Annotated in this window: 52 protein-coding genes and 3 pseudogenes (1 of these 55 running past the window's edge); 35 read left to right on the top strand and 20 right to left on the bottom strand. The window is 69.0% G+C overall.

Features of this window, described 5'->3' with window-relative positions; genetic code table 11:
* The 7 genes from ACFC96_RS13495 to ACFC96_RS13465 all read right to left on the bottom strand — a co-directional run.
* Positions 1–1561 carry the 5' portion of a hydantoinase B/oxoprolinase family protein gene (locus ACFC96_RS13495; RefSeq protein WP_376612230.1) on the bottom strand. Its footprint begins 269 nt before the window's first position, so 1561 of the gene's 1830 nt are visible here — the first part of the coding sequence; its start codon is at positions 1559–1561; the stop codon falls past the left edge of the window.
* A 55-nt stretch (positions 1562–1616) separates the two neighbouring features.
* Positions 1617–3710 (bottom strand): hydantoinase/oxoprolinase family protein, encoded by a 2094-nt coding sequence (locus ACFC96_RS13490; RefSeq protein WP_376612228.1) that lies wholly within the window; start codon positions 3708–3710, stop codon positions 1617–1619.
* A 91-nt stretch (positions 3711–3801) separates the two neighbouring features.
* Positions 3802–4644, bottom strand: coding sequence for an ABC transporter ATP-binding protein (locus ACFC96_RS13485; RefSeq protein WP_376612226.1), 843 nt, complete (start codon positions 4642–4644; stop codon positions 3802–3804).
* The gene (locus ACFC96_RS13480) at positions 4637–5614 is read right to left on the bottom strand and encodes an ABC transporter ATP-binding protein (protein ID WP_376612224.1); all 978 of its coding nucleotides are present in this window, start codon (positions 5612–5614) and stop codon (positions 4637–4639) included. The genes ACFC96_RS13485 and ACFC96_RS13480 overlap by 8 nt, the downstream gene beginning before the upstream one ends.
* Positions 5611–6480: an ABC transporter permease gene (locus ACFC96_RS13475; protein ID WP_376612222.1), complete on the bottom strand. Its 870-nt coding sequence runs from the start codon at positions 6478–6480 to the stop codon at positions 5611–5613. The genes ACFC96_RS13480 and ACFC96_RS13475 overlap by 4 nt, the downstream gene beginning before the upstream one ends.
* The gene (locus tag ACFC96_RS13470; protein WP_376612220.1) at positions 6477–7430 is read right to left on the bottom strand and encodes an ABC transporter permease; all 954 of its coding nucleotides are present in this window, start codon (positions 7428–7430) and stop codon (positions 6477–6479) included. Before ACFC96_RS13470 ends, ACFC96_RS13475 begins: the two co-directional genes overlap by 4 nt.
* Before the next feature lie 6 nt (positions 7431–7436).
* Positions 7437–9038 (bottom strand): ABC transporter substrate-binding protein, encoded by a 1602-nt coding sequence (locus ACFC96_RS13465; protein ID WP_376612218.1) that lies wholly within the window; start codon positions 9036–9038, stop codon positions 7437–7439.
* Between the two features lie 278 nt (positions 9039–9316).
* Here ACFC96_RS13465 and ACFC96_RS13460 point away from each other — a divergent pair, with 278 nt between their 5' ends.
* The 3 genes from ACFC96_RS13460 to ACFC96_RS13450 all read left to right on the top strand — a co-directional run bounded on the left by ACFC96_RS13460 (position 9317) and on the right by ACFC96_RS13450 (position 11984).
* Positions 9317–10183 carry an LLM class flavin-dependent oxidoreductase gene (locus tag ACFC96_RS13460; protein ID WP_376612216.1) on the top strand — a complete coding sequence of 289 codons (867 nt, stop codon included), beginning with the start codon at positions 9317–9319 and terminating at the stop codon, positions 10181–10183.
* Between the two features lie 17 nt (positions 10184–10200).
* Positions 10201–11094, top strand: a complete 894-nt coding sequence (locus tag ACFC96_RS13455; protein WP_376612214.1) for a cyclase family protein — start codon at positions 10201–10203, stop codon at positions 11092–11094.
* A gap of 98 nt (positions 11095–11192) precedes the next feature.
* The gene (locus tag ACFC96_RS13450) at positions 11193–11984 is read left to right on the top strand and encodes an IclR family transcriptional regulator (RefSeq protein WP_376612212.1); all 792 of its coding nucleotides are present in this window, start codon (positions 11193–11195) and stop codon (positions 11982–11984) included.
* A gap of 811 nt (positions 11985–12795) precedes the next feature.
* Here the strand turns inward: ACFC96_RS13450 and ACFC96_RS13445 are convergent.
* On the bottom strand, positions 12796–13374 hold the full coding sequence (locus ACFC96_RS13445; protein WP_376612210.1) for a DUF418 domain-containing protein: 579 nt from the start codon (positions 13372–13374) through the stop codon (positions 12796–12798).
* Between the two features lie 361 nt (positions 13375–13735).
* Here ACFC96_RS13445 and ACFC96_RS13440 point away from each other — a divergent pair, with 361 nt between their 5' ends.
* Entirely contained in the window at positions 13736–14437 is a 702-nt protein-coding gene (locus ACFC96_RS13440; RefSeq protein ID WP_376612209.1) for a hypothetical protein, read from the top strand.
* Positions 14438–14978: 541 nt separating this feature from the next.
* Here the strand turns inward: ACFC96_RS13440 and catA (ACFC96_RS13435) are convergent.
* Positions 14979–15848 (bottom strand): catechol 1,2-dioxygenase, encoded by an 870-nt coding sequence (gene catA / locus ACFC96_RS13435; RefSeq protein ID WP_376612208.1) that lies wholly within the window; start codon positions 15846–15848, stop codon positions 14979–14981.
* 395 nt (positions 15849–16243) lie between these two features.
* Between catA (ACFC96_RS13435) and benA the strand changes: the two genes are divergently transcribed.
* The 6 genes from benA (at position 16244) to ACFC96_RS13405 (ending at position 23264) form a co-directional block, all read left to right on the top strand.
* Positions 16244–17590 (top strand): benzoate 1,2-dioxygenase large subunit, encoded by a 1347-nt coding sequence (gene benA, locus ACFC96_RS13430; RefSeq protein ID WP_376612206.1) that lies wholly within the window; start codon positions 16244–16246, stop codon positions 17588–17590.
* A 2-nt stretch (positions 17591–17592) separates the two neighbouring features.
* Complete coding sequence (benB, locus tag ACFC96_RS13425; protein ID WP_376612204.1) at positions 17593–18093, top strand: benzoate 1,2-dioxygenase small subunit; 501 nt, start codon at positions 17593–17595, stop codon at positions 18091–18093.
* Between the two features lie 37 nt (positions 18094–18130).
* Entirely contained in the window at positions 18131–19171 is a 1041-nt protein-coding gene (gene benC / locus ACFC96_RS13420) for a benzoate 1,2-dioxygenase electron transfer component BenC (RefSeq protein ID WP_376612203.1), read from the top strand.
* A complete protein-coding gene (gene benD / locus ACFC96_RS13415) occupies positions 19171–19950 on the top strand; it encodes a benzoate diol dehydrogenase BenD (protein WP_376612201.1) in 780 nt (259 codons plus the stop codon). The genes benC and benD overlap by 1 nt, the downstream gene beginning before the upstream one ends.
* 38 nt (positions 19951–19988) lie before the next feature.
* Positions 19989–22739, top strand: coding sequence for an AAA family ATPase (locus ACFC96_RS13410; RefSeq protein WP_376612199.1), 2751 nt, complete (start codon positions 19989–19991; stop codon positions 22737–22739).
* A 225-nt stretch (positions 22740–22964) separates the two neighbouring features.
* Entirely contained in the window at positions 22965–23264 is a 300-nt protein-coding gene (locus ACFC96_RS13405; RefSeq protein ID WP_376612197.1) for a transposase, read from the top strand.
* Positions 23265–23312: 48 nt separating this feature from the next.
* Here ACFC96_RS13405 and ACFC96_RS13400 read toward each other — a convergent pair whose 3' ends face one another.
* Positions 23313–23762, bottom strand: coding sequence for a TSUP family transporter (locus tag ACFC96_RS13400; protein WP_376612195.1), 450 nt, complete (start codon positions 23760–23762; stop codon positions 23313–23315).
* 252 nt (positions 23763–24014) lie between these two features.
* Here ACFC96_RS13400 and ACFC96_RS13395 point away from each other — a divergent pair, with 252 nt between their 5' ends.
* The 6 genes from ACFC96_RS13395 to ACFC96_RS13370 all read left to right on the top strand — a co-directional run bounded on the left by ACFC96_RS13395 (position 24015) and on the right by ACFC96_RS13370 (position 28782).
* Positions 24015–24971 carry a LysR substrate-binding domain-containing protein gene (locus ACFC96_RS13395; RefSeq protein WP_376612193.1) on the top strand — a complete coding sequence of 319 codons (957 nt, stop codon included), beginning with the start codon at positions 24015–24017 and terminating at the stop codon, positions 24969–24971.
* On the top strand, positions 24968–26071 hold the full coding sequence (locus tag ACFC96_RS13390) for a mandelate racemase/muconate lactonizing enzyme family protein (RefSeq protein WP_376612191.1): 1104 nt from the start codon (positions 24968–24970) through the stop codon (positions 26069–26071). The genes ACFC96_RS13395 and ACFC96_RS13390 overlap by 4 nt, the downstream gene beginning before the upstream one ends.
* A 53-nt stretch (positions 26072–26124) precedes the next feature.
* Complete coding sequence (catA, locus tag ACFC96_RS13385; RefSeq protein ID WP_376612189.1) at positions 26125–26985, top strand: catechol 1,2-dioxygenase; 861 nt, start codon at positions 26125–26127, stop codon at positions 26983–26985.
* 71 nt (positions 26986–27056) lie between these two features.
* Positions 27057–27353, top strand: a complete 297-nt coding sequence (gene catC, locus ACFC96_RS13380; protein ID WP_376612187.1) for a muconolactone Delta-isomerase — start codon at positions 27057–27059, stop codon at positions 27351–27353.
* Positions 27353–28135 carry a CoA transferase subunit A gene (locus tag ACFC96_RS13375; RefSeq protein WP_376612185.1) on the top strand — a complete coding sequence of 261 codons (783 nt, stop codon included), beginning with the start codon at positions 27353–27355 and terminating at the stop codon, positions 28133–28135. Before catC ends, ACFC96_RS13375 begins: the two co-directional genes overlap by 1 nt.
* 2 nt (positions 28136–28137) lie before the next feature.
* Positions 28138–28782, top strand: a complete 645-nt coding sequence (locus tag ACFC96_RS13370; protein WP_375991153.1) for a CoA transferase subunit B — start codon at positions 28138–28140, stop codon at positions 28780–28782.
* Positions 28783–29292: 510 nt separating this feature from the next.
* Here the strand turns inward: ACFC96_RS13370 and ACFC96_RS13365 are convergent.
* Positions 29293–29876, bottom strand: a pseudogene (locus ACFC96_RS13365) (DUF4913 domain-containing protein).
* 969 nt (positions 29877–30845) lie between these two features.
* On the opposite strand from ACFC96_RS13365, the pseudogene ACFC96_RS13360 reads away from it, so the two are divergent.
* Positions 30846–31136 (top strand): annotated as a pseudogene (locus ACFC96_RS13360) (Mur ligase family protein); the annotation flags it as partial.
* A gap of 112 nt (positions 31137–31248) precedes the next feature.
* On the opposite strand, the gene ACFC96_RS13355 reads toward ACFC96_RS13360, so the two are convergent.
* Positions 31249–32115 carry a DUF5753 domain-containing protein gene (locus ACFC96_RS13355; protein WP_376612184.1) on the bottom strand — a complete coding sequence of 289 codons (867 nt, stop codon included), beginning with the start codon at positions 32113–32115 and terminating at the stop codon, positions 31249–31251.
* A gap of 11 nt (positions 32116–32126) precedes the next feature.
* The gene (locus ACFC96_RS13350; protein ID WP_376612182.1) at positions 32127–32894 is read right to left on the bottom strand and encodes a DUF6879 family protein; all 768 of its coding nucleotides are present in this window, start codon (positions 32892–32894) and stop codon (positions 32127–32129) included.
* Positions 32895–33199: 305 nt separating this feature from the next.
* On the opposite strand from ACFC96_RS13350, the gene ACFC96_RS13345 reads away from it, so the two are divergent.
* Complete coding sequence (locus ACFC96_RS13345) at positions 33200–33598, top strand: hypothetical protein (RefSeq protein WP_376612181.1); 399 nt, start codon at positions 33200–33202, stop codon at positions 33596–33598.
* A 152-nt stretch (positions 33599–33750) separates the two neighbouring features.
* Here the strand turns inward: ACFC96_RS13345 and ACFC96_RS13340 are convergent, their stop codons facing one another.
* Complete coding sequence (locus ACFC96_RS13340; protein WP_376612179.1) at positions 33751–34320, bottom strand: hypothetical protein; 570 nt, start codon at positions 34318–34320, stop codon at positions 33751–33753.
* Positions 34321–34499: 179 nt separating this feature from the next.
* On the opposite strand from ACFC96_RS13340, the gene ACFC96_RS13335 reads away from it, so the two are divergent.
* Positions 34500–34715, top strand: a complete 216-nt coding sequence (locus ACFC96_RS13335) for a helix-turn-helix domain-containing protein (RefSeq protein WP_376612308.1) — start codon at positions 34500–34502, stop codon at positions 34713–34715.
* A gap of 538 nt (positions 34716–35253) precedes the next feature.
* Complete coding sequence (locus ACFC96_RS13330) at positions 35254–35442, top strand: DUF6381 family protein (RefSeq protein WP_376612177.1); 189 nt, start codon at positions 35254–35256, stop codon at positions 35440–35442.
* 178 nt (positions 35443–35620) lie between these two features.
* Here the strand turns inward: ACFC96_RS13330 and ACFC96_RS13325 are convergent, their stop codons facing one another.
* Together ACFC96_RS13325 and ACFC96_RS13320 are read right to left on the bottom strand one after the other, a co-directional pair.
* Positions 35621–35767, bottom strand: coding sequence for a hypothetical protein (locus ACFC96_RS13325; RefSeq protein WP_376612314.1), 147 nt, complete (start codon positions 35765–35767; stop codon positions 35621–35623).
* Between the two features lie 115 nt (positions 35768–35882).
* Positions 35883–36302: pseudogene (locus ACFC96_RS13320) on the bottom strand (Ku protein); the annotation flags it as partial.
* 748 nt (positions 36303–37050) lie between these two features.
* Here ACFC96_RS13320 and ACFC96_RS13315 point away from each other — a divergent pair.
* The 3 genes from ACFC96_RS13315 to ACFC96_RS13305 all read left to right on the top strand — a co-directional run bounded on the left by ACFC96_RS13315 (position 37051) and on the right by ACFC96_RS13305 (position 38481).
* The gene (locus ACFC96_RS13315; RefSeq protein WP_376612175.1) at positions 37051–37491 is read left to right on the top strand and encodes a pyridoxamine 5'-phosphate oxidase family protein; all 441 of its coding nucleotides are present in this window, start codon (positions 37051–37053) and stop codon (positions 37489–37491) included.
* 328 nt (positions 37492–37819) lie between these two features.
* On the top strand, positions 37820–38098 hold the full coding sequence (locus tag ACFC96_RS13310; RefSeq protein WP_376612173.1) for a hypothetical protein: 279 nt from the start codon (positions 37820–37822) through the stop codon (positions 38096–38098).
* Entirely contained in the window at positions 38095–38481 is a 387-nt protein-coding gene (locus ACFC96_RS13305; RefSeq protein WP_376612171.1) for a hypothetical protein, read from the top strand. The genes ACFC96_RS13310 and ACFC96_RS13305 overlap by 4 nt, the downstream gene beginning before the upstream one ends.
* A gap of 428 nt (positions 38482–38909) precedes the next feature.
* On the opposite strand, the gene ACFC96_RS13300 is transcribed toward ACFC96_RS13305, so the two are convergent.
* The 3 genes from ACFC96_RS13300 to ACFC96_RS13290 all read right to left on the bottom strand — a co-directional run bounded on the left by ACFC96_RS13300 (position 38910) and on the right by ACFC96_RS13290 (position 41240).
* The gene (locus ACFC96_RS13300; RefSeq protein ID WP_376612169.1) at positions 38910–39551 is read right to left on the bottom strand and encodes a DUF3887 domain-containing protein; all 642 of its coding nucleotides are present in this window, start codon (positions 39549–39551) and stop codon (positions 38910–38912) included.
* 408 nt (positions 39552–39959) lie between these two features.
* Positions 39960–40250, bottom strand: coding sequence for an STAS domain-containing protein (locus ACFC96_RS13295; RefSeq protein WP_376612306.1), 291 nt, complete (start codon positions 40248–40250; stop codon positions 39960–39962).
* 126 nt (positions 40251–40376) lie between these two features.
* Complete coding sequence (locus ACFC96_RS13290; RefSeq protein WP_376612167.1) at positions 40377–41240, bottom strand: MFS transporter; 864 nt, start codon at positions 41238–41240, stop codon at positions 40377–40379.
* A gap of 776 nt (positions 41241–42016) precedes the next feature.
* Between ACFC96_RS13290 and ACFC96_RS13285 the strand changes: the two genes are divergently transcribed.
* The 12 genes from ACFC96_RS13285 to ACFC96_RS13230 all read left to right on the top strand — a co-directional run bounded on the left by ACFC96_RS13285 (position 42017) and on the right by ACFC96_RS13230 (position 54228).
* Positions 42017–43291 carry an MFS transporter gene (locus tag ACFC96_RS13285; RefSeq protein ID WP_376612165.1) on the top strand — a complete coding sequence of 425 codons (1275 nt, stop codon included), beginning with the start codon at positions 42017–42019 and terminating at the stop codon, positions 43289–43291.
* Between the two features lie 3 nt (positions 43292–43294).
* Positions 43295–45691 carry a glycoside hydrolase family 3 C-terminal domain-containing protein gene (locus ACFC96_RS13280; protein WP_376612163.1) on the top strand — a complete coding sequence of 799 codons (2397 nt, stop codon included), beginning with the start codon at positions 43295–43297 and terminating at the stop codon, positions 45689–45691.
* A 15-nt stretch (positions 45692–45706) separates the two neighbouring features.
* Positions 45707–46345: a TetR/AcrR family transcriptional regulator gene (locus ACFC96_RS13275; protein WP_376612161.1), complete on the top strand. Its 639-nt coding sequence runs from the start codon at positions 45707–45709 to the stop codon at positions 46343–46345.
* Positions 46346–46384: 39 nt separating this feature from the next.
* Positions 46385–47140, top strand: a complete 756-nt coding sequence (locus tag ACFC96_RS13270) for an IclR family transcriptional regulator (RefSeq protein WP_376612304.1) — start codon at positions 46385–46387, stop codon at positions 47138–47140.
* Positions 47141–47279: 139 nt separating this feature from the next.
* Positions 47280–48632, top strand: a complete 1353-nt coding sequence (locus tag ACFC96_RS13265) for an MFS transporter (RefSeq protein ID WP_376612159.1) — start codon at positions 47280–47282, stop codon at positions 48630–48632.
* A gap of 54 nt (positions 48633–48686) precedes the next feature.
* Positions 48687–49157 (top strand): nuclear transport factor 2 family protein, encoded by a 471-nt coding sequence (locus ACFC96_RS13260; protein ID WP_376612157.1) that lies wholly within the window; start codon positions 48687–48689, stop codon positions 49155–49157.
* Positions 49154–49465, top strand: a complete 312-nt coding sequence (locus ACFC96_RS13255) for a hypothetical protein (protein WP_376612155.1) — start codon at positions 49154–49156, stop codon at positions 49463–49465. The genes ACFC96_RS13260 and ACFC96_RS13255 overlap by 4 nt, the downstream gene beginning before the upstream one ends.
* Entirely contained in the window at positions 49462–50733 is a 1272-nt protein-coding gene (locus ACFC96_RS13250) for a Rieske 2Fe-2S domain-containing protein (protein ID WP_376612153.1), read from the top strand. Before ACFC96_RS13255 ends, ACFC96_RS13250 begins: the two co-directional genes overlap by 4 nt.
* Positions 50723–51229: an aromatic-ring-hydroxylating dioxygenase subunit beta gene (locus ACFC96_RS13245; RefSeq protein WP_376612151.1), complete on the top strand. Its 507-nt coding sequence runs from the start codon at positions 50723–50725 to the stop codon at positions 51227–51229. Before ACFC96_RS13250 ends, ACFC96_RS13245 begins: the two co-directional genes overlap by 11 nt.
* An 11-nt stretch (positions 51230–51240) precedes the next feature.
* A complete protein-coding gene (locus ACFC96_RS13240) occupies positions 51241–52188 on the top strand; it encodes a PDR/VanB family oxidoreductase (protein ID WP_376612150.1) in 948 nt (315 codons plus the stop codon).
* A gap of 26 nt (positions 52189–52214) precedes the next feature.
* On the top strand, positions 52215–53513 hold the full coding sequence (locus ACFC96_RS13235) for an amidase (RefSeq protein WP_376612148.1): 1299 nt from the start codon (positions 52215–52217) through the stop codon (positions 53511–53513).
* 25 nt (positions 53514–53538) lie between these two features.
* The gene (locus ACFC96_RS13230) at positions 53539–54228 is read left to right on the top strand and encodes a Rieske 2Fe-2S domain-containing protein (protein ID WP_376612146.1); all 690 of its coding nucleotides are present in this window, start codon (positions 53539–53541) and stop codon (positions 54226–54228) included.
* Positions 54229–55510: 1282 nt separating this feature from the next.
* Here the strand turns inward: ACFC96_RS13230 and ACFC96_RS13225 are convergent.
* Positions 55511–56443: a sugar-binding transcriptional regulator gene (locus tag ACFC96_RS13225; protein ID WP_376612303.1), complete on the bottom strand. Its 933-nt coding sequence runs from the start codon at positions 56441–56443 to the stop codon at positions 55511–55513.
* Positions 56444–56630 lie beyond the last annotated feature (187 nt).

The raw sequence follows: 56630 nt of genomic DNA, 5'->3' as shown, positions 1-56630 counted from the left end.
GTGCCTCCCGGTCGCCGGCGGCGGTGACCCGGTAGCTCGCTGCGCGGCTGCCGTCGGCGCCGCCGCGCACACCGCGCGCCGGGGTCTCGTAGCAGTCCGAGAAGGAGGCGACGTTCATCGGCTCCGCGCGCGGGCCGAAGCCGACTTCGACGGTCGGGGCGCCCCGGAAGCGGCCCGCGCCGCCGCTGCCGGCGGTGATCCGCAGCATCTGGTAGTGGACCGGGAAGCGCCGCTCGTCGATCTCGACGCTGTTGCGGTAGAGCAGCCCCGCGATACAGGGGATGGAGTACGTCAGCCAGCCGTCGGCGTGCGGGGAGGCGGGGCCGCCGTTGTTGCCGACGGGGAAGAACGCTTGGTAGTCGGTGCCCCGGCGCGGGTCGTGCCCGGTGATCTCCGGGTACGAGGCGCCCAGGTCCCCGCCGCCTTCCGCCACCCCCCAGCCCTCGCCGAGCTGGGCGAACGCCGACTGGACCAGGTTGATGACCCGGTTCGTGGGGACGGACGTCGACAGGGAGCAGGACGCGGGGAAGCGGGGGATGCCGACGATGCAGTTCTCGCGCAACTGCACGCGCACCCGCCGGAAGGACCCGGCGTTGTGCGGGACACCGGGGTCGACGACGCTGAAGACGCCCTGCATAACCGCGGCCAGGGTGGCGGCCACCGAGGCGTTGATGGCGGCCGGCACACAGTCGATGTTGTCGCGGAGGTCGACGTCGATGTAGCCGTCCACGGGATCGACGCTGATCTCGACGTGCAGGGGGATGCCGTCGGGCGCGGGCGGCAGCGGATCCTGACGGCCGTCGGCGCTGATCCGGCCCGCGGGGATCTTGCGGACCTCGTTGACCATCATGCGTTCCGAGTAGTCGAGCCACTCGGTGGCCGCCTGCTCGATCACCTCGGCGCCGTACTTGTCGACCAGTTCGCCCAGACGCCGCTCGGCGGTGCGGGCGGCGCCGAGCATCGCGCGGTAGTCGCCGTACCAGAGGTCCGGGAAGCGGACATGCCCGCGTGCCATCCGCGTGATGTCCTCGATCTCCTGATAGTCCCGCTCGACCCGGACAGCCGGGAAGACCAGCGTTCCTTCGGCGTAGACGTCCTTGGCGTCGAGGGATTCACCACCGGGATAGGGCCCGCCGGAGTCGACGACGTGTCCCTTGGCGACCGCGGTGAACAGATGCCGTCCGCCCGCGAAGACCGGAACCAGGACGCCGAGGTCCGGCACATGAGAGTTGCCCAGGTACGGGTCGTTGTGGAGAAAGGCATCACCCGGAGCGAGGTCGGCATGCAGGTCGCACATCGAGCGCGTCTGGATGTCTGCCCCGTAGTTCTGTACGGGCAGTCCCTCGGCGGACGCGAGGAGTTGCTGGTCGGCGGTGACGATCGCGCAGGAGAAATCGCGTGAGACGCTGATGAGGGTCGAGTAGGCCGCTTTCTGCAGGGTGTGTGACATCTCGCGGACGATCGCCTCGAAACGGTTCGAGAGAACCGAGAGGAGAACGGGGTCGATCCGTATCGCCTTGGGCGTTGTCGTCTGGTGCGTTGCTCCTGCTGTGGACTGCACGAGCGCTCCTTTTTCAAGGTCGGAATTCATGGGCGGTGGCAAGTGGTCGCGGTGCTCAGGCGAGTTGCATCAGGTAGTGACCCTGAGCGGTCAGCTCCACGAACATGTCGGGGTAGACGACGATCGTCGTGGTGGGCTCCAGAATCAGTGCCGGTCCCTCGATCCGGTGACCGGGCGCCAGACCATCGCCGAGGAAGACCGGCACGTCCAGCGGCCGGTCGTCGCCGAAGTACCCGGCACGGGTGCGGTCCGGCACCGGCCCGGGCCGGGTGGAGACCACGGCCGCGCTGTCGCCGCCGGACTGCCGCTCCACCCTCGCGGTGAGCCGCCCCCGCCACACCAGGCACTCGACGTCGCCCTGGCCGGCCACGGCGAACACCCGCTCGTGTGCCACACCGACCGCGCGCCGCAGTGCGGCCACGTCGGCCTCGTCCTTGAGCCGGGGCGAGTCGAGCTCGACCTCCAGCTCCCAGAACTGGCCTGGGTATCGGGCCTCGACCAGATACGTCCGCGCGAAGTCGGTGAAGCCGCGCTGCCGCAACCGATGGGCCACCGCGTCGAGTTCGGCGTCGATGTCGTCGAGGACGGCGTTCACGGCATCCGTCGACCCGTCTGTCGACAGGAACTCGTGTGTGCGCCACGCCTCCTGTACCACGTCGGAGAACTGTCCACCGCACGCGCTGAACGCTCCCGACGTCCGCGGGATGAGCACCTGACCGCAGCCGAGCTCCCGCGCGATCGGCCCGATGTTGAGGCCGGCCGCGCCGCCGCCCGCGACGATGAGGCTCTCGCGCGGATCGACGCCCTCGCTGACGGTGATGTCCTGAACCGCCAGGACCATCCGCTCGCTGGCCACCGTGATCACGCCGTACGCGGTCCGCTCCAGGGACTGGCCGAGTTCGGCGGCGAGCGGGGTGAGTGCGCGCCGTGCCGCCTCGACGTCGATCTTCATGCGGCCGCCGAGGAAGAACTCGGGGTCGATGTATCCGAGGACGACCGCGGCGTCGGTGACGGTCGGGAGTGTTCCGCCTCGTCCGTAGCATGCAGGTCCCGGTTCGGAGCCTGCGCTCTGCGGTCCGACGCGCAGCAGCCCGCCCGCGTCGATCCAGGCGATGGAGCCGCCGCCGGCACCGACGCTGCGGATGTCGACCGAGGACAGGCCTGTCAGGTGGCCGGTGTACTTGGGGCCCAGCCAGGTGTCACGGGTGAACTTGATCCGCCCGGCGCGCAGCAGGCTGACGTCGAAGCTGGTTCCGCCGGTGTCGGCGACGACGATGTCCCGGCCGGGGTTCTGTACCTCCGCGTTCTGCGTGGAACCGTACTCCAGGGCCGCGACCGGGGCCAGCGAAGGTCCCGACTTCAGCGTGTAGACAGGCCGCTCGACCAGGTCCTCGATGCCCATCGTTCCGCCGAACGACGAGGCTCCGAGCAGCTCGCCGGCGAAACCCGCCGCGTGCAAGTCGGCCCGGACATCCCGCAGATGACGCTGCATCAGCGGCTTGACCGACGCGTCGATCGCCGCCGAGGATGAGCGGGCGTACTCGCCGACGATCGGGTTGAGCGCGCACGACAGGGTGTACGGAACGCCGGGCAGCACCTCCTCGATCAGCCGGCCCATTGCCTGCTCGTGCGCCGGGTTGGCGACCGCGTTGAGGAACGAGACGGCCACCGCCTCGAATCCGCGCTCGCCCAGGCCGGTCAGGGTCGCTCGGGCGGCCTCCTCGTCGAGAGGGGTGACCACGCCGCCCTCCGCGTCGATCCTCTCGTCGATCTCGAAGGTGAACCGACGCGGGATGTAGGGGTCGGGGTAGCGCTGGGTGAAGTCGTACGCGCTCTGCTTGCCGCCCTGGCGCAGCACCAGCGTGTCCGGGAAGCCCGCCGTCGTCAGGAACGCCGTCTTGGCGACATGTCCGGTCAGCATGGCGTTGGTGGCGTGTGTGGTCGCGTACACGAACAGGTCGCACTGTTCCAGGATGGTGCGGACCACGAGGCCCAGCTGTTCGGCCGCCATCTCCAGTCCGGCGCTGAGGCCCTCGAAGATCCGGTCACGTGTGGTCGGGCTCTTCCCGAGCACGAGCCGTCCGTCGTCCCCGGATACGACGACATCGGTGAAGGTGCCTCCGGCGTCGACTGCGATCCTGAATGGCATATGGTGTTTCTCGCTTTCTTCCATTCGTACGTGAGTTGCGTACGTGAGTCGCGCGCTTGGGTTTCGTACGCGAGTGAGGCTTCGGGTGGTTTCAGGCGGCGTCTGCAGCGCGGTTTCCGCGCCGCGGATGCCAGTCGGCCCGGGGAATGGAGGCGACCAGGCGCTTGGTGTACTCCGCGCCTGGGGCGTGCAGGATCCGCTCGACGGGCCCGCTCTCCACCACCCGGCCGTGCCGCAGGACGACCGCCTCGTCGCAGACCTGGCGTACGACGGCCAGGTCGTGGGTGATGAACAGGTAGGCGATGCCGGTCTGTTCGCGGATGTCGGCGAGCAGGTTGAGGATCTGGGCCTGGATCGACACATCGAGCGCGGCGACCGCCTCGTCGAGGATCAGCAGCCGGGGCTCGACGGCGAGCGCACGGGCGAGAGCGACACGCTGACGCTGGCCGCCCGAGAGCGCCTTCGGCAGCGCGTCGCCCTGGCGGGAGTCGAGTCCGACCAGGTCGAGGAGTTCGTCGACCCTGCCGCGCCGCGCGGTCGCGTCGAGCGAGCCCGCATGCAGCCGCAGCGACTCCTCGATGGCGTCCCGTACCCGTTGGCGTCGGTCGAGTGACTGGTACGGGTCCTGGAAGACCAACTGGACGAAGCCGCCACGGCGCAGGCGTTCGCGGCGGCGCAGCCGGCCGACCGGCCAGGTCTGTCCGTCGACCACGATCTCGCCCGCCGAGGGCCGCTCCAGGCCGACGACCATCCGGGCGCAGGTGGACTTGCCCGACCCGGACTCGCCGACGAGCGCGAGGGAACCGGCGGCGGGCACCGAGAACGACACGTCGTCGACCGCGAGGACGCTCTCGTGACCGGGAGCACCCGCGCGGCGGACCCGGAAGTTCTTGGCGAGCCCGCGCACGTCGAGAACTTTCTCGGGCTCAGGCATTCTCGGGCTCCTTAGCGAAGTGGCAGGCGGCCATGGATCCGCCGACGGCGCGCAGCGCCGGGCGTTCGCCGCGGCAGCGCTCCTCGACGCGCGGGCAGCGCGCCGCGAACGGGCAGCCTTCGCCCGCTTCGAAACCGGAGAGCGGACGCCCCGGGATCGCGGCGAGCCGCGTCCTGCGCTCGCCGAGGCTCGGCCTCGCCGCGAGCAGCGCCTGGGTGTACGGGTGTGCCGCCGCGTCCCGCAGCCGCGCCGCAGGCAGATGCTCGACGATCCGGCCCGCGTACATCACGGCGATCCGGTCGCAGGTGGCGGCGGCGAGTTCCAGGTCGTGCGTGATGAAGAGCAGTCCCAGGTCGCGTGCTCGGCGCTGTTCGCCGAGGATCGCCATCACCTCCTCCTGGGTGGTCACGTCGAGCGCGGTGGTCGGTTCGTCGGCGAGGATCAGACGGGGCCCGGCGACCAGCGCGGCGGCGATCATGACGCGTTGCAGCAACCCGCCGGAGAGCTGCCACGGCCGCTGCCGCATCCGCCTCTCGGCGTCCTCGATGCCGACCTCGCGCAGCGTGGCGGCGACGGTGTGCTCGGCGTCGCCCCGTTTCACGCCCCGGGTCCGTCGCAGGCCCTCGGTGAGGAAGTCGCCGATCGTGTGCACCGGGTTGATGTGCGCGCGGGGATCCTGGAAGACCATGGCCACATCGTGTGCGCGCAGGCGCCGCAGCCCGGTGTCGTCGAGCCCGGGAACATGGTGGCCGCCGATGCGGATGTCCCCGTCCACGCGCGCTTTGTGCGGCAGCAGGCGCATGGCCGCGCGTGCCGTCAGCGACTTGCCCGAACCGGACTCCCCGACGAGGCCGACCGCCTCGCCGGACCGGACCTCCAGCTCGACGCCGTGCAGCACGGTCCTGAGCCGCCCGTCGACGGGCAGGTGGAGCCGTAGGTTCTCGATGGTCAGCAGGGCGGTGTCGGTCATGAGTGGGCCTCGATGTCGAAGAGCCGGGCGAGCCGCTCGCCGACGAGGTTGAAAGCGACCACGGCCGCGACGACCACGGCCGCCGCGTACACGGACTGTTCCGGGTTCCCGCCGACGATCGACGGCTGGCCGTTCGCGACCATGACGCCCCAGTCCGGCGCCGGCGGCTGAATGCCCAGGCCGAGGTAGGAGATCGCCGCCAGATCGAGCATGGCGTAGCCGAATCCGACCGCGCACTGGACGACGATCAGCGGCAGCAGGTTCGGCAGCAGGTGGCGCAGACAGACCGTCCATCCCGAGGAGCCCTGGATCCGGAGGGCCTCGATGTAGGGCAGGCTGCGCTCCTTGAGGGCGGCGGACCGCAGGACCCGGGTGAGCAGTGGGACGTAGGCGATCGACAGCGCGAGGACCGGCGCCAGGAATCCCGAACCGAAGACGGCCGCCGCGACCACGGCCAGGATGAGGCCGGGGAAGGCGAACGTGATCTCCACCGCACGGGAGATCACCGCGTCGACCCAGCCGCCGTACCAGGCGCCGAGGATCGCCAGCGCGGTGCTGACGACGGCCGAGAGGACGAGCACGAGGGCCGGACCGGCCAGGCTGGGGCGGGCCCCGATGAGCAGCCGGGACAGCAGGTCGCGCCCCAGGTTGTCGGTGCCGAGCCAGTGTTCGGGGGAGGGAGGAGCGAGGACGGCGAGGGGGTCGAGCGCTGTCGCGTCGTACGGGGCGATCCAGGGGCCGATCACGGCCACGAGGACCAGCAGCAGGCACACGACCGCGGCAGTGCCGGTCAGCGGCCCGATGGCGGACATCCGGCGAGCGATCACATTGCGGCCCGGCCGCATCATCAGTTGCGCGGTACTCATCCGCTTCGGTCTCCTCTGGCGATCCGGGGGTCAAGCGCGACATTGGCGAGGTCGACACAGGTGTTGACCACGACGAACACCCCGACCATGAGCATGGACAGGATCTGCACCACCGCGAGGTCCTGCCGCTGCGCGCTCTGGATCAGCAGGGAACCGAGACCGTTGACCCCGAACGCGGCCTCGGCGACGGCCGTTCCGGCCACCAGGCTGGCGACCACCGTGCCCGAGACGGTGAGGATGGGGCCCATGGCGTTGCGCAGCACATGGTGGCGGACGACCACACGGCGGGGCAGACCGCGGCTCAGGGCGGTGTCGACGTGTTCGGAGCGCAGCTCACCGGCGACCGCCTGGCGCGTGATGCGGGCGACGTACGCGAGGTAGCTGAAGCTGAGCGCGATCGCGGGGAGCGTGAGATGCCGCAGCTTGTCGGGGAACGTGTCCCCGGAGCCGTAGATCGGCAGCCACGACAGCTGCGTCGCGAAGACCCAGATCAGCACGATGGCCAGGGCGAACGTCGGTACGCCCATCGCCACGGTGGTGGCGATCGTGACGCCCGTGCCGGTGCGTCCGCCGCGCAGCCCGGCCAGGACGCCCAGTCCGATCCCGAGAACCACGATCAGCACACCCGCGTAGACGACGAGGAAGAGGGTGTTGACGGTGCGGCCGGCCAGCAGGTCGGCCACATCGCTGCGGTAGACGAGGGACGTGCCGAGATCGCCGTGGAGCAGGCCGGACAGCCAGTGCCAGTACTGCGTCCAGAAGGGGTCGTCCAGGTGGTACTCGGCGCGGATCGCCGCGAGCCGGGCCGGGTCGGGGACCGTGCCGCCGGCCAGCGCGGCGGCCGGGTCCCCCGGGGCGAGGGCCAGCGCGGCATAGATGAGGATGCTGGTGACCAGCAAGGTCGTCAGGACGCCGGCGAGACGCCGGCCGATGAAGAGTACGAGGGTCATGGCCGCCTACTTCCCGCCCAGTCGGGCTGCCCACGGGGACGTGAGATACGCGGACGACGTCGTGACCCCGGTGAGCTTCCGGTTCAGGAACACGCGCATATAGCTGTTGGCCAGCGGGACGAACAGGTTGGCCGGGGTGAACTTCGCCTGCGCCTGGGTGAAGAGGCGGGCCGTCTCGTTCGGATCGGTCGACGTACGGGCTTGGTGCAGCAGCTTCGTCACCTCGGGGTCGTGGTAGCGGGAGTAGTTGAAGACACCGTCCGCGAGGGCGTACTCCGGTGCGTAGTAGAGGGCGCCGGGCACCTCGATCCATCCCGGTGACACGACGAAGTCGACGGTCGCCCGCTTGCTCGCGTCGAAGAAGAACGCGTCGAAGTCGGTGGGCTGGAGGGTGTGGATCGTCGCGTCGAAGCCGAGGGCGCGGGCTGCCGCCTGGATCAGCGTCGCCGCCTGGAGGGCGAGCGTGTCGCCGCCCTTCATGGCGAAGACGAGACGCTTCTGCCCGGGCTTCAACTTCGCCTCGGCGATGAGCGCCTTGGCCTTGCCCAGGTCGGGCCGGTTGTCCGGCAGCCGGTCGTACGCGGCCCGGTAGACGGCGTGGCCGGGGATGCCCTCCCAGACGATGGGCGGCGTCATCGTCTTGAGTGGCGTCCCGTATCCCATCAGGACGTTGTCGATGAACGCCTGCTTGTCCAGGGAGAGGTTGAGCGCCTGCCGGACCAGGGGATCGGCGGCGGGCCCCTTGGCCGTGGTCGGGAAGAACCCGACGAAGCTGCTGGACGGGCCCGTCACCAGGTCGCCCTGGTCGGAGTTCCGGAAGGCGTTCACGCTCTCCACGGGGGCGTTGAACGTGCCGTCGACCTCGCCCGCGAGCAAGGCGCTCGTGAGCGTCGAACTGTCCGTGATGAACTGGAAGTCGAGGTTCTCGACCTTCGGTGCGCCGTCCCAGTACCGGCCGTTGCGCGCGATGCTGATCTTGTCACCGGGGGACCACTTCCCCAGCTTGTACGGGCCGGTGCACATTAGCCCGCCCGCCGGTGTCCCCAGGCCCTTGCCGGCCTTCGCCGCGAAGCGTCGCTCCATCACCGTGCCGCTGTAGGAGGCGATCGCGTTGCGGAACTGCGCGTCGTGCTGCTTGAACGTGACGGTCACCTGCATCGGTCCGGTCTTCCGGATTCCCGAGACCATCCGGTAGGCACCCGCGTACGAACTCTGCACCTTCGGATCGATGTTGCGACGGAGGGAGTAGGCCACGTCGTCGGCGGTCATCGGGGTGCCGTCCCAGAAGGTCACACCGGGGCGGACGTCGATGACGAACGTGGTGTCGTCCCGCCAGTCGGCCCTGGTGGCGAGGCCGGCGCGGACGGTGTTGTCCGGCCCCATGCGCAGCACGCTCTCGCACAGGTTGGCCAGAACGGTCTCCTCGGACTCGCCGAACGCGTGGGCCGGGTCCAGGGAGAGCGGCTCGCCGAAGGGCAGTGCCCACTTGACCAGGTCGACCGAGTGCTTCGCCGGTGGCATGGCCGTGATCAGTTCGGCCGGGCCTCGACGATCGACGCCGCCCGGCCCGCCGCAGCCACTGACTGCCAGCGTGAACGCCGCGGCCATACAGCCAACTGGCAGAATTCTTCGCCTGCTTGCCATCCTCAGCCTCTCGCATCGATGCCCCAGGATTCGACGTCCCGGGATTCGGCTCCTCCGACGCCGTACGCGCTATGCGGAGCCCATGCACTCCAGGACTCACGCGGTACGCATTGCCGGCCGCGAAATCCAGGGCATGCCGCAAGGTGACTGATGGATGTCCGCGCCCACAAGAGGAAGGGAACGGGTCTCCGCAATGCGGAGAACGACTGTCCTGCTACTGAGGGAGTCCGTAGGCTCCTGCCGTGATCGGCATAGGGATCCCTCAGACATACGACGGCCAACCGACGAACAGACACGAATTGACCGCATTCCTGGCGAGCGCCGAGGCAGCGGGGTACGACTCCGCGTGGGTTGCTGACGGCCCGCTCGACCAGGCAGCCGCATTGGACCCGCTGTCGGTGCTCGCGGTGGCCGCAGCGCACACGACCCGTCTGAGCCTTGGCGCTTCGGTCCTCGTATCGACCCGCTACGAGCCGCAGATGCTGGCACGGTGCCTCGGCTCGATCGACTGGCTCAGCGAGGGGCGGGTGACGCTGGGACTCGGGCTCGGCTCCGACGCGCCCGCCGACAGTCATGGAGCCGTCTCACGTGGGCGGCGGTTCGAGGAATCCATTGCGGAGCTGCGGCAGTCGTGGTCCGGCCCGGCAGGTTTCCCCGCACGGGGACCGCTGCGAGTGTGGGTCGGCGCCGGTGTTCCGGGAGCCCTGCGCCGTGCCGCGCGGATCGCGGACGGCTGGATCTCCTCGGGTCGCGCGAACGGCAGTCACTTCACCGGGCAACTCGCCACGGTGCGCAGTGCGCTCCGGGAGCACGGCCGGACCGCCGACAATTTCACGATCGCGAAGCGGTGCTACATCGCGGTCGATCAGCGGCCCGCGGACATCGAGGCATGGTTCCGCTCGACCGCGGGGACCGGCGCACCGCCGGACGACGTGGTGATCACGGGCGATGCGGCCGAGGTGGAACGACGACTCGTCGAGATGCGTACGTTCGGAGCGCAGGAGCTGCTGCTTCAGACGGTGGGACGGGACGAGCGGGCACAGATGGAAGCCCTCGCCGCGCACGGGACAGTGCAGCGGCTACAGCAGACGCACAGAGAGGCAGAGTGACATTGCGACCTCAGGAGATGACCGACGAGGAACTGCTCGCGCTCGCCAAGCGCGTCTGCAATCAAGGACGTTGGGGGGAGGATGACGAGCTGGGAACGCTGAACTACATCACGCCGCAGAAGCGGCGTGCGGCTGCCGCCCTCGTCCGGTCGGGCGAGAGCCTCTCCATCGCCCGCGACCTCACCACCGCCCCGGACCCGGTGACACATGAGGCCATCGACCACCGGATGCTGTTCGTCAAGACCGGTCCGGCAGCCGCCGAGGACTACGTCGGAATCGCCCCGCACGGCTTCTCTGTGACACACCTCGACGCGATCTGTCACTCCACCTGGAACGGCGCGCTTTACAACGGCCGCAGCGTCGAAGACGTCCACCGATACGACGGCCTGGCCTTTGGATCGGTCCATGCGATGCGCGACGGGATCTTCACCCGGGGCGTGCTCCTCGATGTCGCGCGGGCGCGGGGCGTCGACTACCTGGAGCCCGACCACCTCATCACCGTCGACGACCTCGAAGCGGCGGAGCGGGAGGGCGGGGTACGCGTGGGGAGCGGGGACGCGCTGTTCGTCCGCATGGGCTTGAGTTGCTGGGAAGCCGTTCACGGACCGCAGTCACCGGACAACCGATCCGGTCTCGGCGCGCACTGCGTGGAGTGGCTGCACGAGCGGCAGGTTGCGGTCTACGGCGGTGACTGCGTCGAGTTCATGCCGTATCCGAGCGAGGTGATCCGCATGCCGCTGCACCACATCGGCATGCCCACGATGGGGCTGATCCTGTTGGACTGGCCGGAGGTCGAGGGACTGGCAGCGGCGTGTGAACGCCATCGGCGGTGGGAGTTTCTCCTGACGGTCGCGCCGATCCGCCTGCCACGGGCGACCGGCGCGGCCGTCAATCCGATCTGTGTCTTCTGAACGTGACCGGTTCACTGGGACGCGGCCGGCGCACAGGGACCGGACGAGGAGAGGCAGTCTGTTGACTAGATCATCCGCTCTGCGGAACCCTCGCGCGTATGAGTGAGTCACGTGACCGCAACTCAGTCCAGTCCGTCGAGAAGGCTCTCGGTCTGCTGGTGGCTCTCGGGCGGGCCCGACAACCGCTCGCGGTCGCCGAACTCGCCGCGCAGGCGGGGTTGAGCAGCACCGCCGTGTACCGCCTGCTGCGCGCCTTGGAGAAGGGCGGTGCCGTCTCGCGGAGTCCGGCGACTGGCAAGTACGGGCTTGGCTTCCTCGCTCACGAGCTGGCCGGCCGCGCGGATCCGCACGGCCACATCCGACTGGCGGCGGCCGGGCCGATGCTGATGGTGCAGGATCAGTGCGGCGGCGAGACGGTGGGTCTCTACGTGCCCGTGAACTCCTCCGAGTTCATGTGTATCGAGACCCTGCCGGGCAAGCACGAGATCCGGTACATGGAGGTGCTCTACCGGCCGATCGTCGTCGGTCGTGGCGCGACCAGCCGGGTCTTCCTCGCCGCTATGCTCGAACGCTACGGCCACAGCGCGGTGCTCAGTTACCTCAGCGGCCTCCCCGATCACCTGCGCGCGCTTCCCGCCGTCGATCTCGTCGAGCTCGCACGAGAGACCCTCGATCGCGGTTACGCCCACTCCGACAGCACCCGAATTCCCGGACTCACCTCGCTCGCGGCTCCCGTCCACGGCCGCTTGGGCGGCATCCTCGGAGCCATCACCCTGTCTTGGCCAACGGGCAGAGTGGATGGTGCAGTTTTGCCCGAGTGGGGAGAGCACCTGCGGGCGTGTGCCGCTGCCGTTACCCGACGCGTCACCGATGTCCCCCCTGCGCCATGAGGAGTGCTTGATGGAAGGGGAAGTCGAGGTGCATCGGAACTGATCCGAGAGGGAACGAGATGGCCTCATCCGAAATTCGAGCCTGACCGGGCCCTGCCGGGGTGGCCAGAGCGGTACGTGCGGACCTCGCCGAGCTGGTCGACGATCAGCCGCTACGTCGTCAGCCTGCGGTAGCAGATGAGGGTGCAGGCGATGCCGGTGTAGGCGAGTAAGTGGTCGGCTTCGGGTCCACCTCATAAGCACCGCCGAGGCTACGTTGACGGTCGGCTGGAGCTGACCATGAACGTCGGCTGAACCTGGCGGGGCGCCCCCATCGAGCATATGGAGATCCCCCCGGATATCTGGTATCAAGTGGTGGGTACAAGATGATCTGGTCGGGATCTTGTGTCAAATACTCGATACAAGGCGATATAAACAGAGACAGCTTCCGGCGCAATGCCCGCAGGGCTCAGGGGGTGTTCCTGGGTCGGCTCAGCCCATGGTGACGACGTGGGATTCGGCATCGCGCGCTCCATCGTGTGCTGATCCCCCTTGTGGACATGACCGCTTCCCCCGCGTCGTACCAGATCACCTGAGACCAAAGGCGAATCGGACCAGGCGACCCCACGCCGAACCATTCGAGTTCGGCGCGCTGTCATCGAGCGCTCCGATCCGACGGCCCCAGCCGGCGCCGCCCGCTTGAGTGCCTCGGCTGGAAGACCCCGGCCGAGGCACTCAACGAACGCCTACACTCGGCCCAGAAGGACAGTGTTGCGACCACCAGTTGAATCCGCCGACCGGCGGGGGCCTCTTGGGACCTTCGTTCCCTACGTCATCGCACGAGCTCGGCGATCTTGGTGATCCGAGCGAGGCACCACTCCAGCGGGCCCCGCCGGAAGAAGTGCGACCAGAGCGTCGCGAACACCGTCACGGACATGATGAATCCGATCAGGACGTGCAGCGGCGAGCCCGGCAGCTCCTCGATGCCGAGGAGGCTGATGCCCACGATGTGGAAGACGTAGGCGGTCAATGACATAGTTCCGACAACGATCACCGGCTTGGTCACGCGTCGGAAGCCGAGCCATGCGTCCGTGGCCGCGAGGCACCCGATCAGGACGAGGAGCGCCACGCCGGTGTTGCCGACGATGGACAGCGTCGTCTCGCTGTGCGGCGACGCAGCCAGGAGCCAGGCCGCGGTGTCCCCGGACGGGTACCCGGCGACATCGGACCACCAGGCGGACATCACCGAACCGCCGCCCCATCCCGAGTCGCCGAGCGCCGAGGCGACGCCCGGGATGGCGTGCAGGGCCAGCCACGAACCGCCGTGGCCGACAACGGCGAGGGCGGCCCCGGTGATGCCAAGTCGTATGCGTACGAGGTGGGAGGCGAGATCGAGGCGGGCCACCGCCATGCCCGCGATCGCGAACGGGAGCCAGCTCGGCGCCGGGTAGCTGCCGGTGAACAGGAGGGAGGTGGGAGGAGGTCACCCGGCGGGCGACCGCTGCTGTCGCCGCGTCCTCGCGGGCGGCCGACGATGCGAAGGGGGTCATCCTCACTCCGCTCCAGCGGCAGACCAGCGGTGACACGATCACCTACCCGTACCTCGACGCCCGCCTCGATCGAGGACGCTGCACCGTCCACCTCACCGTGCATGGGGGCCCGACGACACTCCGCCCGCCGACCCCGTCCTGCTGGGTGTCGACTACTGGCCGCTCGCAGTTACCCGTGCCCTTGACGACCTGATCCTCCACCTGCGCACCACTGAACCGGAGTTGGGGATCTGGACGATCCGTTCGGAAGGCTCCGCGGACAAGGCCCTCGCCTACGACACCCAGCTGCGCGAACTCGCCGACGACTGGTTCGTGAACGAGGTCCGCCACTACTACAAGCGCACGCTCAAGCGTTTCGACGTAACCAGCCGCAGCCTCATCGCCGTCATCGACCCCGGCACTGCCTTCACCGGCCTGCTCGTCGAACTCGCCCTCGTCTGCGACCGCCAGTACATGCTGGAGGGTACGTACGAGGACCGGCCCGACGCGGCCCCCGCCGAGCTGCTGTTCACCGCCTCGAACGACGGCGACTTCCCTATGGGCAACGGCATCAGCCGCCTGCGCTCCCGCTTCTGGGGTGATGAACCTGCTGTGGACGCCGTCCGCGCCCGCCTCGGCGAACCGCTGGACGCAGCAGCCGCAGAGGAACTCGGCCTGGTCACCGAGGCGTTGGACGACATCGACTTCGAGGACGAACTCCGCCTTGCCCGCGAGGAGCGCGCCTCCCTCTCGCCCGACGCTCTCACCGGGATGGAGGCCAACCACCGTTTCGCGGGCCCCGAGACGACGGAGTCCAAGATCTTCGGGAGGCTCACCGCCTGGCAGAACTGGATCTTCATCCGCCCCAATGCCTCCGGCCCGGATGGCGCTCTGCGCCGCTACGGAACCGGCCGCAAGGGCGACTTCGACCGCGGGCGGGTCTGAGCATGACCGTACTGGACACCGATCTGCTGATCGTCGGTGCTGATCCCGTCGGCCTGGCCTGTTCGGGGCCTACTACGCGGGCGTGCGCGGCCTGTGCACCAGCCTGATCGACTCCCTTGACCAGGCCGGCGGCCAGGTCAGCGCGCTCTACCCGGAGAAGACCATCTTCGATGTCGCGGGCTTCCCAGCCGTCACCGGGCGGGCGCTGATCGCGGCCCTCGATGAGCAGGCGGCCTCGTATCGGCCGATCTATGTGCTGGGGGGAGGAGTCCAGCGGGCTCGACGAGGGCGACGGCCGGTTCACCGTCACCACCGGCACGGGTCGCGACGCGCTCGTCCGGCTCGGGCCGGCATCTGGTAGTCGCCGACGGTGAATTTCCCCGTCGGCGACTCGCTCAGCTTCCGTCCACCGCCAGATACGAAGGATGCTGAGCGAGCGGAGACAGCAAGCCCCCTCGTGGGCGACGAGGTCGGCGCGGACCCTCCGCGGCCAGGGAATCCGGGATGCGGACGTTCTTGGTCACGGTGAAGAGCGTGCCGGTCAGGCCCCCTGGGTGGCGGGGTCAAGGACGAAGTCGTGGGTCACGACGTCGCCCATGCCGTCCGCCGCGGGCACCGGGTCGAGGATCAGCTCGGGCTTGACCGCCGAGGCGATGTCGTCGGCGACGTGCTCGTCACCGCGGAAGTACAGCTGAGCGGTGATCAGTTGGTGGCCCGAGGCAGAGACCTTCAGGTGCAGATGGGCGGGGCGCCAGGCATGCCAGCCGGCGGCGGCGATGAGCTTGCCGCAGGAGCCGTCGGTGGGGATCTGGTACGGGGCAGGCTGCATGGTATTGATGCGGAAGCTGCCCTCGTCGTCGGCGGTGACGGAGGCGCGGAGGTTCCACTCAGGCAGGTCGGGCGCGAAGCGGGAGTAGAGGCCGTCGTCGTCCGCGTGCCAGATCTCGACCGTCGCGCCGGCCAGCACAGCCCCGCCGACGGCGGTGACCTGGCCCTGGAAGAGCAACGGAGTGCCGGGCTCGTCGTCACGCATCGGGAGGGTGGCGTCGGCGGGGAGCTCGGGAGCCCCAGGGGCGTAGTACGGGCCCTCGATGGTGCCCTTGCTGCCCTCGCGGTCGGCGGTGGCGACCTCCTCAACGACGTGCTCCAGCCAGACGTCCAGGAAGAGCGGCCACTCGGCGTCCTCGCCGACCTGGATCAGCCACGCCTTGAGTGCGTCGTACTCGGCGTAGGTGAGCTGGTGACGGCGGATGATGTCGTGGGCGGCGGTGAGAAGTTCGGTGACCAGCGTGTCGACGCGCTTGGTGTCGGCGACCGCGGAAGCGTCACTGCGCTGCTTCTCCCGGAAGGTGGCGGTCGCGGCGTTGCCGGAACCGGCGGCGGTGGCCTTCTCGACGCGGGCGGTCGTCATGGGCGGGTTCTCCTTACAGGGGTGCGAGTGCGGGGCCGGCTCGTGGGGAAGGCCGGGCTCAGACCTGAGTGGGCTGGCCGTACGGGACTTCGCGCGCCTTGAAGCAGAGCGACGGCAGGAGGAGGCGCTGCGGCCCGTCGGCTGCCGACGGTGGATGGCTGAGAGTAGGCATCGCCTTCCGTACGGCACAAATACCGGTTCGCAGCGTATTGATATGCGTGCGGTACCAATAGCCCCCTGGGGTGGCACTGGGGAAATACCTAGGACCCATCGCCGCGCACTGCTGCCAAGGTGCGGGGAGACCGGCCGTGCTGCCACGAGCCGGACCGGCGCGGCGGGCGAGCGATCGCAGCCCCCGCCGGTGCAGCCACCAACTCGAGCCAGAGGGAGTGACCATGGCCGCAGCCCACAGCCGTGCAAGGGCCATCGTCGACGAAGTACTGGTGGACGACGCCGAGCGCGGCGTCCACCGGGTGCGCCGCGACATCTTCACCGACGAAGAGATCTTCGAGCTGGAGATGAAGCACATCTTCGAGGGCAACTGGGTCTACCTGGCCCACGACAGTCAGATCCCGGAAACGGGCGACTACTTCACGACGTACGTCGGCCGCCAACCGGTCGTCATCTCGCGCGACAAGCAGGGCGAACTGCACTGCCTGCTGAATGCCTGCAGCCACCGCGGGGCCATGCTCTGCCGCCGCAAGACCGACAACCGCACCACCTTCACCTGCCCCTTCCACGGCTGGACGTTCCGCAACGACGGCCGACTGCTAAAGGTCAAGGACCCTCGCGACGCCGGATATCCGGAGCAGTTCAATACCGACGGCTCCCACGACCTGACCAAGGTCGCCCGGTTCGAGAACTACCGCGGCTTCCTGTTCGCCAGCCTCAACGCGGACGTGAAGCCCCTGGAGGACCACCTCGGGGAGGCCGCCAGGATCATCGACATGATCGTCGACCAGTCACCGGAGGGCCTGGAGGTACTGCGCGGCGCCTCCACGTACCACTACGACGGCAACTGGAAGCTGCAGACGGAGAACGGCGCCGATGGCTATCACGTCTCCGCCACTCACTGGAACTACGCGGCGACGCAGGCTCGGCGCACCAGTGGTGAGTCCGCCAACGACACCAAGACGATGGACGCCGGCGGCTGGTCCAAGCAGCAGGGGGGCTTCTACTCCTTCGATAACGGCCACCTGCTGCTGTGGACGAAGTGGCTGGACCCCGCGAACCGGCCCCTCGCCGAGAAGCGCGACGAACTGGTCGCCTCCTTCGGTGAGGAGAAGGCCGACTGGATGATCGGCGTCTCCCGTAATCTCTGCCTGTACCCGAACGTCTACCTGATGGACCAGTTCAGTTCCCAGATCCGGCACTTCCGGCCGATCTCCGTGGACAAGACAGAGGTCACCATCTACTGCATCGCCCCCAGGGGCGAGTCCGCAGAGGCACGCGCCAACCGCATTCGCCAGTACGAGGACTTCTTCAACGCTACCGGCATGGCCACCCCTGACGACTTGGAGGAGTTCCGCTCCTGCCAGAAGACCTACCAGGCCGATGCAGCCCCCTGGAACGACCTCTCCCGTGGCGCCGTCCACCAGATCACCGGGCCCGACGAGGAGGCTCGCCGGATCGGCCTGGAGCCGATCGCGAGCGGTGTGCGCACCGAGGACGAGGGGCTCTTCCCCATCCAGCACGGCTACTGGCAGCAGACCCTGCGCGCGGCCATGGAGGACGCCAAGTGACCATGACCGTCACTCACATCAGCCTGGCCGAGATCCGCGCCTTCCTCTACCGCGAGGCCCGTCACCTGGACGACCGCGAGTTCGAGAAGTGGCTGGAGTGCTACCACCCGGACGTCGAGTTCTGGATGCCCGCCTGGGCCGACGACGACAAGCTCACCGCTGACCCGCAGGCCGAGATCTCGCTGATCTACTACCCGAACCGGGGCGGTCTGGAGGACCGGGTCTTCCGCATCCGCACCGATCGTTCCAGCGCGACGAGTCTGCCCGAGCCGCGTACAAGCCACAACATCACCAACGTGGAGCTCGTCGGGGCCGACGACGACACGATCGACGTCCGCTTCAACTGGTTCACGCTCTACTACCGCTACCAGAGCGTCGACACGTACTTCGGCACTTCCTTCTACCGCCTCGACGTATCCGGCCCGCAGCCGCTCATCACCCGCAAGAAGGTCGTCCTGAAGAACGACTACATACACCACGTCGTCGACATTTATCACGTCTGACCTGCACAGATATCTGCCCGTGCAAGGAGCCGCCCCCATGAGCACGTCCCATTCCGTCGCCCTGAACTTCGAGGACGGGGTCACCCGCTTCATCGGCTGCCGCCCCGGCGAGACCGTCGCCGACGCCGCTTACGCAGCCCGCGTCAACATTCCGCTCGACTGCCGCGACGGGGCCTGCGGGACCTGCAAGTCCCTGTGCGAGAGCGGAAGTTACGACGGTGGCGACTACATCGATGAGGCGCTGACCGACGACGAGGCGGCAGCCGGCTACTGCCTGCCCTGCCAGATGACGCCCGAGAGCGACCTGGTGCTACGCATCCCCGCCACCTCCGCGTCCGCGCGCACCGCCCCCGCCGAGCACACGGCGAAGCTGGCGTCGATCGAGCGGTACTCGGCTACCACCGTCGGCATCACCTTGGACGTCGACGACCGCGAAGCGTTCGCCTTCCTGCCCGGCCAGTACGTCAACATCGCTGTTCCTGGCACCGATCAGGCACGGTCGTACTCCTTCACCTCGGTGCCCGAGCAGGAACGGCTCTCGTTCCTAGTCAAGATCACCCCTGGTGGCGCCATGTCTGGCTACCTCACCGAGCGCGCCCGACCTGGCGACCGGATCACCTTCACCGGGCCCCTCGGCAGCTTCTTCCTGCGCCCGCGCACCCGCCCCACGTTGATGTTGGCGGGCGGCACCGGACTCGCCCCGCTGCTGTCGATGCTGGAACGCGTCGTAAGGGCACCGAGCGATTCCCCGATGCACCTCCTCTACGGCGTCACCACGGACGAGGACCTCGTCCTCCTCGACACCCTGCGCGACTACGAAGCCACCCTGCCTGGCTTCACCTTTGACCACTGCGTCGCTGACCCGGCGAGCACCGCCCTCAACAAGGGCTACGTCACAGGTCTCATGGACGCGGGCACGCTCAACGACGGCGACTGCGACGTCTACCTGTGCGGCCCGCCGCCCATGGTCGAAGCGGTGCGTACGCACCTCCACGGGCTCGGCGTCACGCCCGCGAGCTTCCACTACGAGAAGTTCGCGCCGGCCGTATCCGCGGACCGCGAGAAGGCGGCTGCCTGATGCCCCACGTTCACGAGCGCCGCTTCGCCGGGCGTACCGCCGTGGTCACCGGCGCAGCCCAGGGCATCGGTCTGGCCGTCGCGCGCCGGCTGACCGCCGAGGGTGCGGACGTCACCATGGTCGACCGATCCGAGCTGGTGAAGGAGGCCGCCGACGAGTTCGGTGCTCAGACCGTCCTCGCCGACCTGGAGCGCTACGAGGGTGCAGAGGCAGCCGTCGCCGCGGCACTCGACTACCACGGGCGTATCGACGTCCTCGTCAACAACGTTGGCGGCGCGATCAACTTCAAGCCGTTCACCGAGTTCACCGGCGAGGAGATCCAAGCAGAGATCACCCGATCCCTGCTGACCACTCTGCACACCTGCCGTGCCGTCCTGCCCAGCATGACCTCAGCGGGTGGCGGTGTCATCGTCAACGTCTCCTCCGCCGCGACGCGCGGCATCCATCGCATTCCGTACTCGGCGGCCAAAGGCGGGATCAACGCGCTGACCGCGTCGCTCGCCATGGAGTACGCGGGCGACGGTATCCGTGTGGTGGCCTCCGCGCCCGGCGGCACGGAGGCCCCACCGCGCCGCATCTCGCGCGGCACCCCGGTACAGCGGACGGACGCGGAGAAGGTCTGGTTCCAGGCGCACATCGACCAGACCCTCGACTCCAGCCTGTTGGGCCGCTACGGCACCCTCGACGAACAGGCCGCCGCGATTTGTTTCCTGGCCTCGGACGAAGCCTCATACATCACCGGGAGTGTGCTGCCCGTCGCCGGGGGAGACCTCGGCTGAAGATGGTGATCGCAACGCGAGTGCTAGCCTCCGAACCCATGATCGAGCCGGTGGAGGGGGAAAGCCCCCTCGTGGGGCGTGTCCCAGAGACGTCCGCACTGCGCCACGCCTTCGATGCGGCCCGCGCGGGACGTCCCGGGCTGATCCTCGTCGAGGGACCGGCCGGGATCGGCAAGACTGCACTGGTCCGACAGGCGCTGCCCGCCGACGCGCGGACGCTGCGCGTCGCGGGGGTCGCCTGGGAGGCGAGCCGAGAGCTCGGACTCGCCCAGCAAATTGCCTGCATTGACGGTGGCGCGGTCGAGGAGCGCCGCGCTTCCTCAGTCGCCCTCATGGCCGAGCACCTGCACCGTCAATGGTCCGCTCACCCCGGCCCGGAGCCGCTGGTCGTCCTCGTCGACGACGCGCACTGGGCCGACGCGGGCAGCCTCCGAGCGATCCGCTCGGCCGTTCGGCACCTGGAGAACGCCCCGGTCGTGGTCGTGCTGCTGGCTCGCGACGATGCGCCGGAACCGGACGGCTGGGCCGAGGCACGGCGCCCGCTCGACACCGCCGAGCTCCTCGACGGCTGCCGCGACGAATCCGTCGTCCCGAGACCGCTCAGCGCCGAGGAGACAGCCGCGCTGTCTGCTGCCGCCCACGGTCCGGAGTTCGACATGCCCGTGGCGCGCCGGCTGCGCGACCACACCCTCGGAAATCCCGGCCACATACTGCGGCTGCTCGCCGAACTTCCGGCCACGACCTGGCGCGACCCGCAGGCCGAACTTCCCGCTCCGGCCCGGCTCACCGCTCGCATCGAGGAACGGCTGGCCGCCTGCTCGGGACCCGCCCGGGCCCTGCTGCACGCCTGCGCCGTGCTCGGCGCGGTCAGCCCGCTGGAACAAGCGGCCGCTCTCGCCGGGCTCGACGACCCGTTGGCCGCCGCTGAGGAAGCCCGCGCCACCGGGCTGCTGACGAGTAGTGTCGCCCCAGGTCGCAACAGCCTGGCCTTCCCGCACCCGCTGACCCGGGCGGCCGTGCGCACCACTGTCCCGCTGCCGCAGCGGGCAGCCCTGCACACCCGTGCCGCAGGCCTCGCGCCCGATCCGGGCAGCCGTCTCGCCCACCGGATCGCTGCCAGCCCGACAGCGGACGCCTCCCTCGCCGCGGAGCTGGAGAGGTACGCGGACGAGCGCGCGGCAGCCGGGGAGTGGTCCGCCGTCGCTGACACTCTGGTCACCGCGAGCCGCCTCAGCCCGGACCGGACGACCCGGCAGGACCTGCTGCTGCGTGCCGTAGACGCCTTCATCGGCGCTGGCGACATCCCTCAGGCCGACGCCTACGCCCCCGAACTCGAGAGCTTCCCGGTCACCGCGCTGCGCGACACGGTCCTCGGCTATCTCGCTGTCATGCGTGGTCGTGCGAGCGAGGCGGAGGCGTTCCTCCACCGTGCCGAGCAGCTCTGCGAAGCCGAAAGCGATCGCGCGTTGATGGCCCGGATCAGCCAGCGCCGGGTGCTGCACGCGCTCGGTCGCTGCGACGCGCCGGCCCTGGTCACCTGGGCGCGCCGGGCCATCGCACTCGCCGAGGCCCCGCGCGATCCGTCTGCCGTCGAGTCCGAGGCCGTACTGGGCCTCGGACTCGCCTGGCTGGGCCGGGCCGGGGAGGCCGCGACGGTCTACAGCGAGGCCGCCGCGAAGGTTTCCGGCGGTGCTCAGCCCCAGCGCTTCCAGCTCGGACGGGGCTGGGCCGACCTCGCACTGGACGCCCCCGAAGTAGCCCTGCACCGCCTGGAGGCGGCAGCCTCCACCGACTTTCGCCTCGGCTCCACCCGCATCTCGTTGTGGGCGCAGGGCTGGCTCGCCCGCACCCAGTTCGTGATGGGAGCCTGGGACGAGGCCGAGGCCACCGTCGAGCGGGCCGCCGCCCGCGTCACCGAGGCCCGCATCACCTACGTCCGCCCGGTCATCCACTGGACCGGTGCCCAGCTTCACGCGCTGCGCGGCAACTGGGAGACGGCCGAACACCACGTCCGGGCGGCCGCCGCCGACGCCCATCACTACGAGGTCATGTTCCTGCCCGCCCGGCTCGCCCGCGCTTACGTTGCCGAGGCCCGCGCCGACTACACGGGCGTCGTGGAGGCACTCACCCCCGTGGCTCGCATCGCGGACAGTGCCCAGGCCGTCGCCGAACCCGGCTTCTGGCCCTGGCCCGGCCTGCTCGCCAACGCCCTGGTCATGCTGGGCCGCCTCGACGAAGCCGACGAGCTGCTGCACCCGCACGAGCGGCGGGCCGCGGATCGGGGTCACCGCTCGGCTCGGGCTGCCCTCGCCGTCGGACGTGGCCGGCTCACTGCCGCCCGCGGTGACATCGACACCGCCCGTTCGCAGTTCGAAGAGGCGCTCACCCTCCTGGACGGGCTGCCCCTTCCTTTCGACCGCACCCGTCTCTACTACGCGTACGGGCAGACGCTGCGCCGCGCGGGCCGCCGCCGCCAGGCCGCCGAGGTCCTCACGCGCGCCCGCGAGGGGTACGCCCTCCTGGGCGCACACACGTACGTCGCACGCTGCGACCGGGAGTTGAATGCGGGCCGCAAGACTTCCGACACCGACTCGGGCCTCACCCCGCAGGAACAGGCTGTCGTCCGGCTGGTCGCGGCCGGTGCGACGAACAAGCAGGCGGCCGGGGAGCTCTTCCTCTCGGAGAAGACGGTCCAATACCACCTCACGCACGTCTACACCAAGCTCGGCCTGCGTAATCGGGCGGAACTGGCGGCCCTGCACCGCGAGGGCGGCATCGATCCGCGGTGAAGCCGGCACCGCTCGCCGCTGTCGCCGTGGCGCTTGGAGACCCGCCGCCGGTACGCGAGCGACGAGTCGACAGAGGGCTGCGCAAGGCCGCCGGGGAGGCTGACTACCGCGTTCGCATCCGCGGGCTGGGGTCTGCTGCACGATCGGGTGACATCTTGACCTGCCCCACCTCTCATGTTCCAGTCTTGGTGGCTAACTGACGGCCTTCACGAAAGGCTGCCGGACATGCCCCGCGCCTACCCAGCTGAGTTCCGCGCCCGTGCCATCGCGCTGGTGCGGGCAGGAAAAGAACAGAAGCAGACGGCCGTTGACCTCGGCATCCATCCGGTCACGCTGTGGAAGTGGATGCGCCGTGCCGACATCGATGACGGAACAAAACCCGGAACGACCAGCCAAGAGAGCGCGGAACTGACGGAAGCACGTCGGCGGATCAAGCTGCTGGAGCAGGAGAACGAGGTCCTGCGCCGGGCCGCGGCCTATCTGTCGCAGGCACATCTGCCGGGAAAAGGATCTACCTGGTCGTGAAAGAGCTGGCCGCCGGCGGGGTGCCCGTCACGGTCACGTGCCGGGTCCTCAAGCGGCGATGAGCACGGTGAAGCGGACGTTCGCTCCGAGGACGGCGAAGCTGCCGTCACGGCTGTAGCGGGCGAAGGCGACCAGCATGGTCGGCAGCGACACCAGCAGGGAGAGACTTCCCGCGGTCTTGATGTTCTCTCCGAAGAGCAGCACGATCGTCGGTATCAGGAGCTCGCCTCCGGCCACGCCCATGATCGCCGCGACCACGCCGATGCCGAACCCGGCCATCACTCCGGCGGGCACCTGGGCCCACAGCGGCAGGTCGAGGGTGTCGAGGGTGGTGGTGTGGGTGACCGCAGGGCGGCTGCCATGAGCACCATCAAGGCGGCCAGCACCTTGTAGAGGCTCAACACACTGCGCGCCGCTGCCCAGGTTTCGGTCATGGCTCCTCCTGATGCCCGGTGAGGTGCCGTCCGCCGGCACGGCTCGTCGGGTGCTCAGCACCATGGCAGGGCCCGGGGCGGGCCACCCCGGACATTTGCCCAGTCCCCGCCCAGGGTACTTTTCATATGTGGCAGATATGGATCATGCTGAATTCGGTATTTGTGCCATCTGAATGACCGCTCCTACGCTGTGCTGCATCGACGAAGGCACGGACGCCGCAAGACCCGAGCGTCAGCGCCGTCAGCGCTCTCCGCGTTGCCCGTGTTTCCCGCGTTATCTGTGTTTCCGCGTGTCCCTTCGTTTGTGGAGGCCTCCATGGAACTGCGCCATCTCCGGTACTTCGCCGCCGTCGCGGAGACCCGGCACTTCGGCCGGGCCGCGGAGCGGCTGCGCATGGCTCAGCCGCCGCTCTCCCAGGCGATCCGGCAGCTGGAGGCGGAGCTGGGGGTCGCGCTGTTCCACCGCACCACCCGCCAGGTCGGCCTGACCGGTGCGGGCGAGGTGTTCCACACCGACGTCGTGCGGGTCCTGCGCTCCGTCGACGAGGCGGCCGCGCGGGCCCGGCGGTTCGCGCAGGGCGCCGAGGGCATCCTGCGTATCGGCCTCACCGGCTCGGCCGGCTACCGGCATCTGCCGGAGCTCGCCAGGACCGTCAAGCGCGAACTGCCCGGAGTGGCACTGGAGGTCCACACCGAGATGTTCACCCCGGCCCAGGAGGCGGCGCTCTCCGAGTCGCACCTGGACATCGGGGTGCTGCGGCCACCGGTCCGCGGCGAGGGCATCACCTGCCGCGACATCGCGCAGGAGCCGCTCGTCCTGGTGCTGCCGGAGGACCACTGGCTCGCCGAGTCACCCGAGGTGCCGCTGGAGCGGCTGCGCGGCGAGGACTTCATCATGTACGCCGCCACGTCCCGTTCCATCGTCAGCGACGCGGTGATCAGCAGCTGTCTGAGCGCCGGCTTCCATCCGCACACCGCTCACGAGGTGACGGAGACGTCCACGGCTCTGGCCCTGGTCGCCGCGGGTCTGGGGGTGGCGCTGCTGCCCGACTCGGTGCGGTCCGTCAGCCGGGACGGGGTCGTGTTCCGGCCGGTCCCGGACGCCCAGCGTGTCCGCCTAGCCCTCGCCTGGCGCACGGGCGACACCTCACCGCTGCTCGCGGCCGTCCTCGCGGCCCTCACGGCGGCCGACGCCTTCCCCACCGGCGACGCTTCCCCAGACGTCACCGCCCCCAGCAGGGCCGGTGCACAGAATCACAGAGGAACCAAGTGAAGATCACCGCAGTGGAGGCGATCCCCTTCGCCATCCCCTACCGAAAGCCGCTGAAGTTCGCGAGCGGCGAGGTGCACACCGCCGAGCACGTCCTGGTACGGGTGCACACCGACGCGGGCCTCACCGGCACGGCCGAGGCACCGCCCCGGCCCTTCACCTACGGCGAGACCCAGCAGTCCATCGTCGCCGTGATCCGCCAGATCTTCGAGCCGCAACTGCTCGGCATGGCGCCCACCCGGCGCGAGGCCGTGCACGCCAAGCTGAACCGGACCGTCGGCAACCCGACGGCGAAGGCCGCCGTCGACATGGCCCTGTGGGACATCATCGGCCAGGCCGCCGGTCTGCCCGTCACCGAACTCCTCGGCGGATACGGCGAGTTCATGGCCGTGTCGCACATGCTCGGCTTCGCTCCCCCGGCGGAGATGGTCGATGAGGCGCGGCACGTCCGCGACACCTACGGCATCACGACGTTCAAGGTGAAGGTCGGCCGCCGCCCCTACCAGCTCGACGTCGAGGTGTGCCGGGCTCTGCGCGAGGCGTTCGGCGACAGCGTCGAGCTGTACGTCGACGGCAACCGCGGCTGGACCGCCTCCGAGTCGGCCCGCGCCCTGCGCGCCATGGACGACCTCGACCTCACGCTCGCCGAGGAACTGTGCCCGGCCGACGACGTGTTGGGCCGACGCTGGCTCGTCGAACGCTGCCCGGTCCCCTTCGTCGCCGACGAGAGCGCCACCCGCCCCGGCGAGGTCACGCGTGAACTCCTCGGCGGCTCGGCCACCGCCATCAGCATCAAGACGGCCCGCACCGGCTTCAGCCACTCCCAGCGCGTGCTGTTCGAGAGCGAGGGCCTCGGCGTCGAAGTGGTGATGGGCAATCAGATCGACGGTCAGATCGGCTCGTTGTGCTCGGTCGCTTTCGGCGCGGCCTTCGAGGCCACCTCGCGCCGCGCGGGCGAGCTCTCCAACTACCTGGACATGAGCGACGACCTGCTCGCCGAGCCCCTGCAGATCCGCGACGGCACGCTACGGGTGCGCGAGGGTGCGGGGCTGGGCATCGAACTCGACCCCGAGAAGCTGACGCGCTACCGCCAGGACAGCTGAACTTCCCTGCCGCACCTGCGACTTGTCACATCCCTACCGATCGGAGCCGCATCATGACCACGTTCACCGAAGCCGAGCAGGCGCAGGCCACCGCCGCCGCCTCGGGCAGCGCCGCCACCGCCGCGTTCGCGCAGAAGGCCCGCTCCGGCGCGGCCAGCGGCCAGGAGCGCGTCGACACCCTCGCGTCGGAACTCATCACGTCGGTCCACGACATCATCCGCCGTCACAAGGTCACCTACGCCGAGTACGACGCCCTCAAGGCATGGCTGATCCAGGTCGGACAGGACGGCGAGTGGCCGCTCTTCCTCGACGTGTGGATCGAGCACGTCGTCGAGGAGGTCGCCAACGAGAGCCGCGAGGGTTCCAAGGGCACCATCGAGGGCCCCTACTACGTGCCGGACTCCCCGGAGCTGCCCGCCGAGGCGACCCTCCCGACGCGCCCCGACGAGAAGGGCACCCCCCTCCTGTTCCAGGGCCAGGTCACGTCGGTCGACGGAACTCCCCTGCCTGGCGCGACGATCGAGATGTGGCACGCGGACGACGACGGCTTCTACTCCCAGTACGCCCCCGGCCTGCCCGAGTGGAACCTGCGCGGCACCGTCGTCGCCGACGACCAGGGCAACTTCAAGATCCACACGATCGAGCCGGCCCCCTACCAGATCCCCACCGACGGCGCCTGCGGCAACCTCATCTCCGCCGCCGGCTGGCACGCCTGGCGCCCGGCCCATCTGCACCTGAAGGTCGCCGCCGAGGGTCATCACCTCATCACCACGCAGCTCTACTTCAAGGGCGGCAACCACGTGGACGACGACATCGCCCAGGCCGTCAAGCCGGAACTCGTCCTCGACCCCTCCCCGGCCAAGACCGGCGAGGGCAACGAAGTGACGTACGACTTCGTGCTCGACCGCGCCTGACGCGCACCCGCCCCGGGGGCCCGGCCTCCGGGGCGCGCGCCCGCCCCACCGCGTAACTCAAGGAGCCCGCCGTGCTGTTCGCCGTCAAGATGGACGTCCGCATACCCAACGATCTCGACCCCGACGTCCGCGCGGACACGATCGCCCGCGAGAAGGCGTACTCACAGGAACTCCAGCGCAAGGGCGTCTGGCCGCACATCTGGCGCTGCGTGGGCCAGTATTCCAACCTCAGCGTCTTCGACGTCCGGGACAACGACGAGCTGCACGACATCCTGTGGGGCCTGCCGCTCTTCCCGTACATGGAGATCGAGGTCACGCCGCTGGCGCTGCACCCGTCGGACATCGCCGCGACGGGCGAGGCCGCCTGATGGACAAGGTGGTCGCGTCGGCCGGGCAGGCCGTCGCCGACGTCGGGGACCGTGCGTCCCTGGCGGTCGGCGGGTTCGGACTGAGCGGGGTGCCGAACGTACTGATCAAGGCGCTGCACGAGCAGGGCACCACGGGCCTGTCCGTGGTGTCCAACAACTGCGGCGCGATGGACTCCGGACTCGCCGTCCTCCTCGCGGCGGGCCGGATCGCCCGGGTCACCGGCTCCTACATCGGCGCCAACAAGGAGTTCGCCCGTCAGTACCTGGCCGGCGAGATCGAGGTCGAGATGATCCCGCAGGGAACACTCGCGGAGCGGCTGCGCGCGGGCGGCGCCGGCATCCCCGCCTTCTACACCCCGGCCGGGGTGGGCACCCAGGTCGCGGACGGCGGTCTGCCCTGGCGCTACGACGGCACCGGCGGCGTCGCCCTCGCCTCCCCGCCCAAGGACGTGCGCGTCTTCGACGGTGTCGAGTACGTGCTGGAGCGCGGCATCCGCACCGACTTCGCGCTGGTCCGCGCCGCGAAGGGCGACCGGCACGGGAACCTCGTGTTCAACAAGTCGTCCCGCAACTTCAACCCGCTCGCGGCGATGGCCGCAAGGGTCACGATCGCCGAGGTGGAGGAGCTGGTGGAACCCGGCGTCCTCGACCCGGACCAGGTGCACCTGCCGGGCATCTTCGTACAGCGCGTGGTCGAGCTGAGTCCGGCGCAGGCCGCCGACAAGGGCATCGAGCGGCGCACGATCTCCGCGCCTCCGGCACGAGGGACGGTGAGCAACTGACCATGGCCTGGACACGCGAACAGATGGCCGCCCGCGCCGCCCGTGAACTGCGCGACGGGCAGTACGTCAACCTCGGCATTGGGCTACCGACGCTGATCCCGAACCATCTTCCGGCGGGCGTGGAGGTGATCCTGGAGTCCGAGAACGGGATCCTGGGCACCGGCCCCTACCCGACCGACGACGCCGTCGACCCCGACCTGATCAACGCGGGCAAGGAGACCGTCACGGTCCTGCCGGGCGCCTCCTACTTCGACTCCGCACTGTCCTTCGGGATGATCCGCGGCGGCCACATCGATGTCGCCGTCCTCGGCGCGATGCAGGTCTCCGCGACCGGGGACCTGGCCAACTGGGCGGTCCCCGGCAAGATGATCACCGGGATCGGTGGCGCCATGGACCTCGTCCACGGCGCCCGCACGGTGCTGGTCACCATGACCCACACGGCCAAGGACGGGTCGCCGAAGCTGGTCGACACCTGCACGCTCCCCCTCACCGGCAAGCGCTGCGTCGACCGGATCGTCACCGACCTGGCAGTCCTCGACATCACTGAAGACGGCGTGCATTTGGTGGAGTTGGCGCCGGACGTGACGGTGGACGAGGTCGCCGCCAAGACCGGCGCCAAGGTCCACATCCCGGAGGCGGTCCGGTGAGCCACCCCAAGGACGTCCGCATCGCCGACAAGGTCCGCACCACGATCGGCTGATACCCCTCCCCTCCCCCGAAAGCCTTTCCCCCGAAGGCCCCTCTCCGCACAGCCCCCTCCGAAAGCCCCCCTCGAACAGCACCCAGGGATTCCGCGTGGCTCAGCCTCACCTAGGGTGGCCGAGCGCATGCGCACCGCCCAGGACGCTCCGGCCCACGCGCCGAGCAGGCTGCCGGCCAGCAGGTTGACCGCGACAGGCCAGCGTGCGGCAACCTCGGCGCCCGGAACAGCCGTCGGCTGCCTCCGCGGTCGGGAAGGCCCCCGTCCGGCGCCCGCACCGTGCGGACGACGTGGCGGAACGCGGCCGTCTGCGCTGTGGTGATCGGCCATCAGCACGAACATGTCGTCCGAGATGGTGATCATCCGGAGGAAGTCGTCCACGACCCGCTCCGTGGTGGCCTGCAAGCCGGCGAGCCGGTAGTCGTGTTCCAGGCTCTCGTAGAAGTCGTCGTCCATGTCAGGCCACCAGGTCCACGTCGGGCGCTGCCAGCAACCGGTGGTGGGCCGCGCGGCGCTGGTGGTGCATGCTCCGAACGGTCTGTCGGGAGCGCGGAGTTGGAGGAGAGCGGGGTCAAGATGGTCGCGGTGCCACGTCGACGGACCGGTCAGCCCGGCCTCAGCGTCGGTGAGCTGCTGCCAGGCCAGCCACAGTGCGTGCAGACGAGCGACGGCTTCGGGATGCTCCTGCCACTTGCGGCACCACGGGCGTGACGTGCTGACTTCCCTCCCGTAGACCGGCACCAGCAGGTGGTGCACCCAGTTGGTCAGCGCGGCGAGTTCTTCGGCGTACGAATTCCCGTCAAGGGTCAGGATGAAGATCGACGTCAGGCCCTCCGGCGAAGCGCCCCGTCCGGCGGGCGCGGGTGCATCCGCCGGACCGGTATCGCCGGCCTCGGCGTTGGACGCATCGTCGGCGAGCCGGGCCAGGGTCTCGCTCTGCTTGCGGCTCTCCGCTACCAGCCGCGTGACCGTGGAAACCAGGTCGTCCAGGTCGTGGTCCGGCACGCGTATCGCCTCGTTCTCCTGAGCGGGCTCAGCCATCACTACCGCTTGGCAAGATCGGGTGTTCGGGGTGGCGATGGTCCGGAGAATTCCGGGTTTGGCCCTGCCGGGAATTTGCTGTAGAAGCCGCTGCTCACGCAGGCCGCCGGTGTCGACAGGAGCCGATCGGAGGTGCCAGAAGCCGAAGGGCGTGGGCGACCTGCTGCGGCACAACACCGTCGCCCAGTACGGCGAGTTGAGCCGGTCGACCGAGCCCCGGGGTGGCAGTCGCCCACCCCGCTGCGAGGCCTTGCATCCACTCCACGAACAGGGGGTCGAGGCGACCGGCCTCGTCGGTCGAGGCGCCGGACGCGTGGCCTGTTCCCGGCCGGCTATGGCTCCCGCGTATGGCCCCCAGCTCTGGGGCCCTCGGCCTCGAACAGCTTCGGCGTCCGCGACGGAAGCGCCCCAGAGCTGTCCGCCGGGCGGCGCCTGGCCGTGCGCGTGGCGGGTGTGGCCGTGGTGCTGCTGCGCAGCGAGGCCGCCGCCGACGGCAAGGGCAAGTCCCCATTGCCGTGACTCTGGTTCGGTGATCCCTTCGCTTCGTCGGACACCTTCGGGGGTGGGCAACAGCCACTCCACCTCGTCGGCCAGATTCGGGCCATGTCGGCCCTGTTTCCGCTTCGCCGGATGCTGACTGCCGCCGTTCGTCGCCAAGTCGCTCGTCGGTGTCTTCAGCAACGGTGTCTCCTCCGGCGGCCAGGCGGTGAGGAAGACCCGCTCTCGGCGGTGCGGGGCTCCGACGGCGGAGGCGTGAAGCATGCACCAGCGCGCATGGAGCTCCCCGGTGGCCAGGCCACGCAGGCAGCAATAGCTCGATCGGCGCCCACAAGGCATCATCCACGTTCCACGGCTGAGCACTCACACCCTTACGAACGGCCGAATTAGCACACCAGTCACTGGCTGCCAGCGCACATCAACAAGATCGTGTTACGAGCTCTTACGGGAGTGGGTCAGCGGTTGCGGGAGAACACGTCGCTGACCCCGCCGCAGATCGGTGTCGTCCTCAACGTCGGCTCCGCCCACGTTGGGGAGTTCGGGCGCCGGGAGGCGATCGCGACGGCCAGGGGCGAGCTCGTAGAATCCCTTCCGCTGGCGGACCAGGGCGGGGTCGCGGTCCTCAACACCGACGACGAACTCGTCGCCGCGATGGCCCCTGGACGATGGCCGCGGGGTCGTGCACGCACAGCAACGGCCCCCGCAGCCGCAACCGATAAGTGGTGCCGTAGGGCGGACGCCAACGTGTCTGCGGACGGACGCGCCCCCGGCCCGCTCGGTGTGGCGTCACCGCTCCCTCATTGCCCCCGCCAGGGTCGAGGAGGTGCGGCCTGAGCCCGTCGATGTACGCGCGGGGCCGGGGCGACGCCGCAATTCAGCATGGTCCCAGAGTCTGCCGGGCGCGCAGGATGCTGCGATGTGCGTCCGCGCCATATACCGCGGACTCGGTGAGCGTGTCCCATACCTTTTCGTAGGCCGTGACGCTGTCGGTGGTGTCGAGCCAGATTTCGGCGTGCCAGTCCTCGACCACGACGAGGCGATCGTCGTAGATCCAGAAGCCGTTTCCTGGTGGGATTTTGAGGGATGCGGTGAGCGGGACGACGCCGAGTCGCATTGTGTTGAGCCCGACCATCCCGGCCAGTCGTTCCAGTTGCAGGGCGAGGGTCTGGGGTGAGCAGATCAGGCTGTACAGGGCGGCTTCCCAGAGTACTCCTTGGTACTCCTTGGTGCCGGCGTAGATCCATTTCTGCAGTTCGAGCCGTGCCCGGACGGCGTCCTCGATGTCGGGGCGAACGCTGCGAAGTTCGGTGTAGCGGGTGAACATGGCGCGTGCGTAGTCCGGTGTTTGGAGGACGCCGGGGACGGCGGAGTTCTCCCACATGCGGAATGCGTGGGTGCGTTCGTGCTCGGCCAGGAGCGTTTCCTGTACGGGGCGGTGGCCGCCGGCGAGCTGGCGGCGCCAGGAGCGGGTGAGGGACTCGAGCCCGGCCAGCTGTGAGTGGAGACCCGCGATGGCGTCCTCGTGGCCGGTGGCCTGTGACCAGGCCGTGAGGTCTTGTGGTGTCGCTGTCTGTTTGCCGTTCTCGAGCTTGCTGACCTTCGACTTGCTGACCTTCGACTTGTGCCAGCCGAGCTGTCGGGCGAGTTGCTCGCCGGTGAGCCGGCCGTCGGGGCGGTGCAGTCTCAGTTCCCGCAGTCGTACCCCGAGGGCCGTTCGGGCTTGCTGGAAGTCCGTGCTCACGTGTCGTGCACCTATTCAGGCTGGGCGTCCCTGGCGTACTGCGTCGCGGCGTGCTCATACGGGGCCGCGTGGTGCCAGGCGGCATCACGTGCCATGGAGTAGCGGACCACCTGGGCGGGTTCGGTGATCAGCTCGACGTCGGTGAGTTCGTCGGCGTCGGTGAAGTTCAGCTTCGCGACCAGGCGTGAGTCGAAGATCCAGAAGTCCTCGTCGGGCAGCCGCAGCCGCAGCCGATCGGCGTCGGCCCGGGTGAGGCTCTTGATCTCCTCGCCGAGGGCGCTGTTGCGGCGGGCATTGTCGAGCAGATAGCGCTGTCCGACCGTTGGAGGCTCGTCAAGGATCCGCACCCGGGAGATGGTGCGGCCGTTCTCGATCTGGGGCCGGATCAGCTCGGCATACGGATCGCGGGGATCCCAGGCCGCCGATCCGGTGGCGAGGAACTCCCGATAGGTCTCTGTCGACTCGTCGCTCGCGTACCGGCGGCGGCTCTCCAACCGCCATGCCGAGTGCTCGAAGGTACGGAACAGGTTCTCGAACTCGTCGAGGCCGATGATCCGGGCCACGCGTTCCATCTCCTTGGGGGCGAAGTCGACGACGACGTGACGGGGGATCACGACGGCCACTTCACCGGGCGAGAGGTGTTGCAGCTGTCCGAGGTCATCCGCGTGCGTGAGCGGCGGTCCGTGGAAGATCACGTCACCGGTGTCCAGGTCCTCGTGGACGGTCGGACAGCCGGTTCCGTCGCTTCCGGTGCCGTTGCAGCGCAGTCGTCGCGCCATGATCTGCCCCCTTCGTAGGGTTGTGATCACAGCTTGGCGTCACGCCCTGGGCCGCGCCACGGTACCCGCACCCCTTCAGGAGCAACTTCGAGCAACTCACCCAGTCTGTCAAGCAACTTCGAGCAACTTGGGCAGCCCCATCAGTTCATCATCTCGGCCCGTTAGCCGGAACACCGCCCCCGGCACAAAGCCCTGGCCACACCCCCGCAGGGGCAAGCCAGGGCTGTCTCTCACGCGGCCCGGGGAAGGGGGAAAACGGTTCCCGCACGGCGCCTTTGTCTGTCGCCGGGGAGGATGCTGGTCATATGGAGCCGTTGCCGACGCCGTGCCCCGCCGACCGGATCCCGGACGCGACCGGTCTGGAAGCGTTCGAGGCCGCCTGCAAGGCGGCCAAAGAGCAGCGCGTCGTGTTCATCGCGGTCGAGCAAGTGGGCGGGCCCGGCCCGCGGTGGACGGTCAAGGCCGACGCGCTCACCGCGCCGCAGCACACCATCGACCCCGCCGTGTACAACGCGGTGCGCGAGGCCGTCATCCGTCTCATCCGCTCCCACGAGATCCGTCCCGACTCCTCCGCCGGCCCCGTCACCTTCGACCTGCACGATGTGGACAGCGAGCTACGGGCCCGGGAACTGGCCGCCGCCCTGCACGCCGCCCTCTATGGCGACCTCGAACCCCTCACCCGCGCTGTGCCCCACACGCCCTGACCCCCAGGCAACGAGACGAATCGCCGCGCTACCCCCTGGACGGCAACGGCCAACCGACGAAATGCGGTTCACGAGGTGACGGAATGAGCGGGACGGGGCCAGGGCGCCGTGCTGGCACCGCGCGTCCGTCGGCGCTCGCGCCGCTTGGGGTGTCAAGTGACGATGCTGTCCAGACGCTCTGCGATGATCTCGCTCATCCGGCCTCTCGCATGGCTAATTTGATCCCTTAGCTCGTCAAGTTGTTCCTGCTCTTCAGCTGATGGCAGACGCCCCGCCAGCCCGAGAGCTTTGATACGTTCCCCGCACTCTTTAAGTGACTCCACCAGACTCAAGTGCGGCCCAGTGAAAGTGGGTTCTCCGTAGTACGAGATCACCACATACCAGTCATCGTGCATGACCTCGTCAAGAGCCCTTAAGCCCTTGGCCATCGCCTCCTGTTCTGTCTCCCTGAACCGATCTACGTCGAAAGTGCCAGAGATGCGCATTTCCAGGAAGGCGTCGTCCAGTACTAACTCCCACGCACGCAGCGTGGAACGGACGTCAACCAGGCGTCCAATCTCTGCCTGATTCCGCAGATGTTTGCGCGCCTCTTCCGCCTGGGCGCGAGCGGCCTCGATCTCGATCTCCGCGCGTCTCAGCTCTGCGCTTCGCTGCAGCTCTGCCTGCTTTGCAACTTCACGCTGCTGATGAAGAGGGCCCCAGTAAGCGACTGCAGCGGTCACCAGCGATCCACCAAGTGCCCCAACCAGTCCGTACACGGCATCCGACAGGTGTATCAATCTGGCACAGCCCACCGTTAGCGTGCTCAGTCACACACGTGCGTTCCGTAGTTCACCGGGAGACTTCACAACCCTTCACGGGGTGCCCCTGCTCGCAGGGCCGCGTTTCAGCAGGTCAGCGAATTCCGTCGGTTGACCGCAGCTGCATCTCACTCACCGGTGCGGCACGCGACAAGCTCACCGCCGAACTGAAGGCCGCATACGAAGGTGGCGCCTCGATCCGGAGCATCGCCGACAGCAAGGGACGTTCCTACGGCTTCGTCCACCGCATCCTCACCGAGGCAGGCGTCACTCTGCGCGGGTGCGGCGGCGCCACCCGCAACAAGCCCAGCTCCTGACAGTCGCGCCAACCACTGAACCCACGACACTACAGGGGGCGGCTGACAACGCTCTCGCCGCTTGCCGCTACGCGATATCCGGCGACCGCCGCGCCCTGGAACACAGCACATCCGAGTGGCCTGAGACATGCTGAGACATGGGAAAACCCCCTCCGGAGAGGGGGCATCTCCATGAGGCCGTCCATGGGAACTTTCCTGATCAGAGCACCTACGCGTGTTGCCCTTACGCGTGTCGCCGGTACCCTTTTAGGTTACCTCTGGGGCGAGCAGTACGCGCGGTCGACCACGCGGCCGCTCCCGGCCTCTCCCGGCAGGTCAGGTTCCGGCCCCGGCCGACGCAGACCCCTCTCGTATCCGACCCACGGGACCGGGGCCACCGAGCGAGAGCCCCGCACACCGTGAGCTCCGGCAGACAAATCGTTCCGTGAGGACTCCTCCAACTGCGTAGATAACAGTGGGTGATTGATCGAGATGCCGGGGGTGACGGGGCCTGTTTCGCTGAGGTGGCCCGCTCTCCCTCATCACCCTAGGAGTGATCATGAGCGCTGCAGGCGAGTCCCGTCGTGACGCCCAGCAGATGCGTGCTCGGGCTGCGGACCTGGAACAGGCCGCGGAACGCGCCATGGACCCGCAGGAGCGTCAGCGTCTGAAGGACAAGGCCCGCGAGCTCAAGGAGCAGAGCGAGCACGCAGGCGGCACGGGCAAGCCGGACATCGACCCGATGTAGCCCTGGCAGGTCCGAACACGGACACCGGCCGGCGGCCGGCCTCCGTGACTGTCTGACACGAGAGAGGCCCCCGGCCGGTACCTGCTGTCCCCACCCCAGAACAAGCCTCCGCCGCCATCGACACCGGCAACGGATCACCACACTCCCGGCAGCACCCGCCGAGCCATCCCGCCACCACTCAGCCGCCCTGGTGCGCGCGTGCGGCGCGCACCGACTCCTCCAGTGCGGCCATCAAGTCCACCGCCAGCCCGGGCTCGGGCGGCGCGGCCAGCTGCCCGCCGGACACCTTCGCCTCGACCAGCCTCGAGTGCGTGACGGTACTCATCCCGCAGTTGGTCGACCTCGACGCCCGGGAGTTCGCGGATCAGTACCTCGGCGAGTTCCAGTTCCCGGTCGGTGACCGGTGCGGATGGGGCGAGGTCCCCGGGTTCGCGCAGTTCGTCCTGCCAGAGGAGCGTGTGGAGGATGAGGATGCCGTGGCGGGGGCGCAGCAGTGCGATGCGTTCCCTCGAGCGGACGGCGACCTTGCACACGCCGACCTGTCCGGTGCGGGCGAGCGCCTCGACGAGCAGCGCATACGCCCGGTCGGCCTGCGGACCGCCGGGGCCCACGTAGTACGGCCTGCTGAACGAGATTGGGTCGATGTCCTCCCACGGCACGAAGCCCAGTACCTGAACGACGTGCCGGGTCGCGAGCGGCAGACGCGCCAAGTCCTCATCCGTCAGCGGCACCAGCTGTCCATCCGGCAGCTCCCAGCCGCGCCCGACCTCCTCGTACCCGATTTCACGGTCCTCGGCTTCACAGAACCGCCGATGCTGCACCCGGCCGCTGTCCGCGGCATGGATCTCCCGCAGCCGCACCTGGTGCTCGTCGGTCGCCGAGAACAGCTTCACGGGGCATGACCAGCCCGAACTGGATCACGCCGGACCACAGGGGCCTCATGCATCCAGCGTCCATCGCCACCGCTGCGGATGCACCTCGGCGAAACTGATCACCCGCCGACTCGCCACGCTCGCCGACAGCGGCCTGGACGCCCTCGATGAGCCGATCTCCGCGCGGTGGTGCGTCTGGCCGTCCACGGCGTCCGCCCTGCCCTCCGCCGGCTGCCCCACCGCACCACCGCCGGCGTCGTGGTTCGTTGGCCGGGCAGGACGGCCATCAGCTCCCGCTGCCGGACACTCCGGCAGTTGTGCGGTCCCAGGTCCGACGCCGGTGCGGGCCCGGGACCGCCGACACATGCACGCGTGTCACCGCGCCAACGCACGCAGGCGCCGTCAGGAGGCGGCCGAGACCACCATTCCGCGAGAGGTTCCTCCCGCACAGCGGGAGGCGGAAGGAACAGGGCCCGGCCCGGCCCGCTGGCGGCGTCCCGGACCGGACCGGGCCGATGACCAGTACGGGCCGGCCGGCCGGCGCACGAGGGCCGAACGACCCATGGCCGTCGGCTGTTCGGTCATCCATCCTGTCACTTCAGGAAGGACACCACGGCGCCCGCGGCCCGCACCAGAGTCCGCGTCACCGCAGCGGCAGCCATGCGCCGACCGTGCCGGACCGCCTGGCCGCGGCGGCTGCCGCCCGGCACGAAAGCCCATGCCGTCAGGAGCCGTCATGACCCGTTCCCGCCCGCACGCCTTCCCGGCCAGGATGACCGAGCTGGGCCGGGAGGAATCCCTGGCACTGCTGGCCAGTGTCCCGCTGGGCCGTATCGGCCTGTCCCGGCAGGCACTGCCCACCATCCGCCCGGTCAACCACCTCGTCGACGGCGAGCACATCGTCATCCGCACACACACCGGATCGGCGCTGCTGCGTGATCCGTCGCTGTCCGAGGTGGTGGTCTATGAAGCGGACCAGATCGACCTCGAGGCCCGCACCGGCTGGAGCGTGATGGTCACCGGCCGCGCCAGCCTGGTCCCCGACCCCCTGGAGGTAGCCCGATACCAGCAACTGCTCACGCCCTGGGTCGACATCGACATGGACCACGTCATCCAGATCACGGCCGAGTTCGTCACCGGCTACCGTCTGAGCCCTGAACCGCAGCCCGCAACGTGATCTTCCTCCCGCACACGCGGCGAGGCACGAGAAAGACGCGAGGCCCCAGGGCGGCCAGCTTGTCTCATCGCTGTGGTGGTCGTCAGCTTTGCCGGCACCAGCGCGGACGGCTCCGGGAAGAAGGTGCCCCGGCCCCGGTCGACGCCGACCCTCTCGTACCCGATTCCGTGGGTCCGCAGTCACTGAGCGACACGTCGTGGCATTCCGTCGCTCGCCCAGCCTCGGTACGTACCGCGGCCGCGGGAGCGTCAAAGCCGTCGCGGGCGACCGTTGAGACGGGACACGTGTTCTCCTGACACGTGACTCTACCGACGGTAGAGTCGGGTGTATGAGTGAGGCGAAGGCGACGACCAGCATCAAGACCACAGAAGCCGTCCGGGACCGGCTCAAGGTCCTGGCGGACGAGCGTCACATGACCCTGACCGCGCTGCTGGCGGAGCTCGCCGAGCGGGAGCCGACCGAGGCCGAGCGTGAGCAGCGGGCCCAGGACGCGGCCCGCGAGCTGGGCGTCGAGTACACCCCGAAGGTGAAGGCGACCGGGGCCTCGGCCTGGGAGAAGATCCGCGCCCACCGGGCGGCCGGCCACAGCAGCGGCCGCGCCGCGTGAGCGATCACAGCGAGACCGCTGTCCTGGACCACACCGCGCTCGTCGCCCTGTACGACGCGGACGAGTTCTTCACCGGCCTCTACATCGAGGCCAGCCACCAGCGCGGACACATCGTGGTGCCGGCCGCGTGCGTGTGGGCCGCCGAGGTGGCCAGCCCGGGCGCCGGCATCCACGCCTCCCGGCTGCGCCATGTCGAGCATCTGCCGCTGACCACGGAGCACGCGCTGCAGGCCGCCGCCTGGCCGCGTACCAACCTTGCCGCCGCGCACCCGGCGGCAATTGCCTGGGAGGCCGGACTCGCCGGGACCCCGGTCACCGTGCTGTCCCTGCAGCCGGAGCTGTACGCGGACACCGGCATCACGCCCCTCGACCCCAGCGAATAGCGCAGGAGCCCTCACCAGCCCGAACCGGGTCACGCTGGACCACAGGGCCCTCATGCCCTATAAGCGTCCACCGCCACCGCTGGGGGTGCACCTCGGCCAAGCGGATCACCGCGACCTGATCAGGCCGGTCAGCCGTCGTCTGGGGCAGAGGCTCGCCTGTCAGTCTCACGCGTCCTGCGCAGGCCGCGTGAGACTCCGCAAGAAGCGCCAGGCTTGAGCGGCAGCGAACTACCCCCGGACAGCACGGTGGCGGCGACCGCGAGGCCGAGGCCGGTCGCGATCAGCAGGGCGGCCCACGGCGAGCGGGGCGAGAGAAGCCACTGCCATGAGGACGACGGACAGGCGCGCCGCCCTCGGCCTGCGCCTGCCGGACGGCGCATCGGGGCAGGCCACGTCGTCGTCCTGCGGTTTTTTCGTGCCGTGCATGGTCATTCCGTCTCTGCCGGCAGGACGAAGAAGCCTGCGACTTGTCCGTCGGCGTTGAGGGCGACCCGGCGCACCAGGTCGCCGCGCTCGTGGGCCACGGGGATGTCGACCACGGTGTAGCCGGAGATGGTGCGCACGGTGGGCGTGCCCAGCTCCAGGAATGGGCCGAATTCGCGGTCTGACTTTTGCCAGATCCCGCGCAGCATGTCGGCTGGGGCCGCCTGCGCCATCCGCGTGTCGAAGCTGGAGCGCATCTCGTCCCATCGCTGGTGCACGAAGTGCTCAAGCACCCGCATCGCCGCTTCGGCCGCGCCGGGCAGCTCTTGGGTGCCCTGCGAAGTGTCCGCGGTTCCGCCGAATCGCTGGAACGCGGCCTGGCGCGTGACGTGCAGCACGTCGCCGATGGCGGCCCAGCTGAGGCCGCGGCTGCGGGCCTGTCGCACCAGGGCGCGCTGGATGTCGTCGACGACGGCGATGAGGCCGCGGGAGGCGGCGAGCGCGGTGAGCGCCGGATCGCCGCCGGTCTCCCGGCTGCCCAGGAGCACGTCGGCGAGCAGCGTCGTGTTGGCCTTCAAGGTCAGCCCCATGACCTCCCGGTCTGCCGCGTCGGCAGCAAGACAGGGGCGGGGTTCGTCCTCACTCATGCATGTAAAGGTGCCTTGACGCCCGACTGCATGTCAAGAATCCTTGACGCGCCCCTTCGTCGGACGACGCGAGACCTGCCCCTTGGAGCGGGCGGCTCAGCTCTACCGCCCGCTCGCGACCGGGGTGTTCGGGCTCGCCTGTGTCGTCTCCGCCGCGGTGCACCGCCCATTTGGTCCGTGCCCTCGCCGGCCGTGACGAACGGGTGCACGCGGCCCTGGCGCACCGCGTGCGGCATCAATTGCGCTCCCGCACACCAAGGCAGATTGCGCCTGGGGCCCACCTGCCCGGGCCGGGTGTGCCGCGCAGGAGGCGGGGCCAGGAAGCCTCGACGGTCGCCTTCGCGAAGAGCGGCACCTTGGCGTCGCCTCGGCGTGCGAGGATCTTCCCCCACCAGTCCCGTCTGACAGTCAGTTCGTCATCTCGGACTGTAAGTGGGGCCATGGCTGGAGCACCTCCTCTTCGCGGTCCTGCACCGTAGCGGTGGCCTGGGCGACGGTGTCGAAGACAGGCATCACGTCGCTCAGCTCCGTGATCTGCAGGAGGCGCCGGATGCGCCGCTGCGGGCATACCAGGCGAAGCTGGCCCTGACGGTCCTTGGCCGCGTGGTGCGCGGCAACCAGGACACTCAGGCCGCTCGCGTCGCAGAAGTCCAGGGCGGACATGTCCAGAACGACCCGTGCCGGGGTGTGCGCGGCAATGACTCTTCGAGGTGGTCGCCCAGCTGGTTCCTGGTAGCGACGTCGAGTTCACCGCTCACCTCGACGACCGTCCACCCCTTGTGGCGATGGGACGACACCCTCAGCCAGTCCATCGATCTCACCTCCTCAGCCTGTGGCGGGAATGCCCGGTCGCGGGCGGCTGAGGGCCCGCGGGGCGACGGCAGAGGATGGCCTCCGCTCATGCGGCGGCCATCCTGCACGCGGCTTGACCCGGCCCAGCCCGCAGGTGTCACGGCGCCCTTGTGGGTCGTCCCGTCGGCGAGCCGATCGAGTCTGCGGTGGACTTGGAAACGGGCACTGTGCCGACATGCCTATAAATCCCATGTAGCTCTTTTTGTGATTGAAAGCAATACGCCCTGAGCAGGGGGTTTGGCGTCGAATGCGTGAGGGTCGGGGGTGTACCCGGCCATGGCGCACGCGTCCTCGCCGTCCTGTCGTGGCGTAGCCATCGTCCTCGACCCGGGCGCCCGCGCTCGTCGCCTGCTGGCATGTCTCGTGTTCGCGGCGCGGTCTGCGATTTCCCGTGCCGGCGCGCTTTTGGCTAGCGGTCGCCGATGCGCCGACGATCACGGGTGCAAGCAGTGGGACAAGTCCTCCACCGAGTACGCCAGTGAGGTTGTAGGAACGACCGGTGGCGGTGTAGCGGTAGCGGGTTCGGAACTGTTCCGGCAGGAATGCTCCGACAGGTCCGTAGGCGAGACCGGCAATGATTGTTGTCCCCGTGACGCCTGATGCATAGCCGAAGAGTGAGCCGGTATTGACGATGGGAAAGAGCAGGAGTACCCAGACGATGCCAGCGAGGTGGGTGCCACCGATCATTCTTTTCCGCCCGACCCGATGGGACAAGATGGCACTGATGGCTGTGGTGGCGGCGTAGAAGGCCCCGGCGATCAGACCAACGAGAAGGACCTGGTTGCGGGAGAAGCCGAGCGTTTCGGTGCCGTAGCCGGCGAGATATGAGCTCGCCAAGTAGAACAGGGAGAGCGTGGTCAGGGCGACGCCGGCTCCCTTCGTGATTTGTAGCGGCTGCTACTCCTGTCGTCTCGACTTGTGTTGTCACAGGTCGGAGGCCGTTCTCTCGTGATCGAGAGGGCGGCCTCTTGTGTGTCCCGGGACGTGGTGGTCGCGGTGTGGTCGCACGCCCGGGGCGGGGCTGGTTGGCGGCGGCGCTGAAGGCTGGCGGGGCGGGGGAGCGGAGCCGACGGAAGACTCCACCGAGGCGGTGGATGCGGTCGCGTAGTGGTCGCAGCCATGTCGGCTGGGACTGGCGGACGCTGGTTTGTTCGGCCCTGGTGGGGGTGCGGTGGATGGTATCGACGGCTTCGCGGGCGGCCTGCTGTGTGAGGTGGCTGTAGAGGTTCGCAGTGGTCGACAGGGTGGAGTGCCGCAGGGTCTTGGAGACCACGCTGAGCGGGATGCCTGCGGTGATGGTGGCGGCCAGGGACCAGCATGGTGTTTTCGAGCGGTACACCGAAAAAGAGTGGCCGCGTCTGAGTTTTCGGCCCGGACAGCGGACCAATGCGGTTGGTTTCCGTTCACGCGACGGCCACACTCCGGTCCACGCCGAGCGCACTGGCAGGCCGCGTAGGCGCCCTCCGGCGCACGTCACAGAGCATTTCCCATTCACAACGCAACCGCTACAGGGACATCACGTTCCGATATACAGACCGAGTACTCGGTCGGTTGCGTGTTCTCATATCCCGTCACTTCGCCCACGCATCCCTCGTGGGCCTGAAGGAGGATCCATGGCCACGACCGGCGCAGCAGTGCCTCTCGTCGATGCCGTCGTCTCCCCGCCGACCGAAAAGGCGCCACCCAGGGTGGTAGGGACGATGGCACTGGCTCAGCTCGGCCTCTCCCTTGCGCTGATCACTCCCGTCACGGCCAGCTTGACGCTCAAGGTCCAGTCGGTCGTCGGCGAGGACAACGTGGTCGCCGTGTTCGGAACGGTCAGCAGCATCGGTGCCGTCGCGGCGCTGGTCGCCAATCCCGTCTTCGGCCGGATCAGCGACCGCACGACCGGGCGCTTCGGCCGCCGCCGTCCCTGGCTTCTCCTGGGCGTCGTCGGGCTCGCCGTGAGCGAGCTTGTCCTCGCTCTCGTGCCCAACGTCATCGGGATCGCGATCGCCTGGTTCGCGGCGCAGGCCTTCGCCAATGCCGCGCAGGCGGCTCTGCTGGCGTCGGTCGCCGACCAGATACCGACGGCTCAGCGCGGCCGGGTCAGCGGCCTGATCGGCCTCATGCAGCAGGGCAGCAAGCTCGGTGCGGCCTACGTCGCCCAGTGGCTCATCGGGAGCCTGCTGTTGATGTTCGTGGTGCCCGCCCTGATCGGGGTGCTGTTCTTGGTGCCGTTCCTACTGCTGCTGCCGGACAAGCAGCTCGCCGAGCGCCCGCCGAGCGAAGGGCTGCGCGCGGTCCTCAAGACGTTCTGGCTCTCCCCCCGCAAGCACCCCGACTTCGCCTGGGCCTGGGGCTCACGGTTCCTGATCACCATGTCGCTGTACCTGTTCATGACATACCGGCTGCTCTACATAGAGTACGAACTGGGGCTGTCGGTCGAGCGTGCGGTCGCGGTACTTGCCACCGCGGTCACCGTGTACACGATCACGCTCGCACTGGCCGGGCAGGCGGCCGGGTGGCTGTCGGACAAGGTGGGCCGCCGCAAACCGTTCGTCATCGCCTCGGCTCTGGTCTTCGGACTCGGCATGGCGATGCTCGTGCAGGCGGACACCGTCACCGGCTTCTACGTTGCCGAGGTGGTACTCGGACTCGGCTTCGGCATCTACATCGGGGTCGACCTGGCGCTGGTGATGGACGTCCTGCCCGGGTTCAACGACTCAGCGAAGAACCTGGGCGTGCTCAACATGGCCCAGGTTGTACCGCAGAGCCTTGCTCCGGCGGTCGGTGCCGTGTTGGTCGGAATCGGCGGCGGGCACAACTACGACCTTCTGCTGGGGACCGCGGCCGCCGTCGCTGTGGTGGGCGCAGCCATGATCTTCCCGATCAGGAAGGTGCGTTAGACCATGTCAGACCTGGAAGTCCGCATCGACAAGGCGATCGGCGCCCTGGACCTCGAAGCCAAGGTCCGCCTGCTGACCGGCGCCACCAGCTTCACCCTCCACCCAGAGCCGTCGGTCGGCCTCGCCGAAGTTGTGTTCTCCGACGGCCCGACCGGCGTGCGCGGCGCCCTTTTTACCGGCGGGCGCATCGCCTGCCAGCTGCCCAACGCGACCCTCTTGGCTCAGCACTGGGACACCGCAGTCGCGGCGGAGGTGGGCGCGCTGCTTGCCGAGGAGGCGGCCGCCCAGCACGTCCACGTCGTGCTCGGCCCGACGGTCAACCTGCATCGCACCGCGCTGAACGGGCGCCTGTTCGAGGAGTTCAGTGAGGATCCGCTGCTCACCGGCGCCCTGGCGACGGCGTACATCAACGCCCTGCAGGAACACGGCACCGCGGCGACGCTGAAGCACTTCGTGGCCAACGAAGCGGAGACCGACCGGAAGACCGTCAACTCCCTGCTGGACGAGCGGACTCTGCGCGAGGTGTACCTCCTGCCGTTCGAGATGGCGGTGGCCGACGCCAACCCCTGGGCGGTCATGGCCGCGTACAACCGGGTCAACGGCACACCCGCCACCGAGCACACCGAGCTGATCGAGGGCGTCCTGAAGGGGGAGTGGGGATACAACGGGCTAGTCATGTCCGACTGGTACGCCGCCACGTCCACCGCGGACAGCGCCAACGCCGGACTGGACCTGATCATGCCGGGCCCCGCGGGGCCGTGGGGCGAGAAACTCGTCGCGGCCGTCCGCCGTGGCGAGGTAGCCGAGTCCACCGTCGACGAGCAGGTGCGCCGACTGCTGCGCTTGGCGGACCGGGTAGGCGCGTTCGGCACGCAGAGGCAGTGGCCGTCCACGGGGCCGGCGCCCGACAGTGCGAGGCGGCGCGCGGTGCTGCGGCGGCTGGCCGCGGGCGGTATGACCGTGCTCGTCAACCGTGCCTCGGCGCTTCCGTTGGCAGCTGGCGGGAAGGTCGCCGTGATCGGGCGGCACGCCTTGGAGACCGTGACGCAGGGCGCCGGTTCGGCGGAGGTCCGGCCGCCGCATGAGATCAGCATCGCGGACGGCATCATGCAGGCGCTCGGCGCGGACCGGGTGACTGTCGTGGACGGGGTCGAGGTCCGCAGGGACCCGCTGACCGCTGCCGAGGGCTTGCTCCGGGACCCGGAAACGGGAGAGTTCGGCATGCGGGTCACGACCCGCGACGCCGACGGCGAGGTGATCGAGTCCCGGCACGTCGGCTGGAGCGAACTCTTCACCCGGGAGAGTCCCTGGGTGCGGCCGGCGGCGACCATCGAGCTGACCGCCGAGGTCGCCCTGGCGGAGCCGCCCCGGATGCAGGTCGGTGTGCGCGGCCGGGGAGAGTGGACGTTCAGCGTGCCAGGGCACTACGAGCGGGTCCGGCTGGAGCGCGTGGACGACGCGGGGGAGGTGCTGCGGCTGCCGTACCGTACCGTCACCCTCGACCTGGAACCGGGCGCGCGGATCACCGCGGTCACGACCGCCGAACCGGGCGACCGGATCATCGGCCTGGCCGCCCGGGTGGCCCCGAAGCCGCCGGCGGCGGCGATCGGCGCGGCCGTCCGGGCGGCCCGCGAAGCCGATGTCGCGGTGGTCGTCGTCGGGCTCACCCCGGAGCAGGAGACCGAAGAGGTCGACAAGATCACCCTCGCGCTGCCCGGCGAACAGGATGCCCTGATCGCCGCGGTAGCCGCCGCCGCGAAGCGGACCGTGGTCGTGGTCAACGCGGCCACGCCTGTGCTGATGCCGTGGCTGGAGCGGGTCGACGCCGTGCTGTGGGCGGGGCTGCCCGGTCAGGAGGCGGGAGCGGCGGTGGCGGCGGCCCTGACCGGCGAGGTGGAACCCGCGGGCCGGCTCGTCACCACCTTCCCGGCCCGGGACGGGGACGGCCCGGTCTGGTCGCCGGTGCCCGTGCACGGCGAAGTGTCGTACGGCGAAGGGATCGCTGTCGGCTACCGCGGGTGGCACCGCGAGCGGACTGAGCCGCTCTTCTGGTTCGGACACGGGCTCGGCTACACCGAATGGGCTTACGGCGAGGCCGAGTTGGCCGTCGACGACAGCACGATCCGTTCGGTGCGTGTCACGGTGACCAACACTGGAGCGCGTGCGGGTCGCGAGGTCGTGCAGGTGTACTGGCGGCCGGAGGGGGAGCCCGTACGGCTCGTCGGATGGACCGGCGTCGACCTCGAGCCCGGCCGGACCGCGTCGGTCGACGTGTTGGTGGACGCGCGGGCGCTGCGACGGTGGCATGAGGGCGCCTGGGAGCAACTGCCGCTCACCGGTGAGGTGTTGGTTGCCCGCGGCCTTGGCGACATCCGGATTACGCTGCCCGCGGCCCACTGAAGATCAGGAGTAAGCATGTCCTTCCCCGCTCGGTACCACTCGGCACGGGCTCTGTCCCGGCGTGAGCAGGCCGGCCAGGCGTCGCGTGTGAAGGCTGTGCGGGCGGCGCTGGAGTTGTTCGCCACCGCCGGGTTCAAGGGCACGTCCGTGGCGAAGGTGGCGGAGCGGACCGGGCTGTCGCAGTCCGGTCTGCTGCACCACTTCCCGAGCAAGGCCGTGCTGCTGTCGGCCGTGCTGGAGGAGCGTGATGCCGAGGACGGCGCGTTCCTCACCGGCGAGGACGGGGAGGCGCCGTTGGGCTGGGACGCGTTCGAGGCCCTCGAGGCGCTGGTCGCGCGCAATTCGACCCGGCCGCACCTCGTGGGTCTCTACGTCCGGCTCTCCGCGGAGGCGATGGAGCAGAGCCACCCCGCCCACAACTGGCTCAAGGAGCGCTATACCGGGATGACGCAGTGGCTGACCGATGCCATTCGCATCGGCCAGGTGCGCGGCGAGATCCGGGCCGACGCCCCCGCCTCGGTCCTCGTGCACAACACGATCGCGCTGGTGGACGGGTTGCAGCAGCAGTGGCTGCTGCAACCGGAGCGGGTTTCCATGGTCAAGGAGTTCGGTGCCTACGCGACTGACCTGCGCGCCCGCTGGGGCACCGCGTAGACGTGCGCGCCGCGAGAGTGCCGGGAGAGAGGGAGCGTGATGAAGGCCGAGCCGGACGGTGACTCTCTGCTGCGCAAGGTGCGGCTGATCCTGGGTGTCTTCGACACCGGCGCGCCGGTGCTCGGTCTGTCGGAGCTGGCGCGGCGGACCGGGCTTGCGAAGACCACGGTCCACCGTGTGGCCACCGAGATGGTGGACGTCGGCCTGCTGAACCGGCACGGTCGCCGCTACGAACTGGGTTCGCTGCTCTTCGAGTTGGGCCAGCGTGTGCCGCGGACCAGGGCTTTGCGCCTGATCGCGGCCCGGTACCTCGAGGACCTGGCGCTCACCACCCGGGAGACCGTGGTGCTGGCGTTTCCCGGGGATCAGGAGGTCCTCTTTCTGGAGAAGTACTTCAGCCAGCGTGGCGGCGGCGTGGCCGTCACGCAGGTCGAGGGCAGGGTGCCGTTCCACTGCGGCGCCTCGGGCAAGGCCTTGCTGGCCTTCGGCGACCCCGCGATCCGCGGGCGGGTCCTGGCCGCCCCGCTGCGCCGCCGGACCCAGTGGACGATCACGGAGCCGGCCCGGCTGGCGGCCGAATTGGAGCAGGTGCGCCGGCAGGGCTATGCCGTCGACCGCCAGGAACTCGTCGTTGGCTACGGGGCGGTCGGCGCCCCCGTGTTCTCCGCGGGCATTGCCGTGGCCACGCTGACCGTCACCGGGCCGATCGGTCGGTTGGACGTGCCGCGGCTCGCTCCTGTGGTCACGGCGGCCGGTCGTGCGTTGACGCGGGATTTCGAGTCGGTAAACGACTGAGCATCGCCAACTTTTCGGTCCGGTGACCGGGCCAATGGCATTTCGTCCGACAACGCCGTCGCGAACAATCCGTGAACAACAATCCCGGACAGCCGAATCCCGGCTGTGCATCCGCAAGCGGTCAATTGGGAGGGCGAGCATGGCAGGAACGAACCGTGCCCACAGCGCGGTGCGCCGGGCGGCGACGGCGAGCCTGGTGGGCAGCGCGCTGGAGTGGTACGACTTCTTCCTCTACGGCACGGCGGCCGCGCTTGTCTTCAACACCCTGTTCTTCCCCAACGTCGACCCGCTGGTCGGCACGATCGCTGCCTTCGGGACCAACGCGGCGGGCTTTTTGGCACGACCGCTCGGCGGTGTCGTCTTCGGGCACTTCGGCGACCGGGTCGGCCGCAAGTCGGTCCTGGTGATCACCCTGATGATCATGGGTGTGGCGACCTTCCTGATCGGTGTCCTGCCCACGTACGGCACCATCGGAGTGTGGGCGCCGGTGCTGCTGCTGACGCTGCGGGTCGTGCAGGGCATAGCCGCCGGCGGCGAGTGGGGCGGCGGTGTTCTGATCGTCAGTGAACAGGCGCCGGAGCACCGCCGCGGTTACTACTCGGCCTGGAGCCAGACGGGCGTGGGGCTCGGCTTCGTGCTCTCCGCCGCGACGTACTGGCTGGTCCAGGCGACCACCAGCGACGAGGCCTTCCACGCCTGGGGCTGGCGGATCCCCTTCCTGGCCGGCATCCTGCTGACCGCCGTGGGACTGCTGATCCGGCTGCGGGTCATGGAGACTGCGGCGCACAAACAGGCCGCATCGAATGCGTCCCCGGCGGCGGGGAAGACCAAGCTGCCAGCGATCGAGGTCCTGCGCACCCAGCCCAAGGCGGTGCTGATCACCTTCGGCGCACGCATTGCCGAGAACGGCGCGACCTACCTCTTCCTCACCTTCAGCCTCTCCTACGCGGCAAAGATCGGCGTGGACGGCGACCTGGCACTGATCGCCGTTGTCACGGGCATGTTCTTCGAGTCGTTCGCGATGCCGCTCTGGGGAGCGCTCTCCGACCGCGTTGGACGACGCCCGGTCTATCTGGGCGGGGCGATCGCGGTCATCGCCTGGGCGTTCCCGTTCTTCTGGCTGTTCAACACCCGCAACCCCGTACTGATCTTCGTCGCGGTCTTCGTCGCGGTCGTGATCTGCCACGGCGCGATGATCGGCACCCAGCCGGCGTTCATCACCGAACTCTTCAACGACAGCCGGGTGCGCTACAGCGGCGTCGCCCTCGGACACGAGGTCGCCTCCGTGGTCGCCGGCGGCTTCTCACCCATCATCGCCACCGCGCTGTTCGCCTGGGCGGGCGCTTCCTGGCCAGTAGCCCTGCTCCTCATCGGCATGGGCGGGATCACGGTCGTCTCCGTGGCACTGGCTCCCGAGACCCGCACGAAGTCCGTCGACGCAGGCGGGATCCGGCAGGAGGACGAGACGCCCGCCGGCGTGCCCGCGATCTGACCGACACCCCTACCCCCCACATCACACAATCCGTAGAAAGGAGGCTGGTCACGCATGCCCTCCACCGGCACCGATTCACGATCACCCGAACGTCTGGCACACCAAGTGTTGACCCGCTACCTGGAACTCTGCGACGTCCCCCGGCCATCCCACGCGTCCGGCAGCCTGGCGGAGCTCTTCACCCCGGACGCCGTATGGGAGGGCGTCGGACCGCTCTACGCAGCGAAGTTCGGCCGCACGACCGGGCCGGCGGCGATCGAGGCGATGCTCTCGGCCCACCTGCCTCCCCATGGGCACTTCCGGGCGAACGTCCATCTGCTCCACCCCGGAACGACGTACGTCGACGACGACGAGGTCCGCGGGCGGTGGCTGATGCAGCAGCTGTCCCGGTACGACTCAGGCGCGGCCGAAGTCGTGGTAGCAAGGCTGGAGTTGACCTTCCGTAGCGAAGGAGCCGACGTCCTCATCTCGCGCTTTCGCACGGAGCGGGTCTTCGGAGCGGACCTGGGGGCCGCAGCAGCATGACAGCACCTGCCCCAGACGGCCGCACCATGCACCTCACCTGCTACCGGGACATCCGCCGCTACGGCTGGCTCCACGTCGACCTGTTCCTGCACGACCGCGACGGCAGAGAACTGAACTGGGTCCACTGGGGAGCCGCCGAAGAGGGCCCAGACGGCGCCGACGCCGCCTGCGCGGCCGTCGAACCCGCCCTGCGCAGAACCACCGAGTGGCAGCACGGCATCCGCGCCGACGGCAGCGACTACTGGACCGCCGGCGCCGCATGGGACGAAACCGCACAACCCCACACCTCACAGGAAACGAATCAATGAACACACCCACCGCAACCACCGACATGGCCAGCCTGGTGCAGCCCGACCGCGTGGACATCTCCCTCTACACCGACCCCGACCTGTTCGAGCTGGAGATGGACCGCATCTTCAACCGCACCTGGGTGTGGGTGGCGCACGAGAGCGAGATCCCGAAAGCCGGGGACTTCCGGACCGCGATGGTCGGACGGCAGCCGGTGATCGTCACCCGCGACCGCAAGGGCGGCATCAACGTCCTGCTCAACCGCTGCCGCCACCGCGGCGCAAGCCTGTGCGAGACACCCCGCGGCAACGCCAATGGCTTCACCTGCCCGTACCACGCGTGGTCGTACGCCCTCGACGGCAAGCTGCGCGGCATTCCCTACCCGGACGGCTACGAGGACGTCCTGGAGAAGAAGGACCTCCCTTTGCACCGCCTGAAGGTGGACACGTACGCGGGGATGGTCTTCGCCAGCTTCAACCCGGACGTCGAACCGCTGGGGGACTTCCTCGGGCCAGCCCGGCACTGGATGGACCTGTTCATGAAGCAGGGCGCCGGATACCCGATCAAGGTGCAGGGCGAGCACAAGTTCCGTTTCAACGGCAACTGGAAGATCCAACTGGAGAACACCACCGACGGCTACCACTTCCCGATCGTGCACCGCTCCTGGATGTCCTCCGTGGACGCGGAGACCGCGGAGATGCTGTCCTTCATGACCGATGAGAAGGCAGTCACACACTCACTCGGCAACGGACACAGCGTCATGATCATGGTGCCCGAACACGTCGACCTCGACGAAGACGACGGCACCGAACCGCTCCAGGAACGCTTCGGCCCCATCGTCGAGGAACTCTCGCGGGACTTCGAACCGGCCCAGGTACGGCGCATCGTGCGCTCGATGCACGGCGCCGGATTCAACCTCAACCTGTTCCCGAACGTGGCGATGTCCATGTCCTTCCTCCGGGTGCTGCGCCCGATCTCCGCGACCGAGACCGAGATCCGGCACCTCGCCCTCGGCCTCGACGGCGGCCCGGACATCGTCAACCGCGAACGCCTTCGGATCCACGAGCACTTCCAAGGCCCGTTCGGCTTCGGCACCACCGACGACTCCGAGGCCTGGGACCGCGTACAACGCGGCGCGGCGGCTGGACCCGGGCTGCCGATCATGGTCAACCGCGGACTCGGCCGGGAGCAGGACGAACAGAAGGGACGGGTCTCGCACGCCACCGACGAAACCGGGATGCGCGAGGCGTACGCGATGTGGAAGGCGATGATGACCGATGTCCGTTGAGACGACCGAAACCACGCACCTGAACGACGCCCGGATCGCTCCGGCACTCGAACTGGTCTGGCGCGAGGCGCACTTGCTGGATGGCAAGCAGTACGAGGAATGGGACCGGCTCTGGGCACCCGGCGGCCTGTACGTGATCCCCATCGACCCGGACACAGAGGACTTCGCGTCCGCCCTGAACATGGTCTACGACGACGACCGCATGCGCAGGATGCGCATCGAACGCCTGACGTCCGGCTACTCGATCTCGGCGACAGCCGCCGCACGCACCGTACGGACGCTGTCCCGGTTCGTGGTCCAGCACTGCGACGGAGAGTCCGTCGAGCTCAGCTCGGCGCAGGTCCTGGTCGGTCACCGGCGGGAGGAGACCTTCGTACTCGCCGCGGACGTCACGCACCACATCCGACTGGACGGCGCCCGGCCGCTGATCCAGGAGAAGGTCATCCGGCTGATCAACTCCACGGATGCCGTCAACGCCTCCGGGTTCCTGCTCTAGGGGAGGCGGCGATGATCACAGTCACGGTCAGCGAGACAACGTCCGAAACAAGAGATGTGAGATGCCTGCGGCTGCAGCGCAGCGACGGCCGCCCGTTCGCACCGTACGAAGCGGGCGCGCACGTGGACGTCCTGGGCCCCGGCGGCATCACCCGGCAGTACTCGCTGTGCGGCCCGCCCGACGACACCGCCTCCTACCTGATCGCGGTCAAGCGGGAGGAGGCCTCGCGCGGCGGCTCCGCGGCACTGCACGACCAGGTCGCGGCCGGTGACGAACTCGCCATCAGCGAACCTCGCAACCTCTTCCGCATCGAGCCCGCGGCGGAGAGCCACGTGCTGGTCGCAGCCGGCATCGGGATCACCCCGCTGCTGAGCATGGCCTACCAACTGAGGCGCAGCGGCGTCCGATTCCGTCTCCACTACTTCGCGACCAGCCGCGAGAAGGCGGCGTTCGTGTCCCTGCTGCAGAGCCCGGAGTTCGCCGCCGACGTCGAGTTCCACTTCGGTGTCGACCGCAGCGCACAACCCGAGGTACTGGGGGACGCACTGGCGGACGTGGACCCCGCGACGCACGTCTACACCTGCGGCCCCAAGGAGTTCATGCAACGCGTCGCCGACACAGCACTCCGAACCCTGCCGGAGGACAACGTCCACGTCGAACACTTCCAGCCGCTGGAGCCGACAGTCGAGGCCGGGGACGCGTTCGAGGTGGAACTGGACACCGGTGAGGTCTTCCGCGTCCCGCCCGGACGAAGCATCGTCGAGGTGCTGGCGGACGGCGGCATCGAGGTCGACACGTCCTGCCGCGAGGGCATCTGCGGCACCTGCGTCCTCACCGTGCTCGACGGCGTACCAGAACATCGCGACAACTGCCTGACCCGCAGGGAGAAGGAGGCGGGCGACCAGATCGCCACGTGCGTGTCCCGCGCCCGGACGGCCCGGCTCGTACTCGAGCTGTAGCCCGCCCCACGAGAGGAAACACATCGATGCCGACCCCGAACGGCAACACGACCCTGTCCGCCCTCGTGGCCCGGCTCGCCGCTGGCGAGTCGAGCCCGAGCGACACGGTCACCGGCGCGCTGGAACGCCTCGACCGTACGGAGCCCGAAATACGAGCGTGGGTACGGGTCGACCGGAACGGAGCGCTGCGCGCCGCGCGGCAGCTCGACACCGAGCCGACCGGCGAACTCCTGCGCGGCATTCCGTTCGGGGTCAAGGACATCATCGACGTCCGCGACCTGCCGACCGAGTGCGGATCACCTCTGCGCCAGGGCCGCACGGCCGAGACCGACGCCCCGCTGGTCGACCGGCTCCGGCAGCTGGGCGCGACTCCCCTGGGCAAGACAGTCACCACGGAGTTCGCGTACTTCTCGCCGGGACCCACCAGGAATCCGCACAACCCGGCACACACTCCAGGCGGTTCCTCCAGCGGTTCGGCGGCCGCCGTCGCCGCGGGCGTGGTCCCCCTGGCCCTGGGCAGCCAGACCGCCGGCTCGCTGACCCGTCCGGCCGCGTACTGCGGAGTCGCGGGGTTCGTGGCCCCGGCCGGGGGGTTGCTCGACACCAGGGGATTCGCGGGCCTTTCTCCCAGCCTCGACGCGGTCGGACTGCTCACCCCCTCCGTCGCCGATCTCCGGCTCGTGTACAAGGCGTTGACCGCGGACCGACTCCCGGCGCCACTGCAGCCGCCGACCCGCCCGCGGCTGGCGCTGTGGTCGGGCACCGAACTGACCGAGGTCGCGGAGGACATGCAGGCGGCCGTGATCCGGTCCGCCGAGGACGCTGTGACCCGCGGCGCCGTCCTCGTGGACGTCGACTGGCCCACCCGGACGCCCCGGCTCGTCGACACACACGGCACGGTCATGGCCTACGAGGCCGCTCGCGAACTGGCCGCGGAAGCAGCCCACGCGGACCAGTTGAGCACCCCGCTCAATGAGCTCCTGGCACACGGCCGCGCGATCCCGGCCACGGACTACCGACAGGCCCTGGCCCTTGCCGAGCGGGAGCGCGCCGCGATGCTGTCCCTGCTGACCGACGTCGACGCCGTCCTCGGCCCCGCCGCTCCCGGCCCCGCGCCGGAGGGGCTGGCGGCCACCGGATCACCGGTCCTGAGCCGGCCGTGGCAACTCCTGGGCCTGCCTGCCCTGACCGTACCCGGTCACCGAACAGACCAGGGCTTGCCGCTGGGGCTGCAGCTCATTGGCCACCCGGACCGCCTGGAACAGCTCTTCGTGCTTGGCCACGCCATGGAACAAGCCGCACGCGCCCGGTCCAGATTCAAATAGGTCTCGCCGCAGTGACGTCGGCAACATGTGCCGACACCGCGGTCACAGCATCTGCGCCGAGCCGAAGGGCAACAAACGTCGTCTGACGTGCCCGTACCATGCCTGGACCTACGACCAGCAGGGCAAGCTCGTCGCCGCGCCCTCCCTCGATGACGGTGATTACATCGACTACGCCGAGTGGGGTCTGAAGAAGGTCCACGTTGAGACCTGGCAGGGTTGCATCTTCATCGCGTTGCGTGAACCAACCGAGAAGGCGCTCGCCGCTCGCTTGGATTCGGTGGCGCCGCAGATGCTTCCCCTCGAGATCGAGCACATGAAGCAGGTCGCCCAGTCGACGAAGATCATGAACGCAAACTGGAAGATCCTCGTGGAGAACTACCACGAGTGCTGCCACGGCGCCGGCAACCACCCGGAGCTGAGCGCTGCGATGGACCTCGACGGCATGTACGAGGAGACCGACAACCCTGACCGGTTCACCGAGTTCTACGGTGGTGGCGCCCCCGTGCAGCCAGGGATGGTCTCCCTGACCAAGGACGGACAGCCCGCTTCGCAGCCGCTGCTCGGCGAGTACGGGCGAGGACGCCCCGTCCCCGACGCCTTCAACGCGGGCTTCGAGATCTGGCCGATGCTGACCAAGGGGCTGTTCAGCCCCTGCCTATGGGCGCCCCTCTGGGGTGTTCACGGGCGGGGCCGGGGTGTTGATGGCGATGCTTGAAATCGGCAAGGGTCGCTCTTCTTCACTTCGTTGGATCTCGAAATGTGTGGGGAAGGGTGGGGAGTGACGAGCCTGTCTGGGGTGCTGAGTGGGGTCGGGCTGGTGACCGATGCGAAGGGCCGATGGCCGAAGGGTGACCTGAACTCTGCTGTGGAGGATGCGGCTCTGCTCGTCTTGGAGTGGCTCGGCGAGCAGGGCGTGGACGTCATGATCAGAGTGGATGCTGAGCGGGCTCGAAATTGGCCAGCCTGCGTGGACCTTCGCGGCCAGTGGTGGTCCGTTGCCCCATGGCCTGCGGGTAGACGGCGCCTCCGCCGGTGAGCGTCTGAGCGAAGGGTTGATCCGGCAGCGTGAAGCGGTCTTGACCGTCCCGTTCTGACGCTCGCGGGCTCGGCGGCAGAAGGCCGCCGGCCCTCGCTGATCGGTGACAGGCAGGGCGCTTCGGGAGTGGCCAGCAGGGCGACGATCGTCATCGGCTGATCGCAGTGGGGACAGTTGCGCAGGCCGGTGTCCCGGTCCTTCTCTGAACTACATCCCCTCCTTCGGCAGCCGGTAGCCGGGGTGGCGGACACGTCGAAGGTCCTCTTCGAGCTGCCTTATGCCGGTGTAGGTGTGCTGCCCAGTATTGCGCTTCGCGACCGCGTTGCGGTATGCGCGGGTTTCTGCATCACGCTCTTGCTGGCGAGCGTCTCGATCTTGTTTCTGGCTGCGGCGTCCAGACTCCTGGATTGACGGCCATGCCGACGTGTGGTCTGTTTTCCGAGACGCCAGGGCTCTGAACGGGGTCGTTAAGGAGCTCGTTGAGCCGTTCAGAGACGCCGGATCACGGCAGTCTGTGGCGTTGAGTCCCGGGGGTTCCTTCTCGGTGCCGCTGCTGCGGTGCAACTGGGCGTGGGTTTTATCCCGGTCCGAAAAGGTGACGGATTGTTTCCTGGGAAGACGATCGAGCGTCGCGCAACGCCGGACTACCGGGCGCCAGGAGCGCCGTCTTCGGCTGCAGCGGTCTTTGTTGACTTCGGCCGACAGGGTGCTGTTGGTCGATGACTGGATTGAAACGGGCAGTCAGGCCGCTGCGATGAGGGGCATGGTCTCGGAGTGCGGCAGTGCCTGGGCAGGATGCAGTGTCATCGTGGATCAGCTCGGTGAAGACTACGTCCCGGGCGACATGAAGGTCCTCACCCCCGCGGAGGTCCTCCACGACACCGTCCGCGCCCTGCGTCACCGAACCGGTGCGTACCACTTCGTCAGCACGCACGCGCAGGTTAACCCGGAACGGTTCATTTCAGTCAGCCAGAAGGTCTCGTGCCACTTCCGCATCGGTGATCAGAATGTTGATCCATCCGCCACGCACCGCTCCTCGGATCGCCGTCACCTTGTTCAGCCCGCCCGCGACACCTATGCGCCGTTCCACCGCACGTAGTTGGTTCGGCTCGATGCCGATGATGCGGTTGTTGAACGGAGCGTCGACGGGGTTCCCGTCCTTGTCGAAGTATCTGGCGCAGACGTCTCCGACGGCCCCCAGTTCCTCCAGATGCCGTTGGTCCGCGGGAGTGATGGCGTTACCCGAGCGGCGCAGCAGCGGGGAGGGTTCGAGGGTGCCGATGCCGAGGATGGCCAGTGTGAGGCGGGACCACGCCTGCATGACCTCGGCTATCGCCGGCTCCCTGGACAGTAGTTCGCGTAGTTCCCTGCTACCAACCAGTGCGGCCGACGGGGCGAACACTGGTTGCGCTCCAGTGAGTTCGGCCAGCCGGCTAGTAAGCCTCGTAGCGTGCAGTTGCACTTCCGGGCTGCCCGATCCGCCGAGCATCTGCACGACTTGCTCCGCCGCGGAGGGCGTCTTGGCGCGCATGACCTTGACGGACTCCAGGAGCGTGGCACTCCAGGAGGACACGCCGATGACATCACCCCCCCTGAGTGTGGCGTCGAGGTAGATGGCGGTCGCTGCGGCGAGAGCGGGGGTCACGTCGAGGCCCGCCCCTTCCACCTCCACCACCACGGCATCACGCAGTCCGTACCGTTCCACGAGCGCGTCCTCGAGCTCGGCGTGCACACCCTCGGGGGAAACCACCACCGTGCGAACCACACCGCGATGGACCGCTTCCTTCAGGAGGCGGGAGACCCGTGGCTGGGACATGTTGAGATGCGCAGCAATCTCAGGCTGTCGCATTCCGCGTTCGTGGTACATGCGGGCCACCTTGACCAAGAGCCGCACATGGTCAGGGCTCGGGGTGGTCGTTGCCGACACCGTTCCTCCATCCTCCTCAATTCCGGCGTGGGGGGGGGGGGGGGGGGGCCCCCCCCCCCCCCGCCCCCCCCGCGCCCCCCGCCCGATCCCCCCCGCCGGGGGGGGCGGGGTGGGGGGGCCGCCCCGCGGCGGCCCCCGGGGAGGCGCGCGGCAG

It is taken from the genome of Streptomyces sp. NPDC055955, from assembly GCF_042270245.1.
Classification (GTDB): domain Bacteria; phylum Actinomycetota; class Actinomycetes; order Streptomycetales; family Streptomycetaceae; genus Streptomyces.
This window is presented reverse-complemented; position numbering and strand designations above follow the sequence as displayed.

Bases quoted from the DNA above. Each gene is read 5' to 3' on its own strand.
- benD (WP_376612201.1), top strand. From the start codon at position 19,171: ATGCCCCACGTTCACGAGCGCCGCTTCGCCGGGCGTACCGCCGTGGTC.
- ACFC96_RS13410 (WP_376612199.1), top strand. From the start codon at position 19,989: ATGATCGAGCCGGTGGAGGGGGAAAGCCCCCTCGTGGGGCGTGTCCCA.
- ACFC96_RS13250 (WP_376612153.1), top strand. From the start codon at position 49,462: ATGAACACACCCACCGCAACCACCGACATGGCCAGCCTGGTGCAGCCC.
- ACFC96_RS13400 (WP_376612195.1), bottom strand. From the start codon at position 23,762: ATGGTGCTGAGCACCCGACGAGCCGTGCCGGCGGACGGCACCTCACCG.
- ACFC96_RS13325 (WP_376612314.1), bottom strand. From the start codon at position 35,767: ATGAGTACCGTCACGCACTCGAGGCTGGTCGAGGCGAAGGTGTCCGGC.
- benC (WP_376612203.1), top strand. From the start codon at position 18,131: ATGAGCACGTCCCATTCCGTCGCCCTGAACTTCGAGGACGGGGTCACC.
- ACFC96_RS13260 (WP_376612157.1), top strand. From the start codon at position 48,687: ATGCCCTCCACCGGCACCGATTCACGATCACCCGAACGTCTGGCACAC.
- ACFC96_RS13255 (WP_376612155.1), top strand. From the start codon at position 49,154: ATGACAGCACCTGCCCCAGACGGCCGCACCATGCACCTCACCTGCTAC.
- ACFC96_RS13275 (WP_376612161.1), top strand. From the start codon at position 45,707: ATGTCCTTCCCCGCTCGGTACCACTCGGCACGGGCTCTGTCCCGGCGT.
- ACFC96_RS13310 (WP_376612173.1), top strand. From the start codon at position 37,820: ATGAGTGAGGCGAAGGCGACGACCAGCATCAAGACCACAGAAGCCGTC.
- ACFC96_RS13350 (WP_376612182.1), bottom strand. From the start codon at position 32,894: ATGGCGCGACGACTGCGCTGCAACGGCACCGGAAGCGACGGAACCGGC.
- ACFC96_RS13370 (WP_375991153.1), top strand. From the start codon at position 28,138: ATGGCCTGGACACGCGAACAGATGGCCGCCCGCGCCGCCCGTGAACTG.
- ACFC96_RS13450 (WP_376612212.1), top strand. From the start codon at position 11,193: ATGAGTGAGTCACGTGACCGCAACTCAGTCCAGTCCGTCGAGAAGGCT.
- ACFC96_RS13445 (WP_376612210.1), bottom strand. From the start codon at position 13,374: ATGGCGGTGGCCCGCCTCGATCTCGCCTCCCACCTCGTACGCATACGA.
- ACFC96_RS13315 (WP_376612175.1), top strand. From the start codon at position 37,051: ATGACCCGTTCCCGCCCGCACGCCTTCCCGGCCAGGATGACCGAGCTG.
- ACFC96_RS13270 (WP_376612304.1), top strand. From the start codon at position 46,385: ATGAAGGCCGAGCCGGACGGTGACTCTCTGCTGCGCAAGGTGCGGCTG.
- ACFC96_RS13485 (WP_376612226.1), bottom strand. From the start codon at position 4,644: ATGCCTGAGCCCGAGAAAGTTCTCGACGTGCGCGGGCTCGCCAAGAAC.
- ACFC96_RS13330 (WP_376612177.1), top strand. From the start codon at position 35,254: ATGAGCGCTGCAGGCGAGTCCCGTCGTGACGCCCAGCAGATGCGTGCT.
- ACFC96_RS13245 (WP_376612151.1), top strand. From the start codon at position 50,723: ATGTCCGTTGAGACGACCGAAACCACGCACCTGAACGACGCCCGGATC.
- ACFC96_RS13240 (WP_376612150.1), top strand. From the start codon at position 51,241: ATGATCACAGTCACGGTCAGCGAGACAACGTCCGAAACAAGAGATGTG.
- ACFC96_RS13345 (WP_376612181.1), top strand. From the start codon at position 33,200: ATGGAGCCGTTGCCGACGCCGTGCCCCGCCGACCGGATCCCGGACGCG.
- ACFC96_RS13280 (WP_376612163.1), top strand. From the start codon at position 43,295: ATGTCAGACCTGGAAGTCCGCATCGACAAGGCGATCGGCGCCCTGGAC.
- catA (WP_376612208.1), bottom strand. From the start codon at position 15,848: ATGACGACCGCCCGCGTCGAGAAGGCCACCGCCGCCGGTTCCGGCAAC.
- ACFC96_RS13230 (WP_376612146.1), top strand. From the start codon at position 53,539: ATGTGCCGACACCGCGGTCACAGCATCTGCGCCGAGCCGAAGGGCAAC.
- ACFC96_RS13455 (WP_376612214.1), top strand. From the start codon at position 10,201: ATGACCGACGAGGAACTGCTCGCGCTCGCCAAGCGCGTCTGCAATCAA.
- ACFC96_RS13490 (WP_376612228.1), bottom strand. From the start codon at position 3,710: ATGCCATTCAGGATCGCAGTCGACGCCGGAGGCACCTTCACCGATGTC.
- ACFC96_RS13465 (WP_376612218.1), bottom strand. From the start codon at position 9,038: ATGGCCGCGGCGTTCACGCTGGCAGTCAGTGGCTGCGGCGGGCCGGGC.
- ACFC96_RS13375 (WP_376612185.1), top strand. From the start codon at position 27,353: ATGGACAAGGTGGTCGCGTCGGCCGGGCAGGCCGTCGCCGACGTCGGG.
- ACFC96_RS13235 (WP_376612148.1), top strand. From the start codon at position 52,215: ATGCCGACCCCGAACGGCAACACGACCCTGTCCGCCCTCGTGGCCCGG.
- ACFC96_RS13475 (WP_376612222.1), bottom strand. From the start codon at position 6,480: ATGAGTACCGCGCAACTGATGATGCGGCCGGGCCGCAATGTGATCGCT.
- ACFC96_RS13405 (WP_376612197.1), top strand. From the start codon at position 22,965: ATGCCCCGCGCCTACCCAGCTGAGTTCCGCGCCCGTGCCATCGCGCTG.
- ACFC96_RS13470 (WP_376612220.1), bottom strand. From the start codon at position 7,430: ATGACCCTCGTACTCTTCATCGGCCGGCGTCTCGCCGGCGTCCTGACG.
- ACFC96_RS13300 (WP_376612169.1), bottom strand. From the start codon at position 39,551: ATGAGTGAGGACGAACCCCGCCCCTGTCTTGCTGCCGACGCGGCAGAC.
- ACFC96_RS13265 (WP_376612159.1), top strand. From the start codon at position 47,280: ATGGCAGGAACGAACCGTGCCCACAGCGCGGTGCGCCGGGCGGCGACG.
- catA (WP_376612189.1), top strand. From the start codon at position 26,125: ATGACCACGTTCACCGAAGCCGAGCAGGCGCAGGCCACCGCCGCCGCC.
- benA (WP_376612206.1), top strand. From the start codon at position 16,244: ATGGCCGCAGCCCACAGCCGTGCAAGGGCCATCGTCGACGAAGTACTG.
- benB (WP_376612204.1), top strand. From the start codon at position 17,593: ATGACCGTCACTCACATCAGCCTGGCCGAGATCCGCGCCTTCCTCTAC.
- ACFC96_RS13285 (WP_376612165.1), top strand. From the start codon at position 42,017: ATGGCCACGACCGGCGCAGCAGTGCCTCTCGTCGATGCCGTCGTCTCC.
- ACFC96_RS13480 (WP_376612224.1), bottom strand. From the start codon at position 5,614: ATGACCGACACCGCCCTGCTGACCATCGAGAACCTACGGCTCCACCTG.
- ACFC96_RS13395 (WP_376612193.1), top strand. From the start codon at position 24,015: ATGGAACTGCGCCATCTCCGGTACTTCGCCGCCGTCGCGGAGACCCGG.